56 protein-coding genes, 1 pseudogene and 2 riboswitches (2 of these 59 running past the window's edge) are annotated in these 54,811 nt (G+C 66.4%); of the genes and pseudogenes, 30 read left to right on the top strand and 27 right to left on the bottom strand.

The annotated features are described in order from the left end of the window. The 5 genes in view from AC5Y2L_RS01725 to AC5Y2L_RS01705 are tightly spaced (at most 14 nt apart) and all read left to right on the top strand, a layout consistent with a single transcriptional unit that may run on beyond the window. Nucleotides 1-691 carry the 3' portion of a class I SAM-dependent methyltransferase gene (locus AC5Y2L_RS01725; RefSeq protein ID WP_499939040.1) on the top strand. 212 nt of this gene lie to the left of the window's left edge, so only the last 691 of its 903 coding nucleotides appear in the window; its start codon lies off the left edge, out of view; its stop codon occupies nt 689-691. A 14-nt stretch (nt 692-705) separates the two neighbouring features. Next, nucleotides 706-1,212, top strand: coding sequence for a GNAT family N-acetyltransferase (locus AC5Y2L_RS01720; protein ID WP_499939041.1), 507 nt, complete (start codon nt 706-708; stop codon nt 1,210-1,212). Beyond that, nucleotides 1,209-2,306, top strand: a complete 1,098-nt coding sequence (locus tag AC5Y2L_RS01715; RefSeq protein WP_499939043.1) for an LLM class flavin-dependent oxidoreductase — start codon at nt 1,209-1,211, stop codon at nt 2,304-2,306. The genes AC5Y2L_RS01720 and AC5Y2L_RS01715 overlap by 4 nt, the downstream gene beginning before the upstream one ends. Continuing rightward, the gene (locus AC5Y2L_RS01710) at nt 2,303-3,412 is read left to right on the top strand and encodes an LLM class flavin-dependent oxidoreductase (protein ID WP_499939044.1); all 1,110 of its coding nucleotides are present in this window, start codon (nt 2,303-2,305) and stop codon (nt 3,410-3,412) included. The genes AC5Y2L_RS01715 and AC5Y2L_RS01710 overlap by 4 nt, the downstream gene beginning before the upstream one ends. Next, nucleotides 3,409-4,722, top strand: coding sequence for an NtaA/DmoA family FMN-dependent monooxygenase (locus tag AC5Y2L_RS01705; RefSeq protein ID WP_499939046.1), 1,314 nt, complete (start codon nt 3,409-3,411; stop codon nt 4,720-4,722). The genes AC5Y2L_RS01710 and AC5Y2L_RS01705 overlap by 4 nt, the downstream gene beginning before the upstream one ends. Nucleotides 4,723-4,726: 4 nt before the next feature. On the opposite strand, the gene AC5Y2L_RS01700 is transcribed toward AC5Y2L_RS01705, so the two are convergent. Next, complete coding sequence (locus AC5Y2L_RS01700; protein WP_499939048.1) at nt 4,727-5,152, bottom strand: nuclear transport factor 2 family protein; 426 nt, start codon at nt 5,150-5,152, stop codon at nt 4,727-4,729. A gap of 84 nt (nt 5,153-5,236) precedes the next feature. Then, entirely contained in the window at nt 5,237-5,977 is a 741-nt protein-coding gene (locus AC5Y2L_RS01695; RefSeq protein ID WP_499939049.1) for an MBL fold metallo-hydrolase, read from the bottom strand. Between the two features lie 211 nt (nt 5,978-6,188). Between AC5Y2L_RS01695 and fgd the strand changes: the two genes are divergently transcribed. The 3 genes from fgd to AC5Y2L_RS01680 are packed head-to-tail and all read left to right on the top strand — an operon-like array spanning nt 6,189 to nt 10,420. After that, nucleotides 6,189-7,199, top strand: coding sequence for a glucose-6-phosphate dehydrogenase (coenzyme-F420) (fgd, locus tag AC5Y2L_RS01690; protein WP_499939051.1), 1,011 nt, complete (start codon nt 6,189-6,191; stop codon nt 7,197-7,199). A 7-nt stretch (nt 7,200-7,206) separates the two neighbouring features. Further along, nucleotides 7,207-9,276 (top strand): phosphate acetyltransferase, encoded by a 2,070-nt coding sequence (gene pta, locus AC5Y2L_RS01685; RefSeq protein WP_499939052.1) that lies wholly within the window; start codon nt 7,207-7,209, stop codon nt 9,274-9,276. Beyond that, entirely contained in the window at nt 9,269-10,420 is a 1,152-nt protein-coding gene (locus tag AC5Y2L_RS01680; RefSeq protein WP_499939053.1) for an acetate kinase, read from the top strand. The genes pta and AC5Y2L_RS01680 overlap by 8 nt, the downstream gene beginning before the upstream one ends. 37 nt (nt 10,421-10,457) lie before the next feature. Here the strand turns inward: AC5Y2L_RS01680 and AC5Y2L_RS01675 are convergent, their stop codons facing one another. From AC5Y2L_RS01675 to AC5Y2L_RS01665, 3 genes are all read right to left on the bottom strand, one after another. Beyond that, the gene (locus tag AC5Y2L_RS01675; protein ID WP_499939054.1) at nt 10,458-12,479 is read right to left on the bottom strand and encodes a DUF6777 domain-containing protein; all 2,022 of its coding nucleotides are present in this window, start codon (nt 12,477-12,479) and stop codon (nt 10,458-10,460) included. A gap of 101 nt (nt 12,480-12,580) precedes the next feature. Further along, nucleotides 12,581-13,756 (bottom strand): DUF1501 domain-containing protein, encoded by a 1,176-nt coding sequence (locus AC5Y2L_RS01670; protein WP_499939056.1) that lies wholly within the window; start codon nt 13,754-13,756, stop codon nt 12,581-12,583. Beyond that, a complete protein-coding gene (locus AC5Y2L_RS01665; RefSeq protein WP_499939057.1) occupies nt 13,753-15,069 on the bottom strand; it encodes a DUF1800 domain-containing protein in 1,317 nt (438 codons plus the stop codon). The genes AC5Y2L_RS01670 and AC5Y2L_RS01665 overlap by 4 nt, the downstream gene beginning before the upstream one ends. A gap of 162 nt (nt 15,070-15,231) precedes the next feature. Between AC5Y2L_RS01665 and AC5Y2L_RS01660 the strand changes: the two genes are divergently transcribed. Both AC5Y2L_RS01660 and AC5Y2L_RS01655 read left to right on the top strand, forming a co-directional pair. Further along, nucleotides 15,232-15,474, top strand: a complete 243-nt coding sequence (locus AC5Y2L_RS01660) for a hypothetical protein (RefSeq protein ID WP_499939058.1) — start codon at nt 15,232-15,234, stop codon at nt 15,472-15,474. Then, nucleotides 15,471-15,722, top strand: a complete 252-nt coding sequence (locus AC5Y2L_RS01655) for a hypothetical protein (RefSeq protein ID WP_499939060.1) — start codon at nt 15,471-15,473, stop codon at nt 15,720-15,722. Before AC5Y2L_RS01660 ends, AC5Y2L_RS01655 begins: the two co-directional genes overlap by 4 nt. A 150-nt stretch (nt 15,723-15,872) precedes the next feature. On the opposite strand, the gene AC5Y2L_RS01650 is transcribed toward AC5Y2L_RS01655, so the two are convergent. The 3 genes from AC5Y2L_RS01650 to glnX are packed head-to-tail and all read right to left on the bottom strand — an operon-like array spanning nt 15,873 to nt 20,448. Continuing rightward, on the bottom strand, nt 15,873-18,143 hold the full coding sequence (locus AC5Y2L_RS01650; RefSeq protein ID WP_499939061.1) for a serine/threonine-protein kinase PknG: 2,271 nt from the start codon (nt 18,141-18,143) through the stop codon (nt 15,873-15,875). Further along, entirely contained in the window at nt 18,143-19,129 is a 987-nt protein-coding gene (locus tag AC5Y2L_RS01645; protein ID WP_499939062.1) for a glutamate ABC transporter substrate-binding protein, read from the bottom strand. The genes AC5Y2L_RS01650 and AC5Y2L_RS01645 overlap by 1 nt, the downstream gene beginning before the upstream one ends. After that, a complete protein-coding gene (gene glnX, locus AC5Y2L_RS01640; protein WP_499939064.1) occupies nt 19,129-20,448 on the bottom strand; it encodes a protein kinase G-activating protein GlnX in 1,320 nt (439 codons plus the stop codon). Before glnX ends, AC5Y2L_RS01645 begins: the two co-directional genes overlap by 1 nt. 162 nt (nt 20,449-20,610) lie before the next feature. On the opposite strand from glnX, the gene AC5Y2L_RS01635 reads away from it, so the two are divergent. Then, nucleotides 20,611-21,243 carry an NUDIX hydrolase gene (locus tag AC5Y2L_RS01635; protein ID WP_499939065.1) on the top strand — a complete coding sequence of 211 codons (633 nt, stop codon included), beginning with the start codon at nt 20,611-20,613 and terminating at the stop codon, nt 21,241-21,243. Here the strand turns inward: AC5Y2L_RS01635 and thiE are convergent. After that, entirely contained in the window at nt 21,215-21,880 is a 666-nt protein-coding gene (gene thiE, locus AC5Y2L_RS01630; protein ID WP_499939067.1) for a thiamine phosphate synthase, read from the bottom strand. The genes AC5Y2L_RS01635 and thiE overlap by 29 nt on opposite strands. A gap of 28 nt (nt 21,881-21,908) precedes the next feature. Beyond that, nucleotides 21,909-22,019: riboswitch (TPP riboswitch) on the top strand. On the opposite strand from thiE, the gene thiO reads away from it, so the two are divergent. The 4 genes from thiO to AC5Y2L_RS01610 all read left to right on the top strand — a co-directional run bounded on the left by thiO (nt 22,010) and on the right by AC5Y2L_RS01610 (nt 24,723). Next, complete coding sequence (gene thiO, locus AC5Y2L_RS01625; RefSeq protein ID WP_499939068.1) at nt 22,010-23,014, top strand: glycine oxidase ThiO; 1,005 nt, start codon at nt 22,010-22,012, stop codon at nt 23,012-23,014. Its footprint overlaps the riboswitch before it by 10 nt. Beyond that, nucleotides 23,011-23,217 (top strand): sulfur carrier protein ThiS, encoded by a 207-nt coding sequence (thiS, locus tag AC5Y2L_RS01620; protein WP_499939069.1) that lies wholly within the window; start codon nt 23,011-23,013, stop codon nt 23,215-23,217. Before thiO ends, thiS begins: the two co-directional genes overlap by 4 nt. Beyond that, complete coding sequence (locus tag AC5Y2L_RS01615) at nt 23,210-23,968, top strand: thiazole synthase (RefSeq protein ID WP_499939071.1); 759 nt, start codon at nt 23,210-23,212, stop codon at nt 23,966-23,968. The genes thiS and AC5Y2L_RS01615 overlap by 8 nt, the downstream gene beginning before the upstream one ends. Then, nucleotides 23,965-24,723, top strand: coding sequence for an SGNH/GDSL hydrolase family protein (locus AC5Y2L_RS01610; protein WP_499939072.1), 759 nt, complete (start codon nt 23,965-23,967; stop codon nt 24,721-24,723). Before AC5Y2L_RS01615 ends, AC5Y2L_RS01610 begins: the two co-directional genes overlap by 4 nt. Nucleotides 24,724-24,726: 3 nt before the next feature. Here the strand turns inward: AC5Y2L_RS01610 and AC5Y2L_RS01605 are convergent, their stop codons facing one another. Together AC5Y2L_RS01605 and AC5Y2L_RS01600 are read right to left on the bottom strand one after the other, a co-directional pair. After that, nucleotides 24,727-25,248: a serine/threonine protein kinase gene (locus tag AC5Y2L_RS01605; RefSeq protein ID WP_499939073.1), complete on the bottom strand. Its 522-nt coding sequence runs from the start codon at nt 25,246-25,248 to the stop codon at nt 24,727-24,729. 89 nt (nt 25,249-25,337) lie between these two features. Next, nucleotides 25,338-25,895, bottom strand: coding sequence for an RDD family protein (locus tag AC5Y2L_RS01600; RefSeq protein WP_499939075.1), 558 nt, complete (start codon nt 25,893-25,895; stop codon nt 25,338-25,340). 162 nt (nt 25,896-26,057) lie between these two features. On the opposite strand from AC5Y2L_RS01600, the gene AC5Y2L_RS01595 reads away from it, so the two are divergent. The 4 genes from AC5Y2L_RS01595 to AC5Y2L_RS01580 all read left to right on the top strand — a co-directional run bounded on the left by AC5Y2L_RS01595 (nt 26,058) and on the right by AC5Y2L_RS01580 (nt 29,818). Continuing rightward, nucleotides 26,058-27,551: a M28 family metallopeptidase gene (locus AC5Y2L_RS01595; protein ID WP_499939076.1), complete on the top strand. Its 1,494-nt coding sequence runs from the start codon at nt 26,058-26,060 to the stop codon at nt 27,549-27,551. Nucleotides 27,552-27,585: 34 nt separating this feature from the next. Further along, on the top strand, nt 27,586-27,864 hold the full coding sequence (locus AC5Y2L_RS01590; RefSeq protein WP_499939077.1) for a nucleotidyltransferase domain-containing protein: 279 nt from the start codon (nt 27,586-27,588) through the stop codon (nt 27,862-27,864). A gap of 236 nt (nt 27,865-28,100) precedes the next feature. Next, a complete protein-coding gene (locus AC5Y2L_RS01585) occupies nt 28,101-28,256 on the top strand; it encodes a HepT-like ribonuclease domain-containing protein (protein ID WP_499939079.1) in 156 nt (51 codons plus the stop codon). A gap of 83 nt (nt 28,257-28,339) precedes the next feature. Next, entirely contained in the window at nt 28,340-29,818 is a 1,479-nt protein-coding gene (locus AC5Y2L_RS01580) for a neutral zinc metallopeptidase (protein WP_499939080.1), read from the top strand. Between the two features lie 382 nt (nt 29,819-30,200). Here the strand turns inward: AC5Y2L_RS01580 and AC5Y2L_RS01575 are convergent, their stop codons facing one another. After that, nucleotides 30,201-30,560 (bottom strand): hypothetical protein, encoded by a 360-nt coding sequence (locus AC5Y2L_RS01575; protein ID WP_499939081.1) that lies wholly within the window; start codon nt 30,558-30,560, stop codon nt 30,201-30,203. Between the two features lie 43 nt (nt 30,561-30,603). Next, nucleotides 30,604-30,828: a hypothetical protein gene (locus AC5Y2L_RS01570; protein ID WP_499939083.1), complete on the bottom strand. Its 225-nt coding sequence runs from the start codon at nt 30,826-30,828 to the stop codon at nt 30,604-30,606. A 162-nt stretch (nt 30,829-30,990) separates the two neighbouring features. On the opposite strand from AC5Y2L_RS01570, the gene AC5Y2L_RS01565 reads away from it, so the two are divergent. Beyond that, a complete protein-coding gene (locus AC5Y2L_RS01565) occupies nt 30,991-32,313 on the top strand; it encodes a TetR/AcrR family transcriptional regulator (protein WP_499939084.1) in 1,323 nt (440 codons plus the stop codon). Here AC5Y2L_RS01565 and AC5Y2L_RS01560 read toward each other — a convergent pair. The 3 genes from AC5Y2L_RS01560 to thiC all read right to left on the bottom strand — a co-directional run bounded on the left by AC5Y2L_RS01560 (nt 32,204) and on the right by thiC (nt 35,318). Continuing rightward, nucleotides 32,204-32,845: an alpha/beta hydrolase family protein gene (locus AC5Y2L_RS01560; protein WP_499939086.1), complete on the bottom strand. Its 642-nt coding sequence runs from the start codon at nt 32,843-32,845 to the stop codon at nt 32,204-32,206. The genes AC5Y2L_RS01565 and AC5Y2L_RS01560 overlap by 110 nt on opposite strands. Beyond that, complete coding sequence (gene thiD / locus AC5Y2L_RS01555; RefSeq protein ID WP_499939087.1) at nt 32,845-33,672, bottom strand: bifunctional hydroxymethylpyrimidine kinase/phosphomethylpyrimidine kinase; 828 nt, start codon at nt 33,670-33,672, stop codon at nt 32,845-32,847. Before thiD ends, AC5Y2L_RS01560 begins: the two co-directional genes overlap by 1 nt. Then, complete coding sequence (thiC, locus tag AC5Y2L_RS01550) at nt 33,669-35,318, bottom strand: phosphomethylpyrimidine synthase ThiC (protein ID WP_499939088.1); 1,650 nt, start codon at nt 35,316-35,318, stop codon at nt 33,669-33,671. The genes thiD and thiC overlap by 4 nt, the downstream gene beginning before the upstream one ends. Next, nucleotides 35,307-35,418: riboswitch (TPP riboswitch) on the bottom strand. (Overlaps the previous gene by 12 nt.) Nucleotides 35,419-35,594: 176 nt before the next feature. Here thiC and AC5Y2L_RS01545 point away from each other — a divergent pair. Together AC5Y2L_RS01545 and AC5Y2L_RS01540 are read left to right on the top strand one after the other, a co-directional pair. Then, nucleotides 35,595-36,212 (top strand): PAS and ANTAR domain-containing protein, encoded by a 618-nt coding sequence (locus tag AC5Y2L_RS01545; RefSeq protein WP_499939151.1) that lies wholly within the window; start codon nt 35,595-35,597, stop codon nt 36,210-36,212. 98 nt (nt 36,213-36,310) lie between these two features. Further along, a complete protein-coding gene (locus tag AC5Y2L_RS01540; RefSeq protein ID WP_499939090.1) occupies nt 36,311-36,712 on the top strand; it encodes an STAS domain-containing protein in 402 nt (133 codons plus the stop codon). 5 nt (nt 36,713-36,717) lie between these two features. On the opposite strand, the gene AC5Y2L_RS01535 is transcribed toward AC5Y2L_RS01540, so the two are convergent. Then, nucleotides 36,718-36,993: a hypothetical protein gene (locus AC5Y2L_RS01535; protein WP_499939091.1), complete on the bottom strand. Its 276-nt coding sequence runs from the start codon at nt 36,991-36,993 to the stop codon at nt 36,718-36,720. 63 nt (nt 36,994-37,056) lie between these two features. On the opposite strand from AC5Y2L_RS01535, the gene AC5Y2L_RS01530 reads away from it, so the two are divergent. Further along, a complete protein-coding gene (locus tag AC5Y2L_RS01530) occupies nt 37,057-37,275 on the top strand; it encodes an Rv1535 domain-containing protein (protein WP_499943612.1) in 219 nt (72 codons plus the stop codon). Between the two features lie 7 nt (nt 37,276-37,282). On the opposite strand, the pseudogene AC5Y2L_RS01525 reads toward AC5Y2L_RS01530, so the two are convergent. The 5 genes and pseudogenes from AC5Y2L_RS01525 to AC5Y2L_RS01505 form a co-directional block, all read right to left on the bottom strand. Continuing rightward, nucleotides 37,283-39,580: pseudogene (locus tag AC5Y2L_RS01525) on the bottom strand (cation-translocating P-type ATPase); the annotation flags it as partial. 2,037 nt (nt 39,581-41,617) lie between these two features. Then, entirely contained in the window at nt 41,618-42,076 is a 459-nt protein-coding gene (locus AC5Y2L_RS01520) for a hypothetical protein (RefSeq protein ID WP_499939092.1), read from the bottom strand. Between the two features lie 151 nt (nt 42,077-42,227). After that, on the bottom strand, nt 42,228-43,034 hold the full coding sequence (locus AC5Y2L_RS01515) for an exodeoxyribonuclease III (protein WP_499939154.1): 807 nt from the start codon (nt 43,032-43,034) through the stop codon (nt 42,228-42,230). Nucleotides 43,035-43,054: 20 nt separating this feature from the next. Further along, on the bottom strand, nt 43,055-43,858 hold the full coding sequence (locus AC5Y2L_RS01510) for a GNAT family N-acetyltransferase, cg3035/Rv0428c family (protein ID WP_499939094.1): 804 nt from the start codon (nt 43,856-43,858) through the stop codon (nt 43,055-43,057). Then, complete coding sequence (locus tag AC5Y2L_RS01505; RefSeq protein WP_499939095.1) at nt 43,858-44,451, bottom strand: peptide deformylase; 594 nt, start codon at nt 44,449-44,451, stop codon at nt 43,858-43,860. The genes AC5Y2L_RS01510 and AC5Y2L_RS01505 overlap by 1 nt, the downstream gene beginning before the upstream one ends. A 200-nt stretch (nt 44,452-44,651) precedes the next feature. On the opposite strand from AC5Y2L_RS01505, the gene napA reads away from it, so the two are divergent. The 5 genes from napA to AC5Y2L_RS01480 all read left to right on the top strand — a co-directional run bounded on the left by napA (nt 44,652) and on the right by AC5Y2L_RS01480 (nt 48,084). After that, entirely contained in the window at nt 44,652-44,960 is a 309-nt protein-coding gene (gene napA, locus AC5Y2L_RS01500) for a nucleoid-associated protein NapA (protein ID WP_499939096.1), read from the top strand. Nucleotides 44,961-45,020: 60 nt separating this feature from the next. Beyond that, nucleotides 45,021-45,497: a LytR C-terminal domain-containing protein gene (locus AC5Y2L_RS01495; RefSeq protein ID WP_499939098.1), complete on the top strand. Its 477-nt coding sequence runs from the start codon at nt 45,021-45,023 to the stop codon at nt 45,495-45,497. 111 nt (nt 45,498-45,608) lie between these two features. After that, entirely contained in the window at nt 45,609-46,301 is a 693-nt protein-coding gene (gene sodC / locus AC5Y2L_RS01490; RefSeq protein WP_499939099.1) for a superoxide dismutase[Cu-Zn], read from the top strand. Further along, nucleotides 46,282-47,445: a glutamate--cysteine ligase gene (locus tag AC5Y2L_RS01485; RefSeq protein ID WP_499939155.1), complete on the top strand. Its 1,164-nt coding sequence runs from the start codon at nt 46,282-46,284 to the stop codon at nt 47,443-47,445. The genes sodC and AC5Y2L_RS01485 overlap by 20 nt, the downstream gene beginning before the upstream one ends. 3 nt (nt 47,446-47,448) lie before the next feature. After that, nucleotides 47,449-48,084, top strand: a complete 636-nt coding sequence (locus tag AC5Y2L_RS01480; RefSeq protein ID WP_499939100.1) for an LON peptidase substrate-binding domain-containing protein — start codon at nt 47,449-47,451, stop codon at nt 48,082-48,084. A 25-nt stretch (nt 48,085-48,109) separates the two neighbouring features. Here the strand turns inward: AC5Y2L_RS01480 and AC5Y2L_RS01475 are convergent, their stop codons facing one another. Continuing rightward, entirely contained in the window at nt 48,110-48,547 is a 438-nt protein-coding gene (locus tag AC5Y2L_RS01475; protein WP_499939101.1) for an SRPBCC family protein, read from the bottom strand. Between the two features lie 62 nt (nt 48,548-48,609). After that, complete coding sequence (locus AC5Y2L_RS01470) at nt 48,610-49,428, bottom strand: DUF2867 domain-containing protein (RefSeq protein ID WP_499939103.1); 819 nt, start codon at nt 49,426-49,428, stop codon at nt 48,610-48,612. A gap of 21 nt (nt 49,429-49,449) precedes the next feature. Here AC5Y2L_RS01470 and AC5Y2L_RS01465 point away from each other — a divergent pair, with 21 nt between their 5' ends. Further along, nucleotides 49,450-50,046 (top strand): TetR/AcrR family transcriptional regulator, encoded by a 597-nt coding sequence (locus AC5Y2L_RS01465; protein WP_499939105.1) that lies wholly within the window; start codon nt 49,450-49,452, stop codon nt 50,044-50,046. Here the strand turns inward: AC5Y2L_RS01465 and AC5Y2L_RS01460 are convergent. From AC5Y2L_RS01460 to AC5Y2L_RS01450, 3 genes are read right to left on the bottom strand one after another with little or no spacing between them, the layout of a single operon-like run. Then, the gene (locus AC5Y2L_RS01460; RefSeq protein WP_499939106.1) at nt 50,020-52,203 is read right to left on the bottom strand and encodes an AAA family ATPase; all 2,184 of its coding nucleotides are present in this window, start codon (nt 52,201-52,203) and stop codon (nt 50,020-50,022) included. The two genes, AC5Y2L_RS01465 and AC5Y2L_RS01460, sit on opposite strands and share 27 nt — an antisense overlap. Further along, nucleotides 52,200-53,105, bottom strand: a complete 906-nt coding sequence (gene pssA / locus AC5Y2L_RS01455) for a CDP-diacylglycerol--serine O-phosphatidyltransferase (RefSeq protein ID WP_499939108.1) — start codon at nt 53,103-53,105, stop codon at nt 52,200-52,202. The genes AC5Y2L_RS01460 and pssA overlap by 4 nt, the downstream gene beginning before the upstream one ends. Continuing rightward, nucleotides 53,102-53,797 carry a phosphatidylserine decarboxylase gene (locus AC5Y2L_RS01450; protein WP_499939109.1) on the bottom strand — a complete coding sequence of 232 codons (696 nt, stop codon included), beginning with the start codon at nt 53,795-53,797 and terminating at the stop codon, nt 53,102-53,104. Before AC5Y2L_RS01450 ends, pssA begins: the two co-directional genes overlap by 4 nt. Before the next feature lie 114 nt (nt 53,798-53,911). On the opposite strand from AC5Y2L_RS01450, the gene AC5Y2L_RS01445 reads away from it, so the two are divergent. Next, nucleotides 53,912-54,811 carry the 5' portion of an MFS transporter gene (locus AC5Y2L_RS01445; protein WP_499939156.1) on the top strand. The gene runs 309 nt beyond the window's last position, so 900 of the gene's 1,209 nt are visible here — the first part of the coding sequence; its start codon is at nt 53,912-53,914; the stop codon falls past the right edge of the window.

Here is a 54,811-nt window from a genome sequence, read left to right as displayed (position 1 = left end):
GACCGGCATGATGAACATCCTGGCTGCTTACAGCCGGTTTTTGGATCAATTCCTCGCCGACGCCGGCAGGGCGGGAATTGCGCAAGTGGTGATCCTGGCCTCTGGTCTTGACACGCGCCCGTACCGGTTGTGGTGGCCGCCCGGGACCACGGTTTACGAGATCGATCAGCCACAGGTCGTCGAGTTCAAGACCGAGGTGTTACGCGGGTTGGGCGCGGAGTTGACTGCCAACCGTTGCGCGGTAGGCGTCGACCTTCGGCAGGACTGGTTGGCAGCGTTGCGCAGGGTCGGATTCGACAGTGCGGAACGCACCGTGTGGATCGCCGAGCAGTTGCTGGTGGGATACCTGCCGCCCGACGCGCAAGACCGGTTACTGCACGATGTCACGGCGGTGAGCGCTCCCGGTAGCCGATTCGCGGCCGATCACCTGCCGTGGACCAAGTTGCAGCTGGAGGAAGGGCGGGCCTTCATCGACCTGTGGCGCGAACAGGGCCTGGACGTCGAGCTCGCGACGCTGACGTATGAGGGCGAATATCGTTATGTCCCTGATTATTTCGCTGAGGCAGGCTGGCAGATCGCAGACCAGGGTGTCGTCGAGATGCGTGCCGCCATCGGCATGCCGGTACGGCGGCGGCTCAGCAGCCGCGATTTGGCGGTCACCCCTAGGTATCTCACGGCAGTGCGGGTTTAGTCCGGGTTCAGCCAATGACTCGAGCCAGCCACCCAGCCCCGTGCGGCCAGCTTCGCTTTGTGCCCGCCGCCCTGAATGACGCGGTGGCGCAGCCCTTGTTGACCGAGCTCGCCGTCGAGTACGCGCAGCGCTACGGCGGTGAGGCGCAAACGTATCTGGACTGGATGCGCGACGGCCCCTCCGATGAGTTCGCCGCGCCTGACGGCGGGATGCTGATCGGTCTGCTCGGCGGCCTTGCGGTCACCGGCGGCGCGTTCTGCAGGTTCGACGCCGACACCGCCGAACTGAAGCGGATCTGGACGCATCGGAATCACCGGCGCCGCGGATATGCAGCGGCGCTGCTGGCGGAGCTGGAAGCGCAAATCACCGCACGCGGCTATCGGAAGATCTACCTGATCACCGGCGATCGCCAGCCCGAGGCCGAGGAGCTGTATCTGGCCCTTGGATACACCCGGCTTCCCGGGCCGCTGCCCTCTCGGGGACCCGTTCTTCCCATCGCATTCGAGAAGGACTTGGCATGACCGCCGAGTTGCATCTGGGTGTCGCGCTGGACGGATACGGCTGGAACCCGCAGGCCTGGCGGGTCACGCTGCAGTCCGACCCCGACACCGCGTCAGTGCTCAGCGGACGGTACTGGGCCGGGCTCGCGGCCACCGCCGAACGGGGACTGCTCGACTTTCTCACCATCGACGACACCCTGATGCCGCAACCCGGGCGCCGCGAGCGAATCGATCCACGCCGGCTGGCCGGTCGCGGTGACGCCGTCCTGATGGCCGCCTTGATGGGACCGGCCACCCGCCATATCGGCTTGATTCCGGTGGCCACCGTCACCCACACGGAACCGTTCCATGTCTCCAAATCCATTGCCACCCTTGACTTTGTGTCGCACGGTCGCGCCGGCTGGCAGCCGCGGGTCAGCGTCACCGCGCATGAGGCGGCCTTGTTCGGACGCCGGGACGTCGCTGAGATCGCGTTGTTCGAGGAAGCGGTGGAGTATGTCGAGGTGGTGCGGCGGTTGTGGGACAGCTGGGAGGACGACGCGGTGATCCGCGACGTGGCCACCGGTCGTTATGTCGACCGCGACAAGCTGCACTACATCGACTTCACCGGCAGGTACTTCTCGGTCAAGGGGCCGTCGATCACACCGCGTCCACCGCAGGGCCAACCGGTGGTGGCGGCGCTGGCGCACGTCGGGCCCGTCTATGAATTCGCCGCCACCAGTGCCGATCTCGTCTTCGTCACGCCCACCGACGGCGACTCGCTGCGCCACACTCTCGATGAGGTGCGCACCGCGGGCGGTGAGCACCTGAAAGTGCTTGCCGACGTGGTGGTTTCGTTCGCCGTTGATGCCGACTTCCGCTCCGATGCGCTGGTGTCCGCCGGCAGCGCAGCGGATTTGGTGGACCTGCTGCTGGACTGGCAGCGGATCGGCATCGACGGTGCCCGGTTGCGCCCCGCCGTCAACGCCACCGACCTCCCGGTGATCGTCGACGAGGTGGTGCCACTGCTGCAGCGCGCCGGACGGTTTCGCACCAGGTACCGGGACGGTGAAACCTTGCGCGAAAGGTTCGGCCTGCCAACCGCACCCAACCGCTACGCGACGGCGAGCCGATGATCCCGCTGTCGATCCTGGACCTCGCGCCGATCAGCGCGGGCAGCGATGCCGCGACCGCGCTGCGTAACACCATCGACCTGGCGCAGCACGCCGAGCAGTGGGGCTACCGTCGTTTCTGGATCGCCGAGCATCACTTCGTCGGCGTCGCAAGTTCGGCGCCGGCGGTGTTGATCGGCCAAATTGCCGCCGCTACCAACAAGATTCGGGTGGGCGCGGCGGCGGTCCAGCTGAGTCACACCACAGCCGCCGCGGTGGTCGAGAGTTTCGGGATGCTGGAAGCCTTCTACCCGGGCCGCATCGACTTGGGCGTCGGCCGAGGGCAACGACGCGACACCGGATTCAAGCCCAAACAGCCGTCGGGCAGGGATCGCCCACCTCGTCAGTGGCGCGAGGTCGACGGTGTGGTGATTCCGCTGCCGTTCGATCTGCGCGGGCTGCTGGACAAGGAGCGGGTGCAGGCGACCATGGGAATCCTGCAGCAACCCGAGGCGGTGGCGCCCGACTTCGCCGAACAGTTGGCCGACATCATCGCGATGCTGGACGGCACATACCAGGTCGAGGGTTTCGATGTGCACGCGGTGCCGGGTGAGCGATGTGGGTTGACGCCGTGGGTCTTTGGCAGCACCAGGGGACAAAGCGCCAGGGTGGCCGGTGCGCGCGGGCTGCCGTTTGTCGCGAGCTATCACATCACTCCGGCGACCGCGCTCGAGGCCATCGAGGCGTACCGTGCCGCGTTTGTGCCGTCGGCTACGCTGGAGCGGCCCTACGTCGTGGTCTCTGCGGACATCGTCGTTGCCGACGACAGTGCCACCGCCAGGCATCTGGCCACCGGCTATGGGCAGTGGGTGTATTCCATCCGGACCGGGGTTGGCGCCATGCCGTATCCCGATCCCGACGACTGCCCGCCGCTTACCGACGAGCAACTGCCGGTCGTAAAAGACCGGCTGGAAACACAATTCGTCGGCGACCCGGACGAGGTCGCCGAGCGGCTCTCCGCGCTACAGCGTTTGGCTGGTGCCGACGAGCTCGTCGTCACCTCGGTGACCCACCGGCATGATGACCGGCTGCGCTCGCACGAGCTCATCGCGCAGCGGTGGATGTCATGAGCCGCAAGCCGATTCATCTGGCAGCCCATTTTCCGGGCGTCAACAACACGACGGTGTGGACCGATCCGAGTGCCGGCAGCCAGATCGAGTTCGACTCGTTCGTGCATCTCGCCCGCACCGCCGAACGCGGGCTGTTCGACTTCTTTTTCCTCGCCGAGGGTTTGCGGCTGCGCGAGCATCGCGGGCGGATCTACGACCTTGACGTGGTGGGCCGGCCCGACACCTTCACCGTGCTGGCGGCACTGGCCGGTGTCACCGACCGGATCGGCCTTACCGGGACCATCAACACCACGTTCAACGAACCCTTCGAAGTAGCAAGGCAATTCGCCACACTGGACCATCTGTCCGGCGGTCGCGCCGGCTGGAACATCGTCACGTCGTCGGATGCGTTCACCGGAGCCAACTTCCGGCGCGGCGGCTTCCTCGAGCACGCCGACCGCTATCGCCGGGCCGAGGAGTTCCTCACGGTGGCCCAGGCGTTTTGGGACAGCTGGGAGGCCGGCGCGGTGTTGGCCGATGTCTCGAGCGGGGTTTACGTCGATCCGGATCGGATTCGCCGTGTCGAGCATTCGGGTCCTCAGTTCTCCGTGCGCGGGTTCGCGACGTTGCCGGCCGGACGCCCGGTGTTGTTGCAAGCGGGAGATTCTCCCGAGGGGCGAGCGTTCGGCGCGCGGCACGCCGACGCCTTGTTCACCCTGCATGGGTCGCTCGAGGATGGGCAGCGTTACTACGCCGATGTCAAGGGCCGGGCGCAGTCCTATGGACGAGACCCCAACCAGCTCAAGGTTTTTCCGGCGGCGACGTTCGTCCTCGGTGACACGCTTGACGAGGCGCAGGACAAGGCGCGGCACATCCGCCATCAGCAGGTCAGCGGGGCGACCGCGATCGCGATGCTCGAGCAGGTATGGGGCCGCGACCTGTCGGACTACGATCCCGATGGTCCGCTGCCCGACGTCGACCCAATTGTGAACAGCACGATCACCCAGGGGCGTGTTCGGCATGGTGACCCGGTCGCGGTGGCTCGCCGTTACCGCGAACGCGCTGAGGCAGAGAACTTGTCGATCCGCGAGTTGGTTATCGCCGTCACCAGTCGTCAGCAGTTCGTCGGCACCGCAGCGGATATCGCCGACGAGATCGACCGCTATGTCCAGGCCGATGCCTGCGACGGGTTCATCCTGGTGCCGCATTTGACGCCGCACGGGTTGGACGAGTTCGTCGATCGGGTGGTGCCGCTCTTGCAGGAACGTGGGGCGTTTCGCACCGAGTACACCGGTGAGACGCTGCGCGAGCACCTGGGGCTGGCGGATTGACGCGTTACTTGTGATAGGCGTCGTCTTGGATGACCTTCACACCACGCCATCCCCAATAGACGCAGTGCCGTTGAATGAGTCCGTCGGCTATCTCCATGACTTCCACGAAATCCATCTGCTCACCGTCGGGCGTGGCACGCGGGTACTCGAACATCACCGTTCGCCGGCCGTCCGTCAGATAACCGGTTCGGTAGTAGGTGCGCAACGGCGGCTTGCGTGCCGCCACCTGCTCGAGCAGCGGCCGCAATTCGTCGTGTCCATGGCACACTCCGGTTTCGGTGCCCATCGTTAGCGGTACCGCAGGACTTTCCAAGACGGCGTCGGGAGCGTAGAGGGCAAGCAGTCCCTCGACGTCGTCATTGCTGAGCGCAATGTCCCAGTCACGATAGATGCGCTCGGCAGCCTGTTGGAAGCTTTCCGTTCGGGCCATGGGCCGTCCTTCCGCTGGTGTGTCAGCTATACAGACCGCTGGGATGCCGCCGAGTCATCGCGCCATCCCATCCACCGAATCGACTCACTGCGCCAAGGCTGTGGCCTCAGCGGTAGCTGCGCGGATCGGGCCTCGCCACAAGTCGCCGTGGCCGGGCGCCAGGACTTCGGTTTCCAACAGCGCCAGCGCCGCCAGGCTGCGGATGCACCCCTGCTGGTCGTGGCTGAACACCGCTGGCAGCAGTTGCGGTCCGCGATGCGTCAGCAGCGAATGCCCGGTAACCAGCGCATCACCGCTGGCCAAGATGCCGTCGACCAGATACGAACAGTGACCGCCAGTGTGACCGGGGGTCGGGATGGCCATCGGGTGGCCGGGCAGTTGCGCTGCGACCTCGGCGGTCAGTGGTTGCGCTGTGGGGATGCCCTCCCGGATCAGGCCGCCATTGCGCACCACATGACTAGCCCACAGCGCCCACCGGGGCCGCCAGATCCGCAGCGCGATATCGAGCGGCGAGGCCTGTTCCAGGTACTCCCGTTTGGTGTGGCCGACCTCGTCGGGATGGCAGTACACCGGGGTGCCATGGGCCTTGGCGAACCAGATCGCCGAGCCCAGGTGGTCGATATGGGCATGGGTGAGCAGAATCGCCCGCACATCGGCGGGCCCGAAGCCCAACTCGCGCAGCGAGATCAGTACGTCGTCGCGATCGCCCGGGTAGCCGGCGTCGATCAGCATGATCCCGTTGTCGTCGGTGACCAGCAGCCAGTTGACCGCTCCGCCCTGCGCGAGATGCACGGTTTCGGTGACGGCTGTCAGCACCGGTGCCATGTCGCAGAGTCTAGGCACTGGATGGTGGCGGCGATCCGTCCCCAGCTTCGCGGGGGTGCGTGTGTTCCGGCGCTTTCGGTTCGCCGAGCGTGTCATCACTGCGATATTTCTGCGATTTTCTCGCAGTGAGTGCACGCTCGGCGGCCCGATGGCGGCCCGCGTCGCCCGGCTGCGCCACGCTCGTGATCACCACAGGAGTAGAAACGACAGCGTGGCTGAACTCAAACTGGGATACAAAGCATCCGCCGAACAATTCGCACCCCGCGAGCTCGTCGAACTCGCGGTCGCGGCCGAAGCGCATGGCATGGACAGCGCGACCGTCAGCGACCACTTCCAGCCGTGGCGCCACAAGGGCGGGCATGCCCCGTTTTCGTTGGCGTGGATGACCGCCGTCGGCGAGCGCACGGAACGGATTCAGCTGGGAACCTCGGTGCTCACGCCCACTTTCCGCTACAACCCGGCCGTCATCGCGCAGGCCTTCGCCACCATGAGCTGCCTGTACCCGAACCGGGTCTTCCTCGGTGTGGGCACCGGTGAGGCGCTGAACGAGATCGCCACCGGGTATGAGGGCGCGTGGCCAGAGTTCAAGGAGCGATTCGCCCGGCTGCGCGAGTCGGTGCGGCTGATGCGCGAGCTGTGGCGCGGCGACCGCGTCGACTTCGACGGTGAGTACTACCGCCTCAAGGGCGCTTCCATCTACGACGTCCCCGAAGGCGGAGTGCCGGTATACATCGCGGCTGGTGGGCCTGCCGTCGCCAAATACGCCGGACGCGCGGGTGACGGGTTCATCTGCACGTCCGGCAAGGGCGAGGAGCTGTATACCGAAAAGCTGATGCCGGCCGTGCTGGAAGGAGCCGCGGCGGCCAACCGCAAGGCCGACGATATCGACAAGATGATCGAGATCAAGATCTCCTACGATCCCGATCCCGAGCTTGCCCTGAACAACACGCGGTTCTGGGCGCCGTTGTCGTTGACCGCCGAGCAGAAGCACAGCATCGACGACCCGATCGAGATGGAGAAGGCGGCCGACGCCTTGCCCATCGAGCAGATCGCCAAGCGCTGGATCGTGGCGTCTGATCCCGACGAGGCCGTCGAAAAGGTCGGCCAGTACGTGACGTGGGGCCTCAACCACCTGGTCTTCCACGCGCCCGGTCACGACCAGCGCCGGTTCCTGGATCTGTTCCAGAAAGACTTGGCGCCGAGGCTGCGACGGCTGGGCTGAACGACACGTGCCCAGCTCTGGGATCTACATCGCCGCACCCGAAGCGGCGTCCGGCAAGTCGACGATCGCCCTGGGAATACTGCATCGGCTGACCGCCACGGTCGCGAAAGTCGGTGTGTTCCGCCCGATTACGCGCGCCGGCGAGGATCGCGACTACATCCTGGAACTGCTTCTCGGGCACTCCAATGCGGGCCTCTCCTATGAGCAGTGCGTCGGCGTGACTTATGCGGAGCTGCATGCCGACAGTGACGCCGCGATCGTCAGCATCGTCGACGCCTATCACGCTGTGGCGCAACACTGTGACGCTGTCGTGATCGTCGGCAGCGACTACACCGACGTGACCAGCCCGGCCGAGCTCTCGGTCAATGCCCGCATCGCGGTGAACCTCGGTGCGCCGGTACTGCTTACGGTCAGCGGCCAGGGCCGCACTCCCGAAGAGGTCGCGAGCGTCGTGGAGGTCTGCCTGGGCGAGCTGTCCGCACAGCGTGCCCACACCGCCGCCGTGGTGGCCAATCGATGCGACCCAACGCAATTAGACGCTGTCGCAAAGGCTTTGGGTTCGTTCGCCCCACGCAGTTACGTGCTGCCCGAAGAGCCGCTGCTGTCAGCGCCGACGGTGGCCGATCTGGAGAAAGCCGTTAACGGGAACGCGGTCAGCGGCGACGCCGAGCTGCGGGAACGTGAGGTGATGGGCGTGATGGTCGCCGGGATGACCGCCGACCATGTGCTGGAAAGGCTCCGTGACGGCATGGCGGTCATCACCCCCGGTGACCGGTCGGACGTTGTGCTTGCCGTTGCCAGCGCCCATGCGGCTCAAGGGTTTCCGACGCTGTCCTGCATCGTCCTCAACGGCGGTTTCGAACTGCACCCGTCGATCGCGGCACTGGTGTCCGGGCTGCGGCTGAGGTTGCCGATCATCGCGACCACGTTGGGTACCTACGACACGGCGAGCGCCGCCGCCTCGGCTCGCGGTCGGGTCACGGCAACCTCGCAGCGCAAGATCGATACCGCGCTGGAGTTGATGGAACGCCACGTCGATATCGCGGATTTGTTGGCGCAGCTCGCTATTCCGATCCCGACGGTCACTACGCCGCAGATGTTCACCTATCAGCTGACCCAGCAGGCGCGTTCGGACCGCAAGCACATTGTTCTTCCCGAAGGCGACGACGATCGCATTCTCAGGTCTGCTGGGAGGGTGCTACAACGCTGCATCGCCGACCTGACGATACTGGGTGACGAAGACCAAATTCGCCTGCGCGCTGCAGAACTCGGGGTCGACCTGGGCAGTGTCAGGGTTGTGAACCCGCGCACCAGTCAGATGCGCGGCCAATTTGCCGACCAATACGCGGAATTGCGCAAGGCTAAGGGCGTCACCGTCGAACAAGCCCGCGAGATCATGCGCGACGTCTCGTATTTCGGCACCATGCTGGTGTACAACGGCATGGTCGACGGCATGGTGTCTGGCGCCGCCCACACCACCGCGCACACGGTTCGCCCGGCATTCGAAATCATCAGGACCGTTCCGGACGTCTCGACCGTGTCCAGCATTTTCCTGATGTGCCTGCCCGATCGGGTGCTCGCGTACGGTGACTGCGCGATAGTGCCCAACCCGACCCCCGAACAACTTGCTGACATCGCCATCTCCTCCGCGCGCACAGCCGCGCAGTTCGGCATCGAGCCGCGGGTGGCCATGTTGTCCTACTCCACTGGTGAGTCGGGCAGCGGCGCGGACGTCGACAAGGTCAGGGAAGCAACAAAGTTGGTGCGCGAACGGGACCCGCAGCTGCCGGTCGAGGGACCCATTCAATACGACGCCGCGGTCGAACCGGCGGTTGCCGCCACCAAGCTGCGTGGCTCGCCGGTTGCCGGCCACGCGACGGTGCTGATCTTTCCCGACCTCAACACCGGCAACAACACCTACAAGGCGGTGCAGCGTACCGCCGGGGCGATCGCCATCGGGCCGGTACTGCAAGGCTTACGCAAGCCGGTGAACGACCTGTCGAGGGGTGCGCTGGTCGAGGACATCGTCAACACCGTTGCGATCACTGCGATTCAGGCGCAAGGCGTTCATGGCTGACCCCCTGGTGCTGGTGATCAACTCCGGGTCGTCGTCGCTCAAATTCCAACTGGTCGAACCGGTTTCCGGAGAGTCGCGGGCCGGCGGCTTGGTGGAGCGGATCGGCGAACCGTCGTCGCCGGTGGCCGATCACGACGCCGCACTGCGGCGGGCTTTTGACGAGCTGGCCGATGCGGGTTACGACTTGAAAACCGTTGACCTGACGGCGGTCGGGCATCGGGTGGTGCACGGCGGTCAGCGGTTTTATCGGCCGACGCTGTTGGACGACGCGGTGATCGCCGAACTCGACGAGCTGTCGGAACTGGCGCCGCTGCACAATCCTCCTGCGATCAAAGGGATTGAGGTGGCGCGACGGCTGCTGCCCGACACTCCGCACATCGCGGTATTCGATACTGCCTTCTTCCACGACCTACCGCCCGCCGCCGCTACTTACGCCATCGACCGAGAATTGGCGCAGCGGTGGGAGATACGCCGCTACGGCTTCCACGGTACGTCGCATCAATACGTGAGCGAGCAGGCGGCGCGCTTCCTGGGCAGACCGCTGGGGAGCCTGAATCAGATTGTGCTGCATCTGGGTAACGGCGCATCGGCTTCGGCCATTGTCGGCGGTCGTCCCGTCGAAACCTCGATGGGGTTGACACCGTTGGAGGGACTCGTGATGGGCACCCGCAGCGGTGACATCGATGCAGGCGTCTACAGCTACCTGTGGCGCACCGCGAAGATGGGCGTTGACGAGGTCGAGTCAATGCTGAACAAACGGTCCGGGGTACTAGGGCTTTGTGGGGAGCGCGACTTCCGCCGAATCGGCGAGATGATCGAATCCGGCGACAGCGCGGCCCAATTGGCTTACGAGGTGTTCATCCATCGGTTGCGCAAGTACGTCGGCGCTTACCTGGCAGTGTTGGGCCACACCGATGTAATCAGCTTCACAGCGGGCATCGGGGAGCATGCTGTCGCGGTGCGCTGGGATGCTCTGAGCGGCATGGAGGAACTCGGCATCGTAATCGACGCGGACCGCAATCTCAGTCCGGAGGGCGCGGCCCGACGCATTTCTGGCGATGACTCACGGATCGCGGTGCTGGTGGTCCCGACGAATGAAGAACTCGCCATCGCCCGCGACTGCGTACGACTGCTGGTGCGCTAGGCGGGCTAATGCGGCGGTTTGCCACGTTGTTTATTGTTCACTGCTTGGTGGCCACAAAGGTATTGATGCAGTGATTAGTTCCGATGATCACGCCATCGCGAATAACGGTGCGGCCACCTTCGGTTGCAAAGACACCCTGCATCGTGGTGCCTGCCGGACCGTTCAGCGTGAACGATCCGTCGGCGTTGAGGGGGCCCGTGAAATAGCCTATGCTCAGCGAGCTGCCTTGATGTGTGACGGCGAGGGTGGTGTCAGGATATGGTGTCCCGAGGCAGTGGGTGAGGAAGTGAAACACGTAGGTACCGGCGATATCCAATTGGGGCGCATGGCTGCTCGTGGGCGCGGTCGGTGCGGCCCCGGGTGGAGGAACGGGTTGGGTGTGCGGGGTGTCGTTGGCGCCGGTCGTTCCAGCAGGCCGGTTGAATGCCTTACCGGTGACGACGTCGACGAGGACGAAGTTGGTGATGGCCGCCTTGCCGGCTTGGACCGCGGCAAGGGCTGAGGCGTTGTACCCAGCCCACGGCGTGCCAACGGGTTTCGGTTCGCCGGTCAGGGCGGCGGGCTCGGTTAGGGGATTGCCGCAATAACAACGGGCGCGGGGGACGCCGCGAGAATCGACGAAAACCGCTGTGCCCGTTTGTAAGACCGATTGCAGAGTAGTCGGGTGTGTTCCGTCGAACCCGTGATTGGTGACGCGGGTGTCCAGCCGCAGCACCGTCGGCGTCAGTTCACGTAAGTACGTGGGGATGTCGGCGGCGGTAAGCGGGTGTCCGCCGCTCCAAGTCAGCGAGGGATCTGTGTTGAGCGCTTCGGCGAATGCACTGGCCTGCGCGGGGTGGCTGCCGAGAAAGTCGATCATCTTGTCGCGGTCGCATTCGGCGTTGTTCATGGTGCCGCCGTAAATACCGGGACGATCGCCAGGCAGCGGTTGGGTGACCACCGGGCCGTTGCCGTGTGGCTGCAGAGTCGGCGGCGGTTGGGTATTGGTCGGCGGCGCCGAGGCCGCTGGCGGCATGAACGCGTTTGCCCCGGGATCGGTGGCCGCGGTGAGCACCAACTCCGTCGTCGCCTTGGGTGACAACACGTTTCGCAGCAGCAGGGCGGCCCCTGCGACCACCACGACAAGAACAACCGCTGCCGCGATCAACCACTTGCGCCTCGATCTCGGTGCCGCCGCGGCCGGGACCTGCGGGCTCGGGCGGGTGGAAACCCCGCCGAGCGGGCGGGTAGCTTCCCCAGTAGAGGCTCGATTCAGCGCCCGTCGCGCGGCAGCCGCTAAATCACCGGCGCTTTGGTAGCGTTCGTCGGGCTTTTTAGCCATGCCTGTCGCGATGACCTCGTCGAATCCGCGCGGGATGGCGGGGTTCACCTCGCTGGGTTTAGGGGGATCCATGGTTAGGTGCGCGGCGATTTGTTGTTCCATGCTGTCCCCACCGAATGGCTGGTCGCCAGTCAGGCATTCGTAAAGAACACACGCCAGCGCGTAGACATCGGAGCGGGCGTCAGTCGTCCCGGATTCCAAGCGCTCGGGCGACATATAGGCAACGGTGCCAATGAAGGACCCGGTCTGCGTCAGCTTGGTGGCTGCGGCGTCATGGGCGATGCCGAAATCGATCAGGTACACGAAGTCTTTGCGCGTCACTAGTGCGTTGGAGGGTTTGACATCGCGGTGCACCAGCCCGGCTTCGTGCGCGGCGTCCAGCGCGGCGGCCAGCTGCTCGATCACCTGCACGGCCCGCTCCGGGCTCATGGCGCCGTCACGCTGCAGCAGCGTGTGCACGTCAACGCCTTCGATAATCGGCATCACCAGATAGAGCCGCCCGTCGATTTCGCCGGTGTCATGAATCGGGATGATGTGCGGTTCGTTCAGCCGGGCCGCAATATGAGCCTCACGACGAAAACGTTCCCGATACCCGGGTTCGGCGCCCAGCTCAGGAGGCAGCACTTTGATGGCTACGTCGCGGCCGATTTCGGTGTCGTGAGCCTTGTACACCTTGCCCATGCCGCCCTCGCCGATCAGCGATAGCAGCCGATACCGGCCGAACACCACCTCATCCACAGCAAGCCTTTCGGACGAGCATCGATAGGTGTCCCGGATTTTATCCCAGGTTGTGAATGTTATATGCGTTTCTTCGGATTCCGGTGTGCTTCGCTTGTGTCCTAGAGGAAGCCGAGCGCGGTCCGGCCCGTTCCGACGGACGGTGTCGGATCTGTCCCGACGGTGTGCGATAGGAGCTCGTAGTACACATCGCGAAAGTCGGTGGTGTACTTCAGGTCTCCGTGGTCGAGGTCGGTGAGGCTGGGCTCGTCACCGTAGAAACCACCGCGGACGGGAACGCCCGCGACGAAGACCGGGCCGGCGGTACCGTGGTCGGTGCCTTCCGAGGCATTGGCGCGCACCCTGCGCCCGAATTCGGAATATGCCATCACGACGACGTTCCGGTTGCTCGTTTCCCGCAAAAAGGCAGTGACGGCCTCGTCGAGCGTCTGCAGCAGCCGCTGCTGGGTGCCTCGCTCGTTGGCGTGCGTGTCGAACCCGCCGAGTTGCACCATGTATACCCGCGTCGGGACCCGCGCCCGCACCGCCGCCGATACCATGCTCAGCTGCGCTGCCAGTGAATTGTGCTCGTTGGCAGCGGATTTGATTGACTCGAACGTCTTGTTGGCGGTCCGCGCGGCGCGATAGGACTTACGCACCGCAGCCATAGCCGGAGTATCACCGGCATCCACGGTGCCCAGCGCTGACATGATTGCGTCGAATCTCACCGCCTGCCGCGGCGGTACGTGCGCTGTCGAAAGCGCTGCGGCCGTGTGTTTTTCGCCGACCGCAAGCATGGGCAGGACGGGACCGACGTTGACCGCGCGCAGCGGATCGTCGCCGGTCGCGTCGAGCCAGCGGCCGATCCACCCCGTGGACACGGGCTGGGCCGGTGACGCGGTCTGCCAGATGTCCATGGAACGGAAGTGGCTGTGATCCGGCTTCGGATACCCGACGCCCCGAATGATGGCGAGCTGTCGCTGGTTCCACAATTGGGCCAGGCCACGCATGGCCGGATTGAGTCCGAGCTGTGAGTCCAGATGCAGAACATCTCCCGGCGCGTACGCAAGCTCCGGCCGAGCGTCGTGATAAGCGTTGTCGGCGTATGGGATTAGCGTATTGATCCCGTCGTTTCCGCCGTAGAGGGTGACGATCACCAATACTCCGGCGTTGTCGGCCAGCGGCCGGTCCTGCGCGGCTCGCAACAGGTCCTCCCAATTGACCGCGACGGCTCCGGAGAGCAGGCCAGCTGCACCGGCGCCCGCACCGGCGATCAAAAATTTACGGCGCGTGATCATGACGTCAGGTACTCCGGTGTGTTGACCGCCGCCACGACCAGTTGTTGCGGATCGCGCGTCAGAGGTTTGAGCGCATCGACGGTCCGGTCCGACCAAGCCCCAATGCCGATCAGGTAGCCGACCGCGTCAATCCGATCGGCCGGTGCGGTGCTCTCGATGCGCGACAGGTCGGCGCTGCGAGCCAGCTGACTTGCGGCGCGCAATCGGGTCTGTGCGCTGGCGGTCGACAGCCAGACCTCGCCGTGCGGCCAGCCGCCGACGTTGGGCGGGTAAAACGGCCTCTGCCCCAACGCTGACAACGTCGCCTGCACCATCTTGATGTGCGCAGGGCTGTCGAGTCCGACCCGCAGCGCGCGGACGACGCCCACCAGCCATTCGACCGGGGTGTTGACGACGGTGTTTCTGCCAGTCGTGAATGCGTCATCGGTGAGAATCGCCCGAGTCAGCGCGCGCAGATCGCGGCGCGGTCCATACGCCGAGACCAATCGGTCGAGCACCTGGCCTGACGGCGGTTCGTCAGAGGCCAACTGTTGCCACAGACGTCCCGCGACATACGCGGCCGACTTCGGCTGAGCCAGGACGGCGTCGCCAAACCCGGCGGCATCGAAATTGGCGGTGCGGCCGAACAGCGTCTTGGCGGCGGAGTCATGACGCCTGGGCGCCAACGCCGTTCGGCCGTCGGGGCCGATCACCCATCCGGTCAGTGCTCGGGCGCCGGCGCGCACGTCGTCCTCGGTGTAACCGTTGCCGTGGCCGAGGGCAAACAGTTCCATGAATTCCCGCGCCAGGTTTTCGTTGGGCGCCTTGGCCGTATTGGCCTGCCCGTCCAGCCAGCGCAACATCGCGGCGTCGGTCAGCATGCTGTACGCCAGCGTGCGGAAATCGCCCAGCGACAGCGTGCGCAGTTTCTGGTTCTGTGCGGCCATGTAGCCCGCGACGCGGACCTTTTGCGCGGAGGTGGCAAAGTGGTTGTGCCACAGCAACGTTAGCTTTTCATGGAACGGCTGTCGCACGGCGACCATGCGGCGCAGCCACCAAGCCGACAGCATGCCGTCCTGCTCGGATAGTTGCTGGTTGTATTGCTTGCGGGCGGCAGGTGTCGCGCCTTTGCCGGGCGCGCGCGGCGACTGCAGGACCGGCATCGGGGTGGCGACCGCGCCTGGGTCGGCGTCGGGGTTCGCGCTCAGCGTGTCGTCGACGTAGGACGGCCAGTCGCTAGCGACCACCGCGTCGACCTCGGGGCCGGTCACCCCGAACCCCGCTCGTCGCAGCACGCGGGCGGTGGCGATCCACCGCGCCGACTGTCCACCCATGGTCTTAGTGTGCACACGAATCTTTGAATCAGCTGTGGATAAGGGAAAACACCGAGAGCGGTTGCCGTGCGACGCTTCCCGGCGTGCAGGAACCCTTCATTGGCAGTGACGCGCTTGTAAACAAACGGTTGACAAGGTTGGTGTAAACGCATAGTTTACAACATGGAGATCAGGCCGAGCGCCTACAGCCACGGCATCACCGACGAGGAGATGCTTCACGCTTGGCGCAATGCCCTCCGGTTCGTCGAGTTGGAGTACGAAGGCGAAGAGCAGCTATTGGTCATTGGCCCCGCCCCCGACGGGCGGCTACTTGAGGTGATACTTCCCCTCGATGAGCCGCAGCGCATCATCCATGCCGACGATCTACGATCCAAGTTCTACAAATACCTCGGAGAAAAACCTTGACCACTAAGCGCAAGACAGACATTGATGAATGGCTCGATGGCATCGAGCCGAATCCGGCAGACGCGCGGGATGCCAGCCACCTTCGGCGCATCATCGCCGCCGCAGAAGCCGTCCAGAACGCCGAGGCTGAATTGCGGGCAGCAGTGAAGGCCGCGCGCGACGCAGGTGACACCTGGGCGGTGATCGGTTTAGCGTTGGGAATCAGCCGCCAAGGCGCATACCAGCGATTCGGCAGCGTCGACGACTGACGGCGCGGGGCTAACTTGTGCGATCACGGCTATCGCGTGTGAATCTACGGATCTCATTGTGAAATAACGTATTTCGTTGTGCAGCTATGGCGGGAATTCGGCCTTGCTCACGCCGAACGCCAACGATTCACACCCAACGCGCAAACCGAATCAGAACGTGCTCGTCGGACGCACGCGGTTCGCCATGTCCACCAGTGTGTACCGGTGTCGCTGCGTAGGCGCAACACGAGCCAAGCTGCGCAGCGACGCCTCGACGCCCAACCGTAACCCGTGGTCGGTGAACGGAAAGCCCAGGATGTGATTGGTACTGGCCTCGTTGTCCTGCAGCCAGTCCATCGCGCCGCCGAGCACCAAAGCGCGAATCTGCAGCACGCGAGGTTCGGTCGGCGGCAGAGCCTCAACGCGTCGAGCAGCGTCGCGAATCTGCTCCTCGGTGATTTCGCTTTGCGACCGCCCGGACAGTAGAGTCACCGCACTGGTCAACCGCGCGGTGGTGAAATGCCTTGAGGTAGCCGGGACTTCGTCGAGGGTACGCACCGCGCCTTCGCGATCCCCTTCTGCCGAAAGGGTTCTGGCCAATCCGAATGCTGCCGAGATAATGCCGTCGTCGGTGTTCCACACCGTCTCGTAGAACCTGTGCTCGTCGGTGTAGCCGGCCAGTTCGGCGGTGGCGGCCAACGCCAGCTTCGGCGCCAGCTCGCCGGGGAAGGTGTCCAGCACCTCGGTGAAATGTTTGATGGCAGAGTCGTAGTCGCCGGTGAGCAGTTGCGCGACGGCCCGATACCACACCAGCCGCCACCGCCAGCCCACGCGCTCGGCCAAGTCGTCGAGCTTGCGCGTCGCCTTGACCACGTCGCCGAGGTCCAGCAGCGCGCGGACTTCCATCAGCGGCAGCTCGATCGACTCGGACACGTCGCTGCCGTCGGCATCCAGGGCGCCATGGCGGGCTGCCCGCAACGAGTCCAGCGTCTGCACCGGCTGGGAGAGCACCGTCGCCTGCAGCATCGGCGCGGCGACGTCGGTCGGGTCGACCAGCGGCACCTGCAGCGCGGTCACGATTTCCTTCGCGGTCAGCTTCTCCGAGTGCACCTGGCCGTCCAGGTATACATCGGTGTGCGCGACCAGCAGATCCACGCCGAAGGTGGACCGGCTGGGGCTGAAAACCGTCGACAACCCGGGCCGCGGCACCCCGGTGTCCTTAGCGACCACCTCGCGCAGCACCCCCATCAACTGCGCCGACATCTCTTCGGCGGTGCTGAACCGGCGCCGCGGGTCGGGGTCGATGGCGCGGCGTAGCAGCCGGCCGAAGGAGTCGTAGCGGGCCAGCACCGGGTCGTCGTCGGGCAGCCCGTCGACGTAGCGGCCGTTGCGGGTGCGCAGGTTCAGCGTCAAGGCCGCCAGCGTGCGGCCGACGGTGTAGATGTCGGTGGCCACCGTCGGGCCGGTCCGCACGATCTCCGGCGCCTGGAATCCGGGCGTGCCGTACAGGTAGCCGAACGAGTTGATCCGCGACACCGCACCCAGGTCGATCAGCTTAAGCTGCTCCTCGGTGAGCATGATGTTCTCCGGCTTCAGGTCGTTGTAGACCAGGCCGATGGAGTGCAGATAGGTCAACGCCGGCAGGATCTCCAGCAGGTAGGCGATAGCCTCGGCGACCGGCAGCGTCTCGCCTTTGTTTTGCTTGAGCGACTGCCCGCCGACGTACTCCATGACGATGTAGCCGACGGGGTCTCCGTGCCGGTCGACGTGCTCGACGAAGTTGAAGATCTGCACGATCGACGGGTGCACCACCTCGGCCAGGAACTGCCGTTCGGCCATCGCGATCGCCTGCGCTTCGGCGTCGCCGGAATGCACCAGGCCCTTGAGCACCACCGGGCGATCGTTGACATTGTGGTCGACCGCCAGGTAGACCCAGCCCAGCCCACCGTGCGCGATGCAGCCCTTGATCTCGTACTGCCCCGCCACGATGTCGCCCGGATTCAGTTGCGGCAGAAAGGTATACGGGCTGCCGCAGTACGGGCACCAGCCCTCCGAAGCCCCTGAGCCCTCGGGCCCTGACCGCCCGACCGGCCGTCCGCAGTTCCAGCAGAACCTCTTGGACTCCGGCACCACCGGATCGGTCATCAGCGCCTTGAGCGGGTCGATGTCCGACACCCGCGGGATCTCGACCAGCCCGCCGCCGAGGTGCCGGACGGGTTGCACCACGCGCGTCGCACTCGTCGCCCGCTCCTGCGGCTCGGTGTCCCTGCTGCCAATGGTGATGTGCGGGAAATCGTCGTCGTCATCGTCGAAATCCGGCCGGAACAGCGCCTGCGTGGCCTGGGGCCGCTGGGACGATCCTGTGGTCGCTTGAGTGGCGGGCTGCTCCTCGGGCTGGTCTGCCAAGCCCTCTTGCGTGGTGTTTTCCGGACGATCGGCCATCAGTCCACATACCTCGGGGCAGGCGGCGCCGGCGCCGGACCGAGCACCGTTAACCACTTGCGGTACAACGTATTCCATGTCCCGTCCCGGCGGATGCGTTCCAGTGTGCCGTTGACGAACCGGACCAGCCCGGTGTTCTCCAGGTTGATCCCGATGCCGTAGGGCTGGGTGGCCAGGTTGGGTCCGACGATATGCAGGTACGGGTCTTCTTCGACCAGCCCGGCCAGAATCGAGTCGTCGGTGCTCACCGCATCGATCTCGCGCTGCTGCATGGCCACCAGGCAGTCGGCCCAGTTCACCACCGACACGATGGTGGGCGGCGGGGTGATCTCCTGGATCCGGCTCAGCGACGTGGTGCCGCGCGCGACGCATACCCGCTTGCCGGACAGGTCGGCCGCCTTGGTGATCGTCGAATCGCGCGGGGCGAGGATGCGCTGGTTGGCGTCGAGGTAAACGGTGGAGAAGTTGACCTTCTTGCGCCGTTCGCAGGTGATGGTCATGGTCTTGACGACGACGTCGACCTGAGAATTCTGCAATGCGGTCACCCGCTCCGCCGACGACAGGATGCGGTACTCGACGTGCGAGGGTGCACCGAAGATGTCGCGGGCAATCTCGCCGGCGATGTCGACGTCGAAGCCGGTGATCTCGCCGGTGATCGGATCGCGGAAGCTGAACAGGTTGCTGCCGATGTCCAGACCGACGATCAGCCTGCCGCGCGCGCGGATGTCGGCCACCGCGGCGTCGGCCTCGGCCTTGGTGGGGAACGGGCGCAGGCTGGCGGTGGGGTTGCAATCCTCCCCGGACGCGTTGGCCGGCGGCGGGGGCGCCGGCGGCATTTCTTCCATGCCGACCGGTGTGGGCGGCGGCAGGGTCGGCATCGGGGCCACTTTCGGCGGCGCCGGGTGGGTGCAGCCGGCCAGCATGACCGCGGCGGCCAGCATGGCGAGAGGGTGAGCCGCCCGCCGGACCCCAAGCAGGCGGTTCATCATCGGTACTCTTTCAGCCGCGGCCACAGGCCCAGGGCCACCGCGAGGGCCGCGCCCAGACTGAGCACTACGCCGCCGACCTGGGCGCCGGACAGTCCGCTGCGGGCATTGAGCACGTCGTTGCGCAGTTGGGTGCGACTTTCGTCCATCGCTTTGGTCAACGCTTCGTCGAGCCTGTCGAACGCCGGCGTGGAGTCGTCCTCGCCCTTGCCCAACGCGACCTGGGTTGCGGCGCGGTAGTTGCCGACCGACATATAGGCGTTGATCCGGTCGTTGGCCTGCTGCCAGCGGATCAACAGCTGGTCGGCGCCCTGCAGATCGGGCTTGTCGATCGCGTCGCTGCGGGCCATGTACGCGTCGATCTGTCGGTGCATGTCTTCGATGCGCTGATAGAAGGCTTGCTTGCGGATCTCCTCGTCGCCGCGGCGAATCAGCGACAACGTCTCGTCGGCCCGCGCCTGCTGGGCGGTGATGGCCACGTTGGTGACTGTCTTGAGCGACTCGGCGGCGGTGTCCTTGGCGCTGCGGCTGGCTGTCGTCGAGAAAATCAAGGCAATGACGACCCACACCACCATCACGACGATACCGAGCGCGCCCACCACCAGGCCGGGGTTGATTCGCCGCCTGGTCCGCCGGGCCAGCCACCGATCGGAGAACAGGCCGAAGACCAATGTGGTCGCCACGACGAGGATCACCGCCGCCGGGAAATGCGTGGATGCGGTGGTTTCGCTGTCCACTCGCTGCGACGTCTGTTGGTAGAGCCGCTGCGCGTCCGGCAGGATCTTCGACTGCATCAGCCCCGATGCCTCCGACAGATACGACGACCCCACCGGGTTGCCGGCCCGGTTGTTGGTGCGCGCGATCTCGATCAGGCCGGTATACACGGCCAGCTCCGCGTTGATCCGGCCCAGCAATTGCACCATCGGTTCGTCGGTCAGCCCGCTGGATGCCCGGGTCACCGCCACCGCGGCGTCGGTGATCGCCTGCTCGTAGCGCTGCCGGACCGAACGTGGTTCGGGTTGCGCGATGAACGCGGTTGCCGCGGCGGCGTCGGCCACCGACAACGTGGTGTAAAGCCGTCCGGCCGCGAACGACAGCGGCTCGGTGTGGTTGAGCACCGTGGTCAGCACTTGCTGGCGGTGATTGACGGTGGTCGAGGTCGCGAATGCGCTGGAAACACCCAGCGCCGCCAGCACGATGCCGATGGTCAGGATTCGGCCCGGCGTCGTCGAGATGAACCACCAGCGTGGGTGAGCGGGTTCGGCGGGCGAGCGCGTCCCCAGCGGCTCGGTCGACGGGTGCGCCAGCTCAACCGTCACGTCTGCTCGGACCCCATCTTTCGGTCGTGTCAGGAAGCTCTATGGAGCGAATTCGCCGTATAAGCGAATTCTAAGAGAAGGTGTGCGCCGATGGGGGGAGGCCGACGCAATTGGCGCCGCCTGTTGCTCTGGTTGCGCACCATGCCTGCCTATCCTGAACAGGTGCGAGGCGACGGTGACGGATGGGTGATCTCCGACACCGGCGTCCCCTATTGGGGCAGACATGGCGCGGCCGGTTTGCTGCTGCGGGCGCCGCTGCCCGACGGTACGCCCGCGGTGCTGTTGCAGCACCGGGCGGTGTGGAGTCATCAGGGCGGCACCTGGGGGCTGCCGGGTGGCGCCCGCGACTCTCACGAGAGCCCGGAGGAGACCGCGGTCCGGGAGGCTTACGAGGAAGCCGGCCTGACCGCCGAACAACTCACCGTGCGGGCGACGATGTGCACCGCCGAGATTCCTGGCAGGGACGGCATCCGCTGGACTTACACGACGGTGATCGCCGATGCCGACAAGATGCTGGACACCATGCCCAACCGGGAAAGCGCCGAGTTGCGCTGGGTGAGCGAGGACGAGGTGGCCCAGCTGCCGCTGCACCCCGGGTTCGCCGATAGCTGGCCGCGGCTGCGCACCTCGCCGGCGACCGTGCCGCTGGAAACCGGCGACCGACGGCGGCAGCGCCTGCCACGCACGATGGAGATCGAGGCGGGCGTGTTCGTCTGGTGCATGCCGGGCGATCCAGCCCACGCGCCGTCGCAGCTGAGTCCCCGGATCAGCGCGCTGCTGCAAGCGCTGAACTGAGCCGTTCGGCCGCCGCGCGGGGATCCTCGGCCCCGGTGATCGCACGCACCACTACGATCCGGCGGGCACCGGCATCGAGGACCTCGGGGAGGCGCTGCGCATCGATACCGCCGATTGCGAACCAGGGCTTGTCCGGATGCAGCTTCGCGGCGGTTCGTACCAGCTGCAGTCCGGCCGCCGTGCGGCCCGGCTTGGTCGGGGTGGGCCAGCAGGGGCCGACGCAGAAGTAGTCGCACTCGGCGGACGCCGAGGCCGCAGCGACTTGGCCGGGGTCGTGGGTGGACAAGCCGATCAGCGTGTCCGGCCCGACGATCTCGCGTGCCACCGCCGGCGGCAGGTCGCCCTGGCCGAGATGCAGCACGTCCGCCCGGGCGGCACGGGCGATGTCGGCGCGGTCGTTGACCGCGAACAGCCCGCCGTGCCGGTGGGCCGCGTCCGCGAGCACCTCACATGCGGCCAGCTCGTCGCGCGCCTCCAGCGGCCCGAACTGCCGCTCGCCGGTCGAACCCTTGTCGCGCAGCTGGATGATGTCGACGCCGCCGGCCAGTGCCGCGTCGGCGAACTCGGCCAGGTCGCCACGCTCGCGGCGGGCGTCGGTGCACAGGTAGAGCATGGCCGTCTCCAAGCGTTTGTGCACACGGCGACGGTAGCGCGCTAGCGTGGAGGCTTGTAGGCACGGGAGTCCCGGCGAGCGGGGACTGAGAGTGGGCGCGCCCGCCCTTACCGTCACACCTGATCCGGGTCATGCCGGCGAAGGGAGCAGGGGATGCAATCGTTAGCCGTCATCGGAGGCGGCGTCATCGGTTTATCGGTGGCGCGCCGGGCGGCGCGCGACGGATGGTCGGTGCGGGTGCACCGCAGCGAGGGGCCCGGCGCCTCCTGGGTTGCCGGGGGAATGCTGGCTCCGCACAGCGAGGGCTGGCCCGGCGAGGAACGGTTGCTGCGGCTGGGCCTGGAGTCCCTGCGGCTGTGGCGCGAGGGCGACTTCACCGACGGGCTGCCGGCAGGGCTGATCACCGCGCGCGAGTCGCTGGTGGTGGCCGTAGACCAGGCCGACGTGGCAGACCTGCGCACCGTCGCCGACTGGCTGGCCGAACAGGGCCACCCGGTGGTCTGGGAGTCCGCTGCGCGAGACGTCGAACCGCTGTTGGCACAGGGCATTCGGCACGGCTTTCGGGCGCCGACCGAGCTTGCGGTGGACAACCGCGCGGTGCTCGACGCGCTGGCCGCCGACTGCGAGCGCCTTGGAGTCCAGTGGGCAGGACCGGTGCACGACCTGTCCGGGGTCGGCGCCGACGAGGTCGTCATTGCCAACGGCGTTGATGCGCCGGCACTCTGGCCCGGGCTGCCGGTACGTCCGGTGAAGGGCGAGGTATTGCGGCTACGCTGGCGCAAGGGCTGTATGCCGTTGCTGCAGAGGGTCATTCGGGCCAGAGTGCACGGCCGCCAGGTGTATCTGGTGCCGCGCTCCGACGGCGTGGTGGTGGGCGCCACCCAGTACGAGCACGGACGCGACACCGCACCCGTCGTGTCGGGGGTGCGTGACTTGCTCGACGATGCGTGTGCGGTGCTGCCGTCGCTGGGTGAGTACGAGCTGGTCGAGTGCGCCGCTGGGCTGCGTCCGATGACGCCGGATAACCTGCCTATCGTGCAACGCCTGGACGAACGGACGCTGGTCGCCACCGGTCATGGCCGCTCGGGATTTCTCTTGGCACCGTGGACCGCGGAACAGATTGCGGCTGAGCTTGCTTCCGTCGGAGCGCGCCGATGATCGTCGTGGTCAACGAGCGACAGGTCGAGGTGGACGAACAGACCACCGTGGCGGCGCTGCTGGAGTCGCTGGGCTTTCCAGAAAGGGGTATCGCGGTGGCGCTGGATCACACGGTGTTGCCCCGATCAGATTGGGCGACAAGGCTTGCCGAGTTCACGGCGCCCATACGACTCGAGGTGGTGACGGCGGTGCAAGGTGGCTGATTCAAAGCTGACGATCGGTGATCGCAGCTTCGCTTCGCGACTCATCATGGGTACGGGTGGAGCGACCAACCTGGCGGTGCTGGAAGAGGCGCTGATCGCGTCGGGAACCGAGCTCACCACCGTCGCGATCCGCCGCGTCGACGCCGAAGGCGGGACCGGGCTGCTCGATCTGCTCAACCGCCTGGGCATCACGCCGTTGCCCAACACCGCGGGGTGCCGCAGCGCCGCCGAGGCAGTGCTGACCGCCCAACTCGCCCGCGAGGCGTTGAACACCAACTGGGTAAAGCTCGAAGTGATCGCCGACGAACGCACCCTGCTGCCCGACGGTATCGAATTGGTCAGGGCGGCAGAGCAATTGGTGGACGACGGGTTTGTCGTGCTGCCCTACACCAACGACGACCCAGCGCTGGCGCGTCGGCTGGAAGACACCGGGTGTGCGGCCGTGATGCCGCTGGGCGCACCCATCGGCACCGGTCTCGGCATCACCAACCCGCACAACATCGAGATGATCGTTGCCCAGGCCAATGTCCCGGTGGTGCTCGATGCGGGCATCGGCACCGCCAGCGACGCCGCGCTGGCGATGGAATTAGGTTGCGACGCAGTGTTGTTGGCCAGCGCGGTGACTCGCGCCGCCGACCCGCCGGCGATGGCGGCCGCGATGGCCTCCGCCGTCAGCGCCGGCTATCTGGCGCGCCGGGCCGGGCGGATCCCGAAACGTTTCTGGGCGCAGGCATCCAGCCCGGCACGATGAAACGCTATGTAGCGCTGGGCAGTTCGATGGCCGCCGGACCCGGTATCCGGCCGCGCGCCGCCGGGGCGCCTTGGCGGGCAGGTCGATCGGCGCGCAACTACCCCCACGTCCTTGCCGAACAACAGAACCTCGACTTGACCGACGTCACGTATTCCGGCGCCACCACCGCACACCTGCTCGCCGAGCGCCAGCACGGTGCAGCGCCGCAGATCGAGGCGTTGGACGGTTCCGAGACGCTGGTCACGGTGACCATCGGCGGCAACGACGTTGGCTATATTCCGCTGCTGATGGCTGCCTCGTTACCAACGGCGGCACGCAGGCTCCCGCTGCTCGGTGCTCGCCTAGCCGAACTGCTGGACCGCGACTTGCGCGATCGCGCCCTGACCCAGGTGTTCGATTCGTTGTGCGCGGTCGGCCGTGCCTTGCGTGAGCGGGCGCCGGACGCGCGGATCATGTTCGTCGACTACCTGACCGTATTGCCGCCGGCGGGTGAATCCGCCGCCCCACTGTCGGAAGCAGATGCCGATCTCGGTCGGCACGTAGGGGCCACCCTGGAACGGCTCACCGCCGACGCCGCCGCGGCGACGAACTGTGAGATCGTTTGCGCCGCAGCGGCCAGCAGAAGACACCACGCGTGGTCCGCTGCGCCCTGGACGACGAAACCCGGTGTGCCCGTTCCGTATCGGCCCTCGCCGCTGCATCCCAATGCCGCCGGGATGCGGGCGGTGGCGAAACTGATTGCGGCTCAGCTGTAGAATTCAGCCGTTGTTGCGCCACCACTGGTATAGCGTCGCGGTGTCAGCGTTGGCTGCGCGGATAAGGCTCATCACATTCTTGCCGTACGTGGTCCAGATGACTTCGGCCTTACCCTGATACGTTCCGCATGCCAACTGTCCCGCCGGGTCGGTCGAGTCGACCTGGTGCCACGCGGTGGGGGACTTGGCATCCCCGCAATTGGTCAGGGTGTCGGAGCCGATGCTGGTGGTGAACGAACTGTTCAGGTCGCTGCCGTTGTCGAAAAGCAGGTATTTGGCGTAGACCGGCCCGCTGGGGTCGGAGTTTTGTCCGCACTGGATGACGGCGAGCACGCCGCTGGGCGGCGACTGGGTAGTGCAGTTTGTCAAGCTGTAGCCCTTGGACAGATTTGCGGCGAGGGTGTCATTAGGGTCTGCGTTCGCCGTGCCAGTGCCCAAAAAGGCAAGGCCGCCCACGAGCGTTGCAGCCGTCGCGGCTCGCAGCGCATTGGTGCGGTGACGACGAGCCGGGCAGTCCCCCGTCATTCTGACATGGTTTTCGCCGGTTCCCATTCGATCCGCACCAAACCGACTGCAGCGTAACGACGTTCGTATGTTACTGGCGCTGATCGCCGCTATGAGGCCGGCAGCACCACCGTCGAAACCAGCTTGTCGGCAATGGTCTGTCGCTTGGCGTCCCACAGCGGGAACAGCCAGCCGATGTAGCAGATGAGCGAGTCGACAATGTGGGCGAGGTCGCGCACGAACGCCATCCCGAAACCGATCGGCTGACCGGTTGCCTCAGACACCAGCTTGATCTTCATCGCCGACTTGCCGATGGTCTGACCAGTGGTGCCCTGGCGGTACCACCGATTCCAGATCGAATACGCCAAGATCGCCAACCACAGCACGCCGTTGACGAGCAGGGGGATGATCGGGGAAGGCCCGGTGCACTGTCCGTCCGTGCAGCTGGTGCCGGAGGTTGCGGTCACGACAGCAAACCCGATGCCGTAGAGGACCAAGACCGGGAGGATGTCGATCACGTACCCGACAACCCGGACGCCCCACGACGCGTAAGCCTCCTTGGGCAGGGCGGGCGCGGCGCCGGGAACCGCCCCGTAACCGGCAGGCGGCTGGCCCCCACTCCCCGGCGGTGGCGGCGGGTAGTTGCCGGGAGGCTGCGAATAGGTCATTGAATCCTCCTCGTGTCGTGGGACGGTGTTACGTTACCGGACACCGGTGGTGCTCGCGCGACGATTTGCCGAACGCTATACCGCCCGGGCAAGACCATTTGTCTAAATGTGTCGGTGCCGGGGCTATCTGGCGCGGGTCACCAACCGCTAACCTTGGGCGCGATGCTGAACAAATCACGGGCTCCGGCGCTGCTGGTCGTTGTCGCACTCACCCTATTGCTGGCCGGCTGCTCCCATGGAAAGGACAGGGCGGGGCCGAACGGCGACCCCGCCGCGTCCGAGTTCGCCAGCACGCTGCGCAACAAAGTCACCACCGACGCGATGATGAAGCACCTGTCGAAGCTGCAGGACATCGCCAACGCCAACAACGGCACCCGCGCGGTGGGCACCCCAGGCTATGAGGCCAGCGTCGAGTATGTGGTGAAGGTGTTGCGCGACAGCGGTTTCGACGTGCAAACACCTGAATTTTCGGCCCGCGTCTTCCACGCCGAAAAGGGCTCACTGACGGTCGGTGGCAAGACTTTGGACGCGCGGGCGCTCGACTACAGTCTCCCTACTCCGCCGGAAGGGGTGACCGGGCCGCTGGTGGCCGCGCCCGGCGAGGGTCTAGGCTGCGCGGCGTCGGATTACGACGGGCTGCCGGTGCAAGGTGCGGTGGTGCTGGTGACTCGCGGTAAATGCCATTTCTCTGAGAAAGAGGACGCCGCGGTACAGCGCGGAGCCGTCGGGATGGTCGTCGTCGACAATGTCGACGAGGAGCGCATGGGCGGCACGCTGGGAGCCGACACCGACGTCAAAATCCCGGTGGTCAGTGTCACCAAGTCGGACGGGATCGTGCTGCGCGGACTGACCGGGCCGGCCACCATCAAGCTGCCCGACGCGAAAACCCAAAGCTTCAAGGCCCGCAACATCATCGCGCAGACCAAGACCGGGTCCACCAACGACGTGGTGATGGCCGGCGCGCATCTGGACAGCGTGCCGGCGGGGCCGGGCATCAACGACAACGGCTCCGGCGTCGCCGCCGTTCTGGAAACCGCTGTGCAACTGGGCAATTCGCCGCATGTGCGCAACGCGGTGCGGTTCGGCTTCTGGGGCGCAGAGGAACTCGGATTGATCGGGTCGCGGAACTACGTCGAGTCGCTGGACCTCGACGCGCTCAAACACATTGCGCTGTACTTGAACTTCGACATGCTCGCGTCGCCCAACCCGGGCTATTTCACCTACGACGGGGATCAGTCGCTGCCGGCCAAGGACCGCGGCCAGCCGGTGGTGCCGGAAGGTTCGGCCGGCATCGAGCGCACGTTGGTCGCATACCTGAAGTCGGCCGGCAAGACCGCGCAAGACACCTCGTTCGACGGCCGGTCCGATTACGACGGATTCACCCTGGCCGGTATCCCGTCGGGCGGACTGTTCTCTGGCGCCGAGAACAAAATGTCCGAAGAGCAGGCCAAGCTGTGGGGCGGGAAGGCCGGCGAGCCGTTCGATCCCAACTACCACCAGAAGGGCGACACCCTCGAGCACATCGACCGCACCTCGTTGGGCATCCAAGGTGGCGGCGTGGCGTACGCGGTGGGGCTGTACGCGCAGGACCTGGGTGGGCGCAACGGCGTTCCGGTGCTGGAGGACCGTACGCGGCACGTGCTCACCAAGCCATGATGCGGTAGCTGCCCGCTTTAGTACGGTGAACGTTATGCCTGAGGGGGACCGCTTCGAACAGCGAACCGCAGAGGCAATCGAGGCGTTGCGTCGCCGTGGGGCGGTGTTCGCGTATCTGCACGGCAGCCGAGCCAGCGGGACGGCTGGCCCAGATTCCGACATCGACATCGCCGCCTACTTCGACGGACCAGCACCCGCAGCTTTTGACTTGCTGATGCCCCCCGGCGTCGATCTGCTGGTGCTGAATCATTCTCCCCTGAGCTTGCCGGCCGTGTCGCGGTCAACGGGAAGCTGCTCTTCGAGAGGGATGTAAACACTCGCGTTGAGTGGGAGGCGACGACTCGCAAGATCTACTTCGATGAATTGCCGCGGATGACCCGTGCCCATGAGGAATTCGCCCAAGCGGTGTTGCGTCGTGGCGTGGGGTGAAGTACACGTTCCTAACGGCCATCGAAGCGGGCATCGATGTGGCGCAACACATCTGCTCGACGCAAGGTTGGGACCACCGGCCGACAACGGCGACGAGTTGAAGCAGCTTGGCCAGACGCGATGCGCAAGGCGGTTGGTTTCCGAAATATCCTCGTGCATGAGGACGTCGAGGTGTCCGACGAGATCGTGGTCTCCAGACTTGGGGATTTGTCCGACCTCGACGAATTCGTGGAACGCGTGACCGCGTTCGTCTCGGAGCGAAGAGCCGACCGCTAGGGTCGGTTCTTGCCACGACGGTGCACCAGGCGTTCTAAGATTCCCCTAGTTTGCTGTGCAGGCCGTCGGGACGGGGTTGGTCAATGAATAGCCGCGTGCGAAAGTTACGGGTAAATCGCTCCCTGGCAGCGGGTACACGGACGGTGTTGGTCTGCGCTGTGGTCGCACTTCTGGTGGGATGCACCACTTTCGTCGACGGGCGCGCCTTGTCGATGCTCAACGATCCCTTCCGGGTCGGGGGTCTGCCGGCGACCAACGGCCCCAGCGGCGCCCGCTCGAATGCGCCCGCCCCGACTGGCACGGTGGTCAACACCAACAACGGTCCGATAGACAAGTTGTCGTTGCTCTCGCTCAACGACATCGAGGAGTACTGGAAAGCGAATTACAACGGATCGCTGAAAGGATCATTCAAGCCGCTCGACAAATACGTGTCATACGACTCCACCGATCGGCGAAGCCCGATCATCTGCGGCAACGAGACCTATAAGATGCCCAACGCGTTCTTCACCTCTCGCTGCAACCTGATCGCTTGGGACCGTGGTGATTTCATGGCTGCCGCGCAGAAGTATTTCGGCGACATGTCGGTCAATGGCGTCTTGGCTCACGAGTTCGGGCATGCCCTGCAGAACATGGCCAAATTGGTGACCAGGAGCACCAAGACCATCGTCAAGGAGCAACAAGCCGACTGTTTCGCGGGCGTCTACCTGTTCTACGTCGCGGACGGTAAGTCGAAGCGCTTCACGCTGAGCACGGCCGACGGGCTCGACCATGTGCTGGCGGGCATCATCACCACCCGCGACCCGGTGATGGACTCCGACACGCCGAACGACGACGAACACGGGTCGGCCCTGGACCGGGTCAGCGCCTTCCAGATGGGCTTCATCACCGGCACTGCGGCCTGCGCCGCCATCGACCTGAAGGAAATCGAGCAGCGTCGCGGCGACCTGCCGACAACCCTGCGGCGAGACTCGAATGGGGACCCGGAGACCGGCGAGGTCCCGATCAACGAAGACACCTTGTCGACGCTGATGGAGCTCTTGGGCAAGATCTTCTCTCCGAAGCAAGCGCCCACCTTGTCCTACAAGCCGGCCGAGTGCTCCAACGCGAAATCCAGCCCGCCGGCGTCCTACTGCCCGGCTACCAACACCATCGTGGTTGACCTACCCGCACTGGCCGCGATGGGAAAGGTTGCCGACAAAAAGCAGCACTCGCTGCCGCAAGGCGACGACACCGCGCTGTCCATCGTGATGTCGCGGTACGCGCTGGCGGTGCAGCATGAACGCGGTCTACCGATGCAGAGTCCGTGGACCGCGCTGCGTACCGCCTGCCTGACCGGCGTCGCGCACCGCAAGATGGCCGAACCCATCGAGTTGCCCTCCCAGAAGTCGCTTTTGCTGACCGCGGGTGACCTGGACGAGGCCGTGTCCGGGCTGTTGACCAACCGCCTGGTGGCCAGCGACGCCGACGGTTCCACGGTGCCGGCCGGATTCACGCGCATCGCGGCTTTCCGGGGCGGCGTGGTCGGCAATATGGACGCGTGCTACTCGCGCTATCCCGCGTAGTTGACGTCATCGTCGGCGCGTCGAACGTGGGGCGTATGCACGAGTTTCGATCGGCGCTTATTCGTCCATATCACCTGCGTTCGGAGAGTGTGACCCGGCTTGGCTCAGGTTAGTGTCCAGGTCGGTGGTGAGCCTAGGTGTTAGCCGGGTTCGCAGACCGTAGTCGTGGCGCGTGAAATGTCTCGTACGGCAAGGGTTTTCACTGCGTTCTGAGTCCGATTATTTTGCACCTGCTGGAAGCGCTCCAGACACATCAGCCACGCTGGTCCCTACGATGCTGGGCAAGCCATTTCGCAACGTGATACTACCCGCGATATCGAATTCGAGACCGCAACATGGCCACCTTTCTGGCACGCAAGTGACATGAAAGGTTGAACGATTGCTAGAAGTGCCGAGCGATCTCCGGGTGGGGAACGTAGTGCGGCGGCTCCGCGTCTTCTCTCGCCTGCTGCCCGTTGTGCACCCACCTCACCAGGAACGCGGTTACCAGTAACCAACCGATGACAACGGTGGGAATGGCCCACACGCGACGGGCCAACACTGCGCTGCCACACTGCGTGACGAAGTCGTGACCGTGGGTTTCAGCGGCCCGGCTGAGGTTGGAATGGATTCCATTGCCACAGCTGACCTTGATGCCGTACATGTCGAATTCGTTCAGGTGAACCGGATACATCATTGCGCCCAATCCGAAGGCTGCCAGTAGCACCCCGGCGATCCCGATGTACATCAGACGATGAGTCACGCCTTCTCCTTGGATGTTAATTGCAGATTTGGCCAGCCGAGGCTCACGTCATGCACACGTTCGCGAACAGCAGGACCGGCCAGGACACGATCGAACCGAGAAAGGACACCGCCAGGTCGGCTCCGTGCATTTGGCTCAAATGCTGCGTGTGAGTTGCCGACCAGATGGTGCCGATCAGCAGATACGGTGTGCCGACGATCAACCCGAGGACGATGAGCTGGCCGATGGTGACCTCGAAGTCGAGCACCTGGCGAATTCTCTGCAGCATGTGCGTCCTCTCGGCAGTATGTTTTGGAGGCCTTCGGAGGGCACTGAAGCGTCCGCAAACCCGACCGGCCAACCCGCCGCATCCCGATTATGTTAATGGAGATTCTCACACGGCGAAAGCCCCGGGGGGTTCCAGAACCGCTTTTCCGGCTATCGTGAAGCGGTGTCGACCGCGCAGGCCCCGACCGGCTTACCCCGCGAACATGTAGCCGGCACTCGGCGGCGGCCCAAAGACCGCAAGGCGCAGATCGCGCGGGCGTCCGCTGAGGCGTTCAGCGCGCAGGGGTATCACGCCGTCAGCATGGAAACCATTGCCGCCAAAGTGGGGATTTCGGCGGCCGCGCTGTACCGGCACTACGACGGCAAGTACGCCCTCTTCCGCGGCGCAGTGCTGGCGCTGAGCCAACAACTTGTCGACTGCACCGATATCGAGGAGCTTGACGATCCGGCCGCAATGCTGGTCCAGCTGATCGCCGCGCTGATCGACGCCACCCTGGACAACCGCGACTCCGGCGGCCTGTACCGCTGGCAGGCCCGCTATCTGCGTGCCGAGGATCAGGCCACGCTGACCAATCAGCTCAAGTTGGTGAATCGGCGAATCCAGAAGCCGCTCATGAAGATTCGGCCCAATCTGGTGTCGACGCAGCGGTGGATGCTGTCAGCCGGGGTGCTCAGCGTCATCGGCAGCATCGTCGACCACGAGGCGCGGCTGCCGATCGACGATATTCGTGACCTGCTGGCCGAGGCCGCCTCGGCGATCCTTGGCGCCGAGCTGCCGCTGCCAGGGGATGTACTTCCCCGTCCGGTGTCGTGGCGGATCTTCGCCGAAGACGCCGGCGTCTACGAAGCGCTGCTGCACGCCTCGATGGCCCTGTTCAGGGAGCGGGGTTATTCGGAGACCAGCATGGCGCAGATCGCCAAGGCCGCCGGCGTGCCGGTATCAGGGATCTACCGCTACTTCTCCGGCAAGTGCGAGATTCTGGCGACGGGATTGCGCCGAGCCGCCGACCGGGCCTCCGCGCAGCTGTCGCCGGTCCTGGGTGCGCTCACCGAGCCGCGCCAAGCATTGGCGCTGCTGATCGATGCTTATGTGGCAACGTCGTTCGCCAACCCCGAGCTGGCCGCCGTCTACTACACCGAGCGAGTCAACCTGACACCCGCCGACCAAAAGCTGCTGCACAACGTCCAGCAGTCGACGATCGACTCGTGGGTGCGGCTGCTGACGGCCGCCCGGCCGTCGCTCACGCCGATGCGGGCCCGGTTCCTGGTGCACGCCGCGATGGCACTGGTGGTCGACCTGGGCCGCATGGTGAACCCGGACGGCCGCGCGGACGAATCGCCCTACACCCAGGCGTGTGTTCGAAAATTGATGCAGCTCACGCTTTTTGGCCGGGAACTCGGCCCGAAAGAAGACGTAGCGCCGCGTCGACGGCCAGGCCGGCGACGTCGAGGGTCTTCGACCCCAGATCGTGCCGCGCGCCGCTGATCTCGACGACCTCGGTCGCTGCTGCGATCAGAGCCGCGGCATCGCGCACCTCCGCCGGCGTGCCGAACGGATCCGACGTGCCGTGCGTGAAGACGGTGGGCACCCTGATGTCTGGTAGGTGCTCGGTGCGGGCGCGTTCGGGCTTGCCCGGCGGATGGACCGGATAGGAGAACAACGTCAGCACATCGACGGGGGCTTCGCCGGCGGCCACCACCATCGACGTCTGCCGGCCGCCGTAAGAATGTCCACCGGCGATCAGCGGACCGTCGGCAAGCCCGCGACAGAACTCGATTGCCTCGACTATTCCCGCCCGGTCGGCCGCCGCCGAGCCGGACGGTGGCCCCTTGGGCCGGCGTCGTCGGTAGGGCAGGTTGAAGCGCACCGCCAGCCACCCGCGGTGCGCCCACTCGTCGCAAACCTGTTGCAGCAGTTTGGAATCCCGGTTTCCACCGGCGCCGTGGGTCAACACCACCACGCCGAGGGGGACTCCCTCGGGTTCGTGTGCCACCCCGGCGATCTGGTCGAGATCCATCAGCCGAGCCGGAACAGTGCGGAAACCGGGCCATGGCCGTGGCCCAATGGATAGGCGGCGCGCAGGGATTCGGTGACCCATTGCTTGCCGAAAGCGACCGCGTCGGGAACGGAGTACCCGTGCGCGAGCGTGCAGGCTATCGCGCTTGCCAACGTGTCGCCGCCGCCGTGGTCGTTGCCGGTGCTGATCCGTTGCGCATCGAACTCGTAGAAGTCGCTCCCGTCATAGAGCAGATCGCAGCTGTGCTGCGACGACCGCAGGTGGCCGCCCTTGACCAGTGCCCAGCGCGGGCCCAGGGCGTGTAGGGCTTTCGCCGCGTCCCGCTGCGACTCGGCGTCGACCACGTCGATATCGACGATCAGGCGCACCTCGTCCAGGTTCGGCGTCACCAGTGTCGCCAGCGGAAACAATTGTGCGCGAAGCGAATCCAGGGCAGTAGGTGCCAACAGCGCGTCGCCGTGCATGGACGCGCACACCGGGTCGACGACGAGCGGAACGGATAAATCGAGTCGACGCCAGGTGGCGGCCACCGTTGCAATGATGCTGGACGACGCCAGCATCCCGGTCTTGGCCGCCTGAATGCCGATGTCGGTCACCACGGCTTCCATCTGACCGGCCACCACATCGTCGGGAACTTCGTGAAAGCCCTTGACGCCCAACGTGTTCTGCACGGTGACCGCGGTGACCGCAACGCACGCGTGTACACCCAGCAACGCCATCGTGCGCATGTCGGCCTGGATGCCTGCCCCGCCGCCGGAGTCCGATCCCGCGATGGTGAGCACCCGCCGCGGCGTGGTGCCCGGCGGCGGCACGGGCAGGTAATTCACTGCGTAATCGGCAGATACACCCGATTGCCGTGCTCGGCGAATTCGGCCGACTTCTCCGCCATCGCGGCTTCGATCGCTTCCTCGCTGTCGAGTCCATGCGCGGCGGCGTAATCTCGCACATCCTGGGTGATCCGCATCGAGCAGAACTTCGGCCCGCACATCGAGCAGAAGTGTGCGGTCTTCGCGGGCTCGGCCGGCAGCGTCTCGTCGTGGAATTCCCGTGCGGTGTCCGGGTCCAGCGACAGCGCGAACTGGTCGGTCCAGCGGAACTCGAAACGGGCCGTGCTCAACGCGTCGTCGCGCTCCTGCGCGCGGGGATGACCCTTGGCGAGGTCGGCGGAATGCGCGGCGATCTTGTAGGCGATCACCCCGTCCTTGACGTCCTTGCGATCCGGCAGGCCCAGGTGCTCCTTGGGAGTGACGTAGCACAGCATGGCGGTACCGGCCTGGGCGATGATGGCCGCGCCGATGGCCGAGGTGATGTGGTCGTAGGCCGGCGCGATGTCGGTTGCCAACGGACCCAGCGTGTAGAACGGAGCCTCCTCGCACAGCTCCTCTTCCAGACGTACGTTTTCCACGATCTTGTGCATCGGGATGTGCCCGGGGCCCTCGATCATCACCTGTGCCCCACGGGATTTCGCGATCTTGGTCAGTTCGCCCAGGGTGCGCAGCTCGGCGAACTGCGCGGCGTCGTTGGCGTCGGCGATCGACCCGGGCCGCAGCCCGTCGCCGAGCGAGAAGGTGACGTCGTAGCGCGCGAAGATGTCAGCCAGCTCCTCGAAATGCGTGTAGAGGAACGACTCCTGATGATGGGCCAGGCACCACGCCGCCATGATCGACCCGCCGCGGCTGACGATGCCGGTGACCCGCTTGGCGGTCAGCGGGACGTACCGCAGCAGCACCCCGGCGTGCACGGTCATGTAGTCGACACCCTGCTCGCACTGCTCGATTACGGTGTCGCGGTAGATCTCCCAGGTCAACTGGGTGGGATCACCCTTGACCTTTTCCAGTGCCTGATAGATCGGCACCGTGCCGACGGGCACCGGCGAATTGCGCAGGATCCACTCGCGGGTTTCGTGAATGTTCCTGCCGGTGGACAGGTCCATGATGGTGTCGGCACCCCACCGGGTGGCCCAGACCATCTTGTCGACTTCTTCGGCGATGGACGACGTCACCGCCGAGTTGCCGATGTTCGCGTTGACCTTGACCGCGAACGCCTTGCCGATGATCATCGGCTCGCTCTCGGGGTGGTTGTGGTTGGCCGGGATCACGGCACGGCCGCGGGCCACCTCGTCGCGCACCAGCTCGGCCGGCATGTCTTCGCGGGCGGCGATGAACGCCATCTCCGCGGTGATTTCGCCGGCGCGGGCGCGCTGCAGCTGAGTGCCGCGGTCGCGTACCACCCCGGGCCGCGGCGGCAACCCGGCCGCGAGGTCGATCATCGCTTCCGACTCGGTGTAGGGCCCAGAGGTGTCATAGAGGTCGAAGTGGTCCCCGGTGGACAGGTGCACCCGCCGGAACGGCACGCGCAACCGCAGCCCGTCCGGGCCGGACACGTCGCGGTAGGTCTTGCTGCTACCCGCGATCGGTCCGGTGGTCACTGTTGGCTCGACTGCCTCAGTGGCCTTTGCAAGAACGTCAGTCATGTCATCTCCCTACGCCGGCATTACCCGATCAGGTTCGTACGGTCGACGGCCCCGAGCCGTCCTCTCAGCGCACTCGGCGTGCGCTCCCGCGTGTTCAGTTGGGGATGTGGACCACGCTACACGCCACCATCGTGATCGGGTCCGCGATGTTGGTCCTCTTGCTAGCCGGTGCCCCCACCGGAGTGGGATGATGCAAACGTGCAGCAACCAGCCCAAAAAGGTGCGCCTGACAAGGCAGACCAGCCCAAGCACGCAGTTGACGGCAGTGGCCCGTATCTGAACGTGGGCACCTTCCGCTTCTGGTTCGTCGGCCAGCGCTGGGAGTGGTCCGACGAGGTAGCACGAATGCATGGGTATGAGCCCGGGTCGGTGGTGCCGACCACCAAGTTGATGCTCTCGCACAAGCATCCGGAGGACCGCGCACACGTGCAGGACCTGCTCGATTACGCGTTGCGGTCGGGCGAGTCGTTCTCGAGTCGGCACCGGTTCGTCGACACCGCGGGCAAGGTGCACGACGCGATCGTGGTGGCCGACCGCATGTTCGACGACTCGGGGGCGGTGGTCGGCACCGCCGGCCATTACATCGACCTCACCGACACTTTTGACCAGACGCGCCAAGAAGTGCTCGACGAAGCCCTGCCGGACCTGTTCGAGAGCCGCGCGGCGATTGAGCAGGCCAAGGGTGTGCTGATGGCTGTCTACCGAGTCAGCGCCGACCAGGCGTTCCGGGTGCTGCAGTGGCGCTCGCAGGAGACGAATACGAAGTTGCGCGCGCTGGCGGCCCAGATTGTCGCGGAGGTGCCGGCGCTTCCGGCGATTTCGGCCGCCACCCAGAACAGCTTCGACCACATGTTGCTTACGGTGCATGAACGCATTGGTGCCGACTCTGGCTGACCGGCGCATTAAGCTCAATCCGTTTGGATGGTGCGTGGCGTCGGGCTCCGCGTGCCGTTCACCGGCGGAACGTCACGCATCCGAGGCGGAGAACCTGAATGGAACCGTTGGGAACCGATCTTGAGGCGCGCGATGACGCGATCGTGGTGTGCGTCAGGGGCGACGTCGACTCCAGCACGGTCGACCAGCTGGTCGGCACCTTGATGGACGCGCTGGACATGGCCGGAGCTCAGCCCGCCCGGCTTCTTGTCGTCGATCTGGAGCGGGTGACGTTCTTCGGAAGCGCCGGATTGAACGCGGTGCTCGACACCCACGAGCACGGTAAGGCGGCCGGGACGGCCGTTCGGTTGGTGGCCAGTCACGCGCAGGTGCTGCAACCGATCGAGGTAACGGAATTGGATCGAGTGTTGGACATCTACCCGACGCTGTCCGAGGCGATTCCCGGGGTCAAACGGTTCCGGGATCCTGAGGACAGCGACGAACGCGGGTATGCGGGCTGAACTGGTCAGACCTCTTCCATCGCCTCGCCGAGTTCCTCGAGGAGCTTGTTGTGGTGGTTGCTCGCCAGGATGTGCCCGGCCGCGATGACGAGGGCAACCGGCCACTCGATGAGCTCGAACGCAGCCAGGGCGGCCAGACCGCCGTAGTAGGCGAGTTGTTCGGGCCGCGGTATCTCGACCGTCCCCAGCACCGGCAGTTTCATGGCGAAGGTTTCCCCCTCGCGAATCTGCTGTACCGCCTCACGCTGGGAGGTTCCTCGCCGCGTCTTCTTTTCCGCCATCATTTCCCTTTCGGTAACTAAGGGTTTGCCACGGAGTCCGATCACACGGTCAACGTGGGACGTATGTCGAGGACCGACCACTTGGCCGATCCGCTGATTTCGCCGATCGCTTCGCTGCTGAATGCCCCGATGCGGGAACTTTATGCGCTGTTGTGGCGCGCGGGGGTCGTCGAGATTGTGCAGCCCGAGAGGCCGTCTCCTCAGTCGGCGAAGCGGGATCCGGCTGGTGTGACTGCGGACCGCCGGACCGCTCCCGATCGTCGAAAAACTGGCCCAGGATAGCAACGGCGATGGTGGCCAGGGTGGCGGCGCCCAGCCCCTGTGCCCAGCCGAGCGGATCGAGCGGGGTGCAGCCGAGCAGGTGGCTGACGCCCGGAATGCTGATCAACACCGCCACGAAGGCGAGTGAGCCCAGTGCGGTGAGGACCACCAACGGGGCCTGTGACTCCAGCAGGGTCTGACCCAATTCGGCCGCGATCAGCGCTACCAGGGCGACGGTGGACGCACGTTGCGGCAACCCGGTCAGCGCGGACAGCCGGCTCAACCCGGGCGGCCCGTTGAACCCCGCCATCGCCCAGGCCGCCGTCGCCGCGGCCGCGGTGGTGACGCCGCGGATGGCCACCGCGTTCCACAATGCGGCCTGATCCGCGCCGCGCAGAGTGGGGTCCACACTGCCGCGCGGCTTGCTGACCGCGAGGGCAGCGGCGGGCAGCGCGTCGGTCAGCGTGTTGACCAGCAGCAGTTGGCGGGTGTTCAGCGGCGAAGTGCCGGTGATCGCGCTGCCGATGATCGCGAAGATCACTTCACCAGCATTGCCACCCAGCAACACCGACACGGCCGCCTGCACCCGTCGCCAGAGCTGGCGGCCTTCCTCGATGGCCTCCAACAGCGCGTCGATACGGCCGTCGATCAGGACCACGTCGGCCACCAGGTGCGCCGGGTCGCTGCCATGCGCCACCACACCGATGCCGACCGTGGCGGACCGGATGGCCGCGGCGTCGTTGGCGCCGTCACCGACCATCGCGGTCCGGACGCCGGCGTTCTCCAGCGTCTGGACCACCTGAACCTTGTTCTCCGGCGTCATCCGGGCGAAGATCACCCGCTCGGTGACCACCCGTTCTTGATCTTTGCGGGACAGCGAATCCCATTCCGCGCCGCTGATCACCTGGTCGGCGGTCACCGGCAGGCCCAGCTCCTCGGCGATCGCTTTCGCGGTGATGGGATGGTCGCCGGTGATCAGCTTGATGCCCACCCCCTGCGATCGCAGGGTTCGGATCAGTCCGGCGGATTCCGGGCGCGGGGTGTCGGACAACCCCAGGAAACCCGTCAGGGTCAACCCGTCGCTGCAGTACTCGGCGATGTGATCGGGGTTCTCCTGGATCCTGCGCGCCTGTTGCGGACTCAGGCTGCGTTGCGCCACCGCGATGACGCGCAGCCCGCTGGCGGCCATCTCGCGGACCGTGCCGTCCATGGAAGCGTCGTCTCCGCATGCGGCCAGCACCACTTCGGGCGCGCCTTTGACGGTCAGCTCGGTGCCGGTCGCCGAGGCGGAGAAGGCCCGGCCGGAGCGGAACGGCAGGTGCGCGGTGGGGCCCGATCCGTCGCCCGCGACGAACGCACCCGCCGTGACCGCGCCTTCCACGATGGCGACATCGGTCGCGTGCGCCTTTGACGCCGGCGCGGCGTGCGCGGCGCAACGCAGGACTTCGGCTTTGGCGGCATCCGAATCACCCGCCGCGGCACGCACCTCCGATACCCGCAGACGGTTCTCGGACAGCGTTCCGGTCTTGTCGAAGCACACCACCTCGATCCGGCCGAGCGCCTCCACCGAACGCGGGACACGAACCAGCGCACCGAATTTCGTCAACCGTCGTGCCGACGCCGCTTGCGCCAGCGTCGCCACCAGCGGCATGCCTTCGGGGACGGCGGCGACCGCGATGGCGATGGCACTGGCAACCGCATGCTGCAACCCGATGCGGCGCACCAGCCCGAGGGCGCCGACCAACGCGCCGCCGGTGATGCTGACCGGGAGCGCCCGGGTGGTGAGCTGGCCGAGCTGGTGTTGCAGGCCGATGTCCGACGACAGCTCGCCGGATATCAGGTCGGCGGCGCGACGCTGTTGGGTGTCGGCGCCAACGGCGGTGACCAGTGCCACCGCGGTGCCGGCGACCACGGTAGTCCCGGCGAACAGCATGCACCGGCGTTCGGCCAGCGGGGCGCCGGGCGTGGCCTCGACCTGCTTGTCCACCGACAGCGACTCGCCGGTGAGCGCGGACTCGTCGACCTCGACGTCGACCTCTTCGATGATCCGGGCATCGGCCGGCACCACCTCGTGGGTGCGTACTTCGATCACGTCGCCCGGCCGCAGGTGCGTGGCGTCGATATCGACGTATGCCCGAACACCGCCAGGGTGGGTGATGACCTTCCGGGCCGGGGGGATCTGCAACGCCAGTAGGTGGCTCAACCGCCTTTCCGCCCGCAGCCGTTGAGCCGCGGCCAGGATGGAGTTTCCGGTCAGTACGGTACCGACCAGCACCGCGTCGACGGGCGAGCCGAGGATCGCGCTGGCCGCCGAGCCGAGTGCCATCACCGGCGTCAGCGGGTCGGACAGTTCGGCTCGGACGGCCTTGGCGAGTTGCCACACCGCTTGCACCGGGGTTTGGGACGGCGGTGTGCCGCCGCGGCGGTAGGGCTCGGTGGCCGCCTGCGCAGCGGGCAACGTCTTGCGGACTTGCTCGACCGACATCGCATGCCATTCGTGTACCTCGGCCGGGCGTGGAGTGTTCGCCCTGAGGATGCCGCGGGCCAGCAGATACCCCGACAGCAGACCCGCCGCCGCGCCGACGTTCACGGTCTCGGACCCGAGATTGCCGCGCACGCCCGGGATCATGAACAGCGAGCCCATGGCCGTCGCGCCGGCCGAAATCCCGATGCCCCGCTGGACTGCGGTCTTGGCCGCGGGCAGCGCATGCAACAGCCGCCAGGCGGCGGCCAGGTCCGGCAGCAGAAGGTCGGCCTTCCAGGGCGGTGCGCCTTCCTTCGGCATGAGGCCCAGCGCCAGGTGTGCGGACGAAAGTGCTTGTGCGCCAGACGATGACAGCACGGCCACCGTTCGGCCGTCCTGCTGCAGGGCGGCGACGGCGGCCGCGAGCGCGTCGTCGATGGACTTGCGACTGCCGTTTCTCACCGGCCGGATGTCGTCGAACGCGGGCCGCAACTCGTCCAGCGAGTCGTCGTCGACGGAGACCAGTTGCGCTCCGGTTCGGTGCGCCTCGGCGACCACGGCCGCGGCCAGCGGATCGCGGGCGGGCAGGAAAAGGGCTTCGACTTTGGCACCTGCGCTTCCGCCGGAGATCCCGCGCACCGCGCGCCAGCCGGGGCGCAGAGTGCTCTTCTCGAGCATGAGCTGGGCGCGGCTCCAAGCCGTAGACAACTCGTCGTCGGTGGCGCCGCGGATGCGTGCCACCCGCAAGGTGTCGGTGCACAGAACTCGCGGGTCGATGACTATCGCATCGACCTTGTCCAGGCGGCGCAGGCTTTCCGGCCGTAACGGCAACACGGAGTATTGCGCGGCCAGTCCGCGGGCAAGGGTGGTGGCGAAGGCTTCCGGCGTGGTCCGGTTGGCTTTGGGAGTAGTTATCTGCACCGCGGTGGCCGCCATGTTCGCGTTGCGGGTGCCCGTGCCGATCAGCCCCGCGCTGAGCGACTGGAGCAGTGCGAAACGATCGGCGACGCGCTCCATGCCTCTGGACGGCTGTGGCCGCGGCGACGGTTGCGTCCACGGTTGGTCGGCATACCGCGCAAGCTCGGGCTCATGCAGCTCCCAGGCGCGCGCCTCCGCGCGCACTTCGGCGGCTTTCATCGACTGCAACGTCAGTCCTAGCGACAGCGAGGTCACCGATTGGGACAGCGTTTGGCTGGTTGCCTGGACCAGCGTCATCACGGTGTCGGTGGCCGGACCGCCGATACGGTCCTGCAGCCGGCGTCGCAGCCAGGGCTGGTAGTCGAAAAACGTTATGCCGGCGGCGATGGTGACCGGCAGACGCGGCAGGTGCAGCGCGCGGCCGGTGAGCGCTACGCCCAGCCCGGCCGCGTTGTACGCCACGGTCAACGCTCTGATCGCCAGCACGACTCCGTCGCCCGGCAAATTTCCCACCGAACCTGCGTCTTTTCCTATGCGGCAACGTTTTTCGGCATTCTCGACGACACGGCACAGTTCGCTCAGCGACGTGTCCGAACCGCTGATGCCGACGACCACGCGCGACAGGGGGTAGTTCAGACTGGCCGAAGTGACTCCGTGGTGGGCCCGTAGTGCGTCGAGCACCGCCCGCCCGAGTTCGTCGTCATCGGTGCCGTCGAGCCCGCGCACCTCAATCCACGCGCGGTCTCCGCCGCGCCAGCAGTGCCGAGTCAGTGTCTCGCGGGAGAGCTCCCCGGAGAGCACCTTGGCTCCTTCGCGGAGCGGGATGGCGGCGATCCCGGCGACGGTGCCGGCCGCGGCAGTCGCCGTCGTGAGCGATGCCGTGGTGAGAGCGGTGGCCGCCTGGACGCCGGATGCGACGACGCGCAGCGGCATAGACCGGCCTATCGAGGTGGCAATACTCAATCGTCTCTACGCTGCCGATTAGTTGGTGCTGCGCAGGTTGGTGGTGCCCGCCCGCCGGCCGGTTGACTTCTTCGCAGCCTTGGCGGGTGACTTGGCGGCGGTCTTACGCGGCGCCGCCTTTTCCGACGCGGGCTTGTCCGGCACGGGGGTGAGTTTCGCCTGCTGCGCCGGCCGGGTGGACTCGTCGGGCTTTTCCGCTATCTTCCGCAACACCAGCGCACCGCCGCCGACAGCCAACAGAATCGGCCACTCGACCAGGCCGGTGACCCCCAGCGCAGCGATCGCCAACGCGGCCGCGGGCGTCGACTTGCTGCCGCTGCCGATGCCGCGCTGAATGCCTTCGGCGGCTCCCTTCACGCCTCCGACCACTCCGCTTACCGCGGCGCCACCGACAGCGCCCGCGGCGGCAGTGGTCGCCGTTGCTGCACCATTGACCGCTCGACCAACACTGCGGACCGCTCCGCCGACGACACTCATAATCACTCCCTGGGCTTAACCCTTTATATACCCGTGCGTCGAACACTCACCGCAACAAACGGTTGTTCCTCGCGTGTTTCAAATGAAAGCCTGCCACGTAACAAAGCGGCAGACAACGAACGCCGGTCGCCGGCGGACGCGCGCGGGCCACTCACTCGGATCGCACATCGACCAGCACCGGCGCATGGTCACTGGGCGCCTTACCTTTGCGCTCCTCGCGCACAATCTGCGCGTCGGCCACCCGGCGGGCCAACGCCGGCGACGCCAGGATGAAATCGATTCGCATGCCGCGATTCTTCGGAAACCGCAGCTGGGTGTAGTCCCAGTACGTGTAGACGCCCGGCCCTGGCGTGAAAGGCCTTACCACGTCCGTGAATTGGGCGTCGACGATGGCATTGAAGGCCTTGCGCTCGGGTTCGGAGACATGCGTGCATCCGGTGTAGTACTCGGTGCTCCACACGTCTTCGTCGGTTGGCGCGATGTTCCAGTCGCCGACCAGCGCGATCGGAGCGCCGGGATCGTCGCGCAGCCAACCTTCGGCCGTATCACGCAGAGCGGCAAGCCAATTCAGCTTATAGGTGTAGTGCGGATCGTTCAGGGCACGACCGTTGGGCACGTACAGGCTCCACACCCGCACACCGGCGCAGGTGGCGCCCAGGGCGCGGGCTTCCGCGGTGGCCGCTATCTCGGGCTTACTGCTCCATGTCGGCTGACCCTCGAAGCCGATCTGCACGTCGTCGAGGCCGACGCGGGAAGCGATCGCGACGCCGTTCCACTGGTTGAAGCCGACGTGGGCTACCTCGTAGCCGATTTCGAAGAACGGCAGGGTAGGGAACTGACCGTCGGCACACTTGGTCTCCTGCATGGCCAGCACGTCGACCTCGGCACGGGCCAGCCAATCGACCACACGGTCCAGGCGGGTGCGAATCGAGTTCACATTCCAGGTGGCCAGGCGCAGCCGCGGCTCGTCGGGCATGGCTAGAGGCTATCGGGCACTCGGAAGTAGCGACTGTGGTGGTGCAGCCGGAAACCCAGCGCCTCCGGCACGGCGGTGCTGCCGCTCGCCCGCAGGTAGGCGCGGGTGGCCCCGCGTTCCGCGCCCCACCTCAACAGCGCTTCGCACACCTGCTCGTCGGCCTCGGTGATCGCCGACAGGCCCACCCATCGGCAGCCGTCCGGTGCGTCGGTCACCGTCGCACTCGCGGCCGGCTCGGGGCCGAACGTCACGCTGGCGTGGCTTTCGTCGTCGACGTGCACTCCTGCGTGACGCTCGAGCGAGCCGTCGGGCACGTGCAGGTCGCGCACGAGCATACGGTGCGTGCTTTCGAGGACGAGGCCCGCCGGGGGCCGCAGCAACCGGTCGGGGATCAGCAACAATGGCGGCAATCCGCGTTCGGCGTACCAGGCCGCGATCGCCGGGATTGTCGCTGCGTTTGCTGAAATGTCCAGCGGCACTGCTGAATTGGGTTCGACGTCGGTTCCGCCGCCGGCGCGCAGCAGCCAGCCGTCCAGCCAGGTGCGCTCAACCCCGAGCCAGGCCGCGGCCGCGGCCTGTTCCAGCGACCGAATCTGCGAGGTGCGCACCGGCGTGTCGGGCAGAACCCGCAGCGCCACCGCGTCGGCCGGCGCGAATTCGATCAGCGCACCCGCCTTGGTCCGCACCCGGACGAGTGGATCGATCGCCAGCAGGTGGCCCACCGCGTCGGTCAAGGGCGGGTCCGAACCTGCGGGCCGCCGATAGCGAACGGTCACCCGGGTGCCCAGGTCCGGCCATAAAACCATCAGTGACCGAACGGGTCGGGTCCTTCACCGGGAGTCCACGACAATCCCGGCACGCCCCAGCCGTGCGACTTGACGGCCCGCTTCGCAGCGCGCGCGTGCCGGCCGATGAGTCGGTCCAGGTACAGGAACCCGTCGAGATGGCCGGTCTCGTGCTGCAGCATGCGGGCGAACAGGCCGGTGCCCTCGATGGTGACCGGGGCGCCGTCGGCGTCGAGTCCGGTGACCCGCGCCCACTTGGCCCGTCCGGTGGGGAAGGACTCGCCGGGAACCGAAAGACAGCCTTCGTCGTCGTTATCCGGATCGGGCATGGTCTCGGGTACCTCGGAGGTTTCCAGGACCGGATTGACCACCACGCCGCGGCGGCGGGCGGCCATTCCGCGGTCGTCGGCGCAGTCGTAGACGAACAACCGCAGTCCGTACCCGATCTGGTTGGCGGCCAGCCCGACGCCATGTGCGGCGTCCATGGTCTCGTACATCGTCGAGATGAGTTCCACCACGTCTGCCGGGAGCGATCCATTGGCGGCCACTTGAACCGGCGTCGTGGGAGTGTGCAGGACGGGATCTCCCACGATGCGGATCGGAACGACTGCCATGGTCGGCTAGCTTAAATTGTCTGCGGATCGGGGTTCTGCGCTGGGGATGGCGCGGCCGCCAATCCAGCAAGTCCGCCGACTCGCGGGTGTGCATTCCAGCGCAACTGTTACCGGCGTGGTTCAATATTCGCCGAAACATGCCCGTATATAAGTCAAGTCATAGAACAGAAGATTCGCCGGAAGGGTCCAGGGGAAGCGATATGGACAGCGCCATGGCGCGGGCAAATCGATCGGGGGACGACGGTGAAATCGCCGATGGGCTGACCCGGCGCGAGCATGACATCTTGGCGTTCGAACGGCAGTGGTGGAAGTACGCCGGCGTCAAGGAAGAAGCCATCAAAGAGTTGTTCTCGATGTCGGCGACGCGGTACTACCAGGTTCTCAACGCGCTGGTCGATCGGCCCGAAGCGCTGGCCGCCGACCCGATGTTGGTCAAACGGCTGCGACGGCTGCGCGCCAGCCGTCAGAAGGCGCGCGCCGCCCGGCGGCTGGGCTTCGAAGTCACCTGACACCCCGGTTGTACAGGCGGTTTTGTAGCTTCTGGCCTTCGGCTGACTACAGTGAACTCGATGAATACCCGCGTGCCCGACTCTTCCGGGCTGCCCCTGCGAGCCATGGTGATGGTGCTGCTGTTCCTCGGCGTCATCTTTCTGCTGCTCGGGCTGCGGGCGCTGAGCGGGTCGGGGAGTTCCGACGATTACTCCTCGCCGGCGCCTGCCAGCAGCGCGAGCGCGGCGCCGAACTCCACCAGCGCTAAGCCCGCCGCGAACCAGATCGAGGTGCGCGTCTACAACATCACCGACAAAGAGGGCATCGCGAAGCGTGCCCACGACCAACTCGTGGCGGCGGGGTTCAAGGTCGCCGACCCCGGCAACCTGCAGCCGGCGCCGTCCGATGTCACCACCACCACGGTGTACTACGGCGACGCGGCAGGCGAAAAGGACACCGCCGAGGCGGTGGGCAAGAACTTGGGCGCACCGGTCCAGCACCGGATCGCTGCGCTTGCCGACCAGCCGCCCGGGGTCATCGTCTTGGTGACCGGCTGACACTTGGGTTTGCGGGTGAACTGGCGGCGTTGCGTGGTTTGACTCGCAAAGCCGTGGACTCACTGCACAGAACGCTTCGACGCGGATCGTTGCCAGGTTAGGCTGCTCGCTATGCCTATTCTCGCCGGTCACCGCTCTGCCGCCAGGTCTGTGCTGTCCATGGTCAGTTGTGTCGCGCTGCTCAGCGCCTGCTCGTCACCTCAGCAAGCGTCGACGACCCAAGGCACCCCGCCACCGGTATGGAGCGGATCGTCCGCGCCGTCGGGCCAGCCGGGCCCTTCGAGCACCGGCCCCTCGAGCAGCCCGGGTGCACCGGCTGGGCAGAGCCTGACCACTCATCTCAAGGCGTCCGACGGCAGTGAGGTCGCGACGGCGGAGTTCGTGTTCACCAACGGCTATGCCACCATCACGATCAAGACCACTGGCACTCAGCTGAGTCCTGGCTTCCACGGGGTGCACATTCACAAGGTAGGCAAGTGCGAGGGCGACTTCACCTCCGCCGGTGGTCATTACCAAAAGCCCGGACACACCGGACATCCGACCAGCGGTGACCTGACCTCATTACAGGTGCGGGAGGACCATAGCGGGATGCTGGTGACGACGACAGACGCCTTCACCATGAACGATTTGGTGACCGGCGAGAAGACCGCCATCATCATCCACGCCGGCGCCGACAACTTCGCCAACATCCCGGCGGACCGCTACACCCAAATCAAAGGCGGGGCACCGGGTCCCGACGAGACCACGATGAGCACGGGTGACGCCGGCAAGCGGGTGGCGTGCGGTGTCATCGGTGCCGGCTAGCGGACCGGTCAACAGGGGCCTTAAGAAGAGTGAGGCCCATATCGATTTCGCGAGCTCACCGCGGCCGACCGTAGGTGTGGAATGGGAGTTCGCGCTTGTCGACGCGACGACTCGTGATCTGAGCAACGAAGCCACCGCGGTCATCGCCGAGATCGGCGAAAACCCGCGCGTACACAAGGAATTGCTGCGCAACACGGTGGAGATTGTCAGCGGGGTGTGTGAATGCGCCGCCGAGGCGATGGAAGACCTGCGCGAAACCTTGGGCCCGGCAAGGCGAATCGTCCGGGACCGCGGCATGGAATTATTCTGCGCCGGCACTCACCCGTTCGCGCGGTGGTCGCGCCAGAAGCTCACCGACGCGCCCCGCTACGCCGAACTGATCAAGCGCACCCAGTGGTGGGGCCGCCAGATGCTGATCTGGGGAGTTCACGTACACGTCGGAATCTCCTCGGCCGCAAAAGTAATGCCGATCATGACGTCACTGCTCAACTACTACCCGCACCTGTTGGCGCTGTCCGCCTCCTCACCGTGGTGGGGCGGCGAAGACACCGGATATGCCAGCAATCGGGCGATGATGTTCCAGCAGCTGCCCACTGCGGGCCTGCCGTTTCACTTTCAGACATGGTCGGAGTTCGAAGGCTTCGTCTACGACCAGAAGAAGACCGGCATCATCGACCACATGGACGAAATCCGTTGGGACATAAGGCCGTCTCCGCATCTCGGCACTTTGGAGGTGCGGATCTGCGACGGAGTTTCGAACCTGCGCGAGCTGGCCGCTCTGGTGGCGTTGACACATTGCCTGATCGTCGATCTGGACCGCAGGCTCGACGCCGGCGAGAAGTTGCCGACCATGCCACCCTGGCATGTGCAGGAGAACAAGTGGCGCGCCGCCCGCTACGGCCTGGACGCCGTCATCATCCTGGACGCCGACAGCAACGAGCGGCTGGTCACCGACGACCTCGCCGATGTGCTGAATCAGCTTGAGCCCATAGCCAAGTCGTTGCATTGCGCCGACGAACTCGCCGCGGTCGCCGACATCTACCGACTGGGCGCGTCGTATCAGCGGCAGCGCCGGGTTGCCGAGGAGCACGACGGCGACCTGCGCGCGGTGGTCGACGCCTTAATTGCCGAGCTGGAGATCTAGACCATGGCGGAAACCTGTAGGCGCGCGATGTTTCCGCTCGAAACGGCGTTGCTGCCCAACCAGAATCTGCCGCTGCGCATCTTCGAGCCGCGTTACAGTGCCTTGGTCCAGCACTGCCTTGGTACCGGTGAGCCGTTCGGCGTGGTGCTGATCTCGGCCGGCCGTGAGGTCGGTGGTGGTGAAGCGCGTTGTGATGTCGGAGTGCTGAGTCGAATCACCGCCTGCGTCGATCACGGCGGAGGCCGGTACTCACTGGATTGCCGGACCGGCGAACGGATTCGGGTGCTCGACTGGCTGCCCGACGATCCCTACCCGCGTGCGATGGTGGAACCCTGGCCGGACGAACCGGGCGTTCCCGTGCTCGAAGCTCAAATCGTAGCGCTCGAAGACCGGGTGATGGCGGTGTTCGAGCGGATTGCAACCGCCCGCGGCGCCCAGCTGCCGGGGCGTAACGTGCTGCTGGATTACGGCGAAATCGACGCGGGGGAGCGGCTGTTCGCGCTGGCGTCGCGCGTGCCGATCGGGGCCGCCGACCGTTATGCGGTGCTTTCTGCGCCGTCGGCCGCCGACCGGCTGGTTGCGCTCAGTGAGGCCGTCGACTCGGTGGCGGCGATGGTCGAGTTCCAGCTGTCCGAATAGTTGGCGAGCAGACGCAAAAGCACGCTCACACCCGGCGCGTCGCGTGCTTTTGCGTCTGCTCGGCCAGAGACTTCAACGTAAGCAACTGCTTGCGCATCATCACCAGGTCGCCCAACGCAAGAAGGCGCGCGAGCAATCGGGGTCCGGCGAAACGCACCCGCGCGTGCAGCCGCGAGCCCCCGCCGTCAGGTCGAACCGCGTACGTCACAGCCACACCCTTCGCGCGCAGGGTGATGTGCTCGTCGTAGACGAACGAGTGCAGGGTGAACAACGTCATGAAACGCTGTCCGACGTGAAGGCGCGTCAGTTCGGAGTCACGACGCCGCGGACTGCGGCGGCCGAAGTTGTCCAGGATGTCGTAACTGTAAGGCGCGATGCGCAGCTGGCACAGCCATGCGAACACGGTCTGTGGCGGCGCGTCGATGCTGATTGCGCGGTCCGCCTGGACGCTGAGCGGAGACAATGCATCGCAGGGCAACGTTGCCGTCCGTTCCGATGCCGTTGCACCCCAAGTGGTCCCGGGAATCACACCTGACGTCCAGCCGTCTGAATGAGGCCACGGCGGGCGCTGCGCTGCATCAGCCGCGGTGCCACGATCCGATGCAGCGGGCCAATAATGGCCCAGACCGTTCGGGCGGCGATTTTGTGACGGTAGTGCAGACGAGTGGTGAGAACGGCGCGCGCATCGTGCTCTCGTCGTAGGGTCAGTTGGCCGCACATGAGTGGCCCGTCCGTCGTCAGCACGATCTCATCGTGGTCCAAATGCGTTATCCGCCAGCCGATTACGTGCTCAGGCGAAGAATATGGCCCCAGGTGAAGTCGCAGTACGTGGCGGTGGATCCATAAGACGAGGTTGCCAAGGGCGCATGGTGTTTCGCCCAGCCCGTCACGGAACGCCTGTTCGGCACTGCGAAAGTCGCCGGGATGGATGGGGACTTCGAAGACGTCCACGTAATCGGCCGCCGTCTCCCGGGTTTGTGCCGCCACCCCTTTCACGCGGCGCAGCGTCCAGCGCACGGCGACGCGATGCCCACCGGTTCCGATGACGAGCGCGCGGTAGAGCTTGCCGTGCAGCCCCGGAAAGGCCGCCCAGGTCAACGCCCGCAGCCGAGTGCCGGCGTCCTCGCCGTCCAGCTCGAACACCCAGCGATAAATCGCGAACGGATGCCGGCCCTTCAGGGCCAGGCGTCGGGGCTCCCTCGCCTCGTCGAGCACGAAGCCGAACGGCACGGTCGACGGATCCCGCGGGTCGCGGCACATCACGCGCAACAGCGCCGGCCACACCTCCGCCGGGGAAGCGTCGATTGAGATAGCATGCTCATCGATATAGGGCAATCGTTCCATATAGAAGGACTGTACTAGATCATGGCCCCTCCGCGGAAGCATGAAACCGATGTGATCCTCGACGCAACGCGCGACCTGGTGCTTGCGCATGGGCCGCGCGCGGCGAGTGTGGCGGCGATCGCCAAGGCCAGCGGCGCCCCGGCCGGCACGCTGTATCACCGGTTCGGCAACCGCGACGGTGTGGTGACCGCCGCCTGGCTGCGCGCACTCGAGCGCTTCCAGTCCCGCGCGCTCGCCGCCCAGGCCGGCAACCCGTTGGACACCGCGACGGCCATGGCCGTGTCCGCGATCAGCTTCGCGCGTGAATTGCCCGACGACGCAAAGCTGCTGCTGACCATCCGGCCCGACGACCTGCGCGACGGCCAACCCGACGCCGAGTTCCACAAGACCCTCGCAACCATGAACGCCCCGCTCATCGAGCGGGTACATGGGCTGGCCGAAAAGCTTTACGGCAGTGCCGATTCGCGGGCCGTCGATGCGGTCAGCAGGGCGGTGGCCGATCTGCCCTATGCGGTGGTGCGGCGGCACGCGTACGACGATCCGATGCCCGACTGGCTCGAGGCCGACGTCGCGGCGGCGGTGCGCGGGGTGTTACAGAGCTTTGGCGAACGTGCGTAGCGAATCCACCTGCAGCGGATCCAACGACGGGCGCACGGTCTGGCGGGCCGCTTGCAGGTCGGCGGCGGTCACGTCGGCCGCGTCGATGGAGCGCCGCATCGCAGTCAACGCGGCCTCCCGCAGCAGCGCCACGCAGTCGGCGGCGCTGTAGCCGTCCAAACCGGCGGCCACCTCGTCGAGGTCGACGTCGGAGCTCAGCGGGACCGATCTGCCCGCCGTCCGCAGGATCTCCCGCCGGGCGTCGGCATCGGGCGGTTCGACGAACACCAGCCGCTCCAGCCGGCCGGGCCGCAGCAGTGCCGGATCGATCAGGTCGGGCCGGTTGGTCGCGCCCAGCACGACGACATCGCGCAGCGGGTCGATGCCGTCGAGCTCGGTCAGCAGTGCGGCGACCACGCGGTCGCTCACGCCCGAGTCGAAGCTCTGGCCGCGCCGCGGTGCCAGCGCATCCACCTCGTCGAGGAACACCAGCGACGGCGCCGAATCGCGGGCCCGTCGAAATAATTCCCGGACCGCCTTTTCCGAAGAGCCCACCCACTTGTCCATCAGCTCTGAGCCTTTGACCGCGTGCACGCTGAGTTGCCCGGTGCTGGCCAAGGCGCGGACCACGAAAGTCTTGCCGCAACCGGGCGGTCCGTACAGCAATACGCCGCGCGGCGGGTCGACGCCCAGCCGGGCGAAGGTGTCGGGATGTTGCAACGGCCACAGCACCGCTTCGGTCAGGGCCTGCTTGGCATCGGCCATGTCGCCGACGTCGTCGAGCGTCACGTTGCCGACGCTGATCTCCTCGCCGGCCGATCGGGACAATGGCCGGATGACGGTCAGCGCGCCCAGCAGGTCGGCCTGGCTCAGTGCCGGCGGCTGACCGTCGGCGCTGGCCCGCGCGGCCGCCCGCAGTGCCGCCTCGCGCAACAGCGCGGCAAGATCGGCGACGACGAAACCTGGTGTGCGGCCGGCGATCTCGTCGAGATCCAGCTCGCCGGTGGGCACCGGCTTGAGCAACGCCTCCAGCAGGGCCTTACGGGTCCCGGCGTCCGGCAGCGGCAGGCCGAGCTCCCGGTCGCACAGCTCGGGTGAACGCAGGCGCGGGTCGAGCTGGTCGGGGCGTGCGGAGGTGGCGATCAGCGCGACGCCGTCGGTGGCCACCGCGGTGCGCAGCTCGGCCAGGATCAGCGCGGCCACCGGCTCCGCGGTCGTCGGCAGCAGGGCGTCGACGTCAGTGATCAACAGCACCCCGCCGCCGTCGGAAACCGCCTGAACAGCAGACGTGACGGCTTTGAGCCGGTCATCGGCGGCCAGCGCGCCGACCTCCGGCCCGTCCAGTTCCACCAACCGGCGACCGGCGCACACCGCGCGCACCAGCGTCACCTTGCCGACACCGGCCGGACCCGACACCAGCACCCCCAGGTTGGTGCCGGCACCCAGCGTCTTGAGCAGGTGCGGCTCGTCGAGTGCCAGCTTGAGCCATTCGGTGAGCTTGGCGGCCTGCGGCTGAGCGCCCTTGAGCTCCTCGACCTGGATCTCCGGGCTGGCGATCTGCGTGTTGGCCGCTTGTGGGCCACCCGGAAGCCCCGTGCCCCAGCTGACCAACGTGTTGGGCTGCACGCTGACCGGGCCCACGGGGTCGACGCCGGTGACGGTCAGCAGCTCGGAGGTCCAGCTGATCCCGACGGATGCCGCGAGCGCACGGGTGGCAGCGGACGTCGAGGTGCCCGGCCCCAGGTCGCGCGGCAGCAGCGATACGGCGTCGCCGACGGTCATCACCTTGCCCAGCAAGGCCTGCCGCAGGGTGGACGACGAGATCGACTGGGTGGCCAGGGCGGACCCGGACAGCGTCACCGACCGCGCGCCGTAGACCACGACCGGGCTCACGATGACCGCGGTGCCCTCCCGCAAGCCCGCGTTGGACAGCGTCACGTCGTCGAGCAACACCGTGCCGACCGGGATGTCCTGACCGGACATGCCCGCCACCGCGGCGGTGGTCCGCGACCCGGTCAGCGACACCGCATCCCACTCCCGAATGCCAAGGGCGGCAATGGCACTCGGGTGCAAGCGGACGACGCCGCGACGCGAGTCGACCGCGGAGGTGTTCAGCCGTGCGGTCAGCGTCAGCCTAGGGCCCCGGTCCCGCGGTTCGGGCGAGGTCGCGGAAGTCATTGCAGTCGTCCACCCGGCTTGCGCAGGCCGAGGCGAGCCATCGAGCGCCCGCTGGGCTTGCGCAGCCCGAGCCGCGCCATAGAGCGGCGGTGCGGCTGGGCTCGGCGGTTGGCCCGCCGCACGGCGCGCCGCTGCTTGGGTTTGTCGTCCCAGACCTCAGGGTGTTGGTCGAGCCAGCGCTTGGTGCGGATGGCGAAGGGCACGTGGCACAGGTAGGCGACGATGATCACCCAGATCGTGATGAAGGGCTGCCAGACCGCGGCGGCCGCGACGATCGCCAGCCCTGCCAGCAACGCGGCCGCGTAGTTCGGCGGCACCCGCACGGCGTGCATCTTTCGCATCGGGATACCGCTGACCAGCAGTATCGACGTCGCCGTCACCCAGACGCACACGAACCACACCGAGGTCCACCAGCCGTCATGGAACTCCAGCTTGAGCCCCATCAGGCCGATCATCGAGAGGGCGCCGGCGGGCGCGGGCATCCCGACGAAGTATTCGTGCGCGTAAGGAGGCAGCGTTCCGTCGTCTTGCAATGCGTTGAACCGCGCCAGCCGCAAGACGACGCATACCGCGTACAGCAGCACCACCACCCAGCCGACCGGCGGCCACTTCGACAGCTGCGATACATACAGCACCAGCGCGGGGGCCACACCGAAGTTGACCGCGTCGGCAAGGGAGTCGATTTCGGCGCCCATCCGCGACTGCGCGTCCAGGATGCGGGCCACCCGGCCGTCGAGTCCGTCCAGGATGGCGGCCGCGGCGATCAGCACCATCGCCGGCACCGGCTGGTTTTCGAGCGCGAACTTGATCGAGGTCAGCCCCGCGCAGATCGCCAGCACCGTCATCGCACTCGGCAGGATCTGCAGGTTTACCCCTCGTCTGCTGCGGGGCTTGTCGATCATGGCAACTCGGCCAGCACAGTCTCGCCGGCAACCGCGCGCTGCCCGACCCTGACCAGTGGTTCTGCTCCAGGCGGCAGATAGGTGTCCAGCCGGGAGCCGAACCGGATCAGCCCGTAGGTGTCGCCGATTGACAGCTTGTCGCCGATGTGGGCGGTGCACACGATCCGGCGCGCGACCAACCCGGCGATCTGCACCGCGACGACGTCCGACCCACTGGCCGTGCGGATCCGGATGCTGGTGCGCTCGTTTTCGACGCTGGCCGCGGGCAGGTCGGCCGACCCGAACCGCCCCGGCCGATGCTGGACGGCGATCACCTCGCCGCTGACCGGGGCGCGCTGGACGTGCGCGTCCAATATCGACAAGAAGATGCTGACCCGCGGCAGTGGCTCGTCGCCCATGCCCAGTTCGGCGGGCGGGGCGGCAGAGTCGACCAGGCAGACCAGACCGTCGGCCGGCGCGACCACGACGCCGGGCCGGGCTGGGGGAACGCGAGGCGGGTGGCGGAAGAATCCGGCGCAGGCCGCCGCGGTCAGCAGGCCACCCCGGCGCACCCAGCGGTTCCGGCGGCCGGCCAGTGCTGCGGCCAGACCGGCCGCGATGAACGGACGCCCGGCCGGGTGTACCGGCGGAACCGTGGAGCGCACCAAGTCCAGCAGGTGCGCGGGGCCTTCGGGGCGGGGGCGTCTGGCCACGCGGTCATCTTACGGAGCCATCGCGAACGGCGTGTCCCGGTACGATCCGGCTGGTTGGTTGGTCGCGGGTGCGGGAATAGGCATCATCGCGGTTCCACACGAGGGGTATGACGAATTTTCCAGCGATGGCTCGGTGGCGGCGGACAGCTGCGTGGGGCGAACGTGGCCGTTACCGCCGCCTTCATCGCGCACGCGGTGCTGTTTTCGTCGTGGGCCGCCCACATCCCGCACGTGAAAGGTGCTCTCGGTTTGTCCGACCCGGCGCTGGGAACCGCGCTGCTGGGTGCCCCGGTCGGGTCGGTGGTGGCTACGGTGCTGTGTCACTGGGCGGTGCCGCGTTGGGGCAGCCACCGGATGGTTCCCGTCATGGTCGCGGGCTATGCGTCCGTCGGGGTGACGGTAGGCCTGGTCAGGTCGGCAGCACTGCTCTTTTTGGCCCTGGCGTTGTGGGGGATGTTCCAGAGCGCGCTCGACGTCGCGATGAACACCCAAGCCGCCATGGTCGAGCGGGCCGCACGGGCGCCCATCATGGCGCGCTTCCACGGGATGTGGAGTCTGGGTGCATTGCTGGGCGCGGTGATCGGCGCGGTGTCCGTCACTGCTGGCGTCGGTCTCGCCGCTCAGCTGGCAATGTTGGGCCTTGTCGTGCTCGTTGCAATGGGAGCGTTGAGTCGGCACCTGCTGCCGGAGAAGGCTAGGCCGGCCGACGGCCCGTCGGTCGCCGACCGACGCAAGTGGGCCTGGATGACGCCGACGGTGGCGGTTCTTGCGACGGTCTCGTTTGCGTCTTTCCTGTGCGAGGGCGCGGCTACCGACTGGTCGGCCAATTACCTGCACGAGGTGGTCGGTGCCGGTCCGGGCGTATCGGCGCTGAGCTATGCGGCATATACGTTCGCCATGGTGGTGACCCGGTTCGGTGCGCTACGCCTGCACTCGCGCCTTTCGACCCGGCGGCTGCTTCCGGCCCTGGCACTGCTCGCGGCGGTGGGCATGAGCGTGATGCTGGCGGCGGCC

This window comes from Mycobacterium sp. NGS66, from assembly GCF_059812225.1.
The sequence above is the reverse complement of the archived record's forward strand: the minus strand, read 5'-3'. Positions and strand labels throughout refer to the sequence as shown.

Excerpts from the sequence above, each read along its gene's own strand:
- AC5Y2L_RS01585 (WP_499939079.1), top strand. The coding sequence starts at position 28,101 with ATGCGCAAGGCGGTTGGTTTCCGAAATATCCTCGTGCATGAGGACGTC.
- AC5Y2L_RS01480 (WP_499939100.1), top strand. The coding sequence starts at position 47,449 with ATGGCGGAAACCTGTAGGCGCGCGATGTTTCCGCTCGAAACGGCGTTG.
- AC5Y2L_RS01470 (WP_499939103.1), bottom strand. The coding sequence starts at position 49,428 with ATGGAACGATTGCCCTATATCGATGAGCATGCTATCTCAATCGACGCT.
- AC5Y2L_RS01520 (WP_499939092.1), bottom strand. The coding sequence starts at position 42,076 with ATGAGTGTCGTCGGCGGAGCGGTCCGCAGTGTTGGTCGAGCGGTCAAT.
- AC5Y2L_RS01580 (WP_499939080.1), top strand. The coding sequence starts at position 28,340 with ATGAATAGCCGCGTGCGAAAGTTACGGGTAAATCGCTCCCTGGCAGCG.
- AC5Y2L_RS01570 (WP_499939083.1), bottom strand. The coding sequence starts at position 30,828 with ATGCTGCAGAGAATTCGCCAGGTGCTCGACTTCGAGGTCACCATCGGC.
- AC5Y2L_RS01700 (WP_499939048.1), bottom strand. The coding sequence starts at position 5,152 with ATGGCCCGAACGGAAAGCTTCCAACAGGCTGCCGAGCGCATCTATCGT.
- AC5Y2L_RS01535 (WP_499939091.1), bottom strand. The coding sequence starts at position 36,993 with ATGGCGGAAAAGAAGACGCGGCGAGGAACCTCCCAGCGTGAGGCGGTA.
- napA (WP_499939096.1), top strand. The coding sequence starts at position 44,652 with ATGGACAGCGCCATGGCGCGGGCAAATCGATCGGGGGACGACGGTGAA.
- AC5Y2L_RS01695 (WP_499939049.1), bottom strand. The coding sequence starts at position 5,977 with ATGGCACCGGTGCTGACAGCCGTCACCGAAACCGTGCATCTCGCGCAG.
- thiS (WP_499939069.1), top strand. The coding sequence starts at position 23,011 with ATGATCGTCGTGGTCAACGAGCGACAGGTCGAGGTGGACGAACAGACC.
- AC5Y2L_RS01705 (WP_499939046.1), top strand. The coding sequence starts at position 3,409 with ATGAGCCGCAAGCCGATTCATCTGGCAGCCCATTTTCCGGGCGTCAAC.
- AC5Y2L_RS01680 (WP_499939053.1), top strand. The coding sequence starts at position 9,269 with ATGGCTGACCCCCTGGTGCTGGTGATCAACTCCGGGTCGTCGTCGCTC.
- AC5Y2L_RS01460 (WP_499939106.1), bottom strand. The coding sequence starts at position 52,203 with ATGACTTCCGCGACCTCGCCCGAACCGCGGGACCGGGGCCCTAGGCTG.
- thiC (WP_499939088.1), bottom strand. The coding sequence starts at position 35,318 with ATGACTGACGTTCTTGCAAAGGCCACTGAGGCAGTCGAGCCAACAGTG.
- AC5Y2L_RS01660 (WP_499939058.1), top strand. The coding sequence starts at position 15,232 with ATGGAGATCAGGCCGAGCGCCTACAGCCACGGCATCACCGACGAGGAG.
- AC5Y2L_RS01465 (WP_499939105.1), top strand. The coding sequence starts at position 49,450 with ATGGCCCCTCCGCGGAAGCATGAAACCGATGTGATCCTCGACGCAACG.
- AC5Y2L_RS01510 (WP_499939094.1), bottom strand. The coding sequence starts at position 43,858 with ATGGTTTTATGGCCGGACCTGGGCACCCGGGTGACCGTTCGCTATCGG.
- AC5Y2L_RS01530 (WP_499943612.1), top strand. The coding sequence starts at position 37,057 with ATGTCGAGGACCGACCACTTGGCCGATCCGCTGATTTCGCCGATCGCT.
- AC5Y2L_RS01495 (WP_499939098.1), top strand. The coding sequence starts at position 45,021 with ATGAATACCCGCGTGCCCGACTCTTCCGGGCTGCCCCTGCGAGCCATG.
- thiO (WP_499939068.1), top strand. The coding sequence starts at position 22,010 with ATGCAATCGTTAGCCGTCATCGGAGGCGGCGTCATCGGTTTATCGGTG.
- AC5Y2L_RS01605 (WP_499939073.1), bottom strand. The coding sequence starts at position 25,248 with ATGACGGGGGACTGCCCGGCTCGTCGTCACCGCACCAATGCGCTGCGA.
- AC5Y2L_RS01670 (WP_499939056.1), bottom strand. The coding sequence starts at position 13,756 with ATGATCACGCGCCGTAAATTTTTGATCGCCGGTGCGGGCGCCGGTGCA.
- AC5Y2L_RS01665 (WP_499939057.1), bottom strand. The coding sequence starts at position 15,069 with ATGGGTGGACAGTCGGCGCGGTGGATCGCCACCGCCCGCGTGCTGCGA.
- AC5Y2L_RS01505 (WP_499939095.1), bottom strand. The coding sequence starts at position 44,451 with ATGGCAGTCGTTCCGATCCGCATCGTGGGAGATCCCGTCCTGCACACT.
- AC5Y2L_RS01715 (WP_499939043.1), top strand. The coding sequence starts at position 1,209 with ATGACCGCCGAGTTGCATCTGGGTGTCGCGCTGGACGGATACGGCTGG.
- AC5Y2L_RS01710 (WP_499939044.1), top strand. The coding sequence starts at position 2,303 with ATGATCCCGCTGTCGATCCTGGACCTCGCGCCGATCAGCGCGGGCAGC.
- AC5Y2L_RS01595 (WP_499939076.1), top strand. The coding sequence starts at position 26,058 with ATGCTGAACAAATCACGGGCTCCGGCGCTGCTGGTCGTTGTCGCACTC.
- AC5Y2L_RS01600 (WP_499939075.1), bottom strand. The coding sequence starts at position 25,895 with ATGACCTATTCGCAGCCTCCCGGCAACTACCCGCCGCCACCGCCGGGG.
- AC5Y2L_RS01560 (WP_499939086.1), bottom strand. The coding sequence starts at position 32,845 with ATGGATCTCGACCAGATCGCCGGGGTGGCACACGAACCCGAGGGAGTC.
- AC5Y2L_RS01650 (WP_499939061.1), bottom strand. The coding sequence starts at position 18,143 with ATGGCCGATCGTCCGGAAAACACCACGCAAGAGGGCTTGGCAGACCAG.
- AC5Y2L_RS01645 (WP_499939062.1), bottom strand. The coding sequence starts at position 19,129 with ATGAACCGCCTGCTTGGGGTCCGGCGGGCGGCTCACCCTCTCGCCATG.
- AC5Y2L_RS01610 (WP_499939072.1), top strand. The coding sequence starts at position 23,965 with ATGAAACGCTATGTAGCGCTGGGCAGTTCGATGGCCGCCGGACCCGGT.
- pssA (WP_499939108.1), bottom strand. The coding sequence starts at position 53,105 with ATGATCGACAAGCCCCGCAGCAGACGAGGGGTAAACCTGCAGATCCTG.
- AC5Y2L_RS01720 (WP_499939041.1), top strand. The coding sequence starts at position 706 with ATGACTCGAGCCAGCCACCCAGCCCCGTGCGGCCAGCTTCGCTTTGTG.
- sodC (WP_499939099.1), top strand. The coding sequence starts at position 45,609 with ATGCCTATTCTCGCCGGTCACCGCTCTGCCGCCAGGTCTGTGCTGTCC.
- AC5Y2L_RS01590 (WP_499939077.1), top strand. The coding sequence starts at position 27,586 with ATGCCTGAGGGGGACCGCTTCGAACAGCGAACCGCAGAGGCAATCGAG.
- AC5Y2L_RS01540 (WP_499939090.1), top strand. The coding sequence starts at position 36,311 with ATGGAACCGTTGGGAACCGATCTTGAGGCGCGCGATGACGCGATCGTG.